The organism is Streptomyces sp. TM32 (assembly GCF_004122755.1).
In the GTDB taxonomy this organism is placed as follows: domain Bacteria; phylum Actinomycetota; class Actinomycetes; order Streptomycetales; family Streptomycetaceae; genus Streptomyces; species Streptomyces sioyaensis.
In genome coordinates this window covers 1-57,671 of record NZ_SDIG01000004.1, presented here as the reverse complement: position 1 = coordinate 57,671, position 57,671 = coordinate 1, and the positions used below count along the sequence as shown (strand labels likewise).

At 71.3% G+C, this 57,671-nt stretch carries 48 protein-coding genes and 4 tRNA genes (1 of these 52 running past the window's edge); 43 read left to right on the top strand and 9 right to left on the bottom strand.

The window, feature by feature from the left end; all coding sequences use genetic code 11:
- Nucleotides 1-2: a 2-nt sliver of a hypothetical protein gene (locus EST92_RS01965; protein ID WP_093483217.1), read on the top strand. The gene continues 193 nt to the left of window position 1, outside the view; just 2 of its 195 coding nucleotides fall inside the window; its start codon lies off the left edge, out of view; the stop codon is cut by the window's left edge — 2 of its three bases fall inside, at nucleotides 1-2.
- A 43-nt stretch (nucleotides 3-45) separates the two neighbouring features.
- On the opposite strand, the gene EST92_RS01960 is transcribed toward EST92_RS01965, so the two are convergent.
- Nucleotides 46-426: an arsenate reductase family protein gene (locus EST92_RS01960; protein ID WP_129279245.1), complete on the bottom strand. Its 381-nt coding sequence runs from the start codon at nucleotides 424-426 to the stop codon at nucleotides 46-48.
- 113 nt (nucleotides 427-539) lie between these two features.
- Nucleotides 540-610 (bottom strand) — tRNA-Gly (locus EST92_RS01955).
- A 182-nt stretch (nucleotides 611-792) separates the two neighbouring features.
- On the opposite strand from EST92_RS01955, the gene EST92_RS01950 reads away from it, so the two are divergent.
- From EST92_RS01950 to clpX, 5 genes are all read left to right on the top strand, one after another.
- Nucleotides 793-869: transfer RNA gene (locus EST92_RS01950), tRNA-Pro, on the top strand.
- 232 nt (nucleotides 870-1,101) lie between these two features.
- Nucleotides 1,102-2,508: a trigger factor gene (tig, locus tag EST92_RS01945; protein WP_161981692.1), complete on the top strand. Its 1,407-nt coding sequence runs from the start codon at nucleotides 1,102-1,104 to the stop codon at nucleotides 2,506-2,508.
- A gap of 287 nt (nucleotides 2,509-2,795) precedes the next feature.
- The gene (locus EST92_RS01940; protein ID WP_030283915.1) at nucleotides 2,796-3,398 is read left to right on the top strand and encodes an ATP-dependent Clp protease proteolytic subunit; all 603 of its coding nucleotides are present in this window, start codon (nucleotides 2,796-2,798) and stop codon (nucleotides 3,396-3,398) included.
- A gap of 65 nt (nucleotides 3,399-3,463) precedes the next feature.
- Nucleotides 3,464-4,141 (top strand): ATP-dependent Clp protease proteolytic subunit, encoded by a 678-nt coding sequence (locus EST92_RS01935; protein WP_129279274.1) that lies wholly within the window; start codon nucleotides 3,464-3,466, stop codon nucleotides 4,139-4,141.
- Nucleotides 4,142-4,310: 169 nt separating this feature from the next.
- Nucleotides 4,311-5,594, top strand: coding sequence for an ATP-dependent Clp protease ATP-binding subunit ClpX (gene clpX, locus EST92_RS01930; RefSeq protein WP_129279243.1), 1,284 nt, complete (start codon nucleotides 4,311-4,313; stop codon nucleotides 5,592-5,594).
- A gap of 81 nt (nucleotides 5,595-5,675) precedes the next feature.
- On the opposite strand, the gene EST92_RS01925 is transcribed toward clpX, so the two are convergent.
- Both EST92_RS01925 and EST92_RS01920 read right to left on the bottom strand, forming a co-directional pair.
- Nucleotides 5,676-5,960 carry a hypothetical protein gene (locus tag EST92_RS01925; protein ID WP_093483215.1) on the bottom strand — a complete coding sequence of 95 codons (285 nt, stop codon included), beginning with the start codon at nucleotides 5,958-5,960 and terminating at the stop codon, nucleotides 5,676-5,678.
- 202 nt (nucleotides 5,961-6,162) lie between these two features.
- Entirely contained in the window at nucleotides 6,163-7,134 is a 972-nt protein-coding gene (locus EST92_RS01920) for a hypothetical protein (protein ID WP_129279242.1), read from the bottom strand.
- 160 nt (nucleotides 7,135-7,294) lie between these two features.
- On the opposite strand from EST92_RS01920, the gene EST92_RS01915 reads away from it, so the two are divergent.
- A complete protein-coding gene (locus EST92_RS01915; RefSeq protein WP_129279241.1) occupies nucleotides 7,295-9,916 on the top strand; it encodes a valine--tRNA ligase in 2,622 nt (873 codons plus the stop codon).
- On the opposite strand, the gene EST92_RS01910 is transcribed toward EST92_RS01915, so the two are convergent.
- On the bottom strand, nucleotides 9,882-11,099 hold the full coding sequence (locus EST92_RS01910; RefSeq protein ID WP_129279273.1) for a hypothetical protein: 1,218 nt from the start codon (nucleotides 11,097-11,099) through the stop codon (nucleotides 9,882-9,884). The two genes, EST92_RS01915 and EST92_RS01910, sit on opposite strands and share 35 nt — an antisense overlap.
- Before the next feature lie 243 nt (nucleotides 11,100-11,342).
- On the opposite strand from EST92_RS01910, the gene EST92_RS01905 reads away from it, so the two are divergent.
- The 9 genes from EST92_RS01905 to rodA all read left to right on the top strand — a co-directional run bounded on the left by EST92_RS01905 (nucleotide 11,343) and on the right by rodA (nucleotide 21,989).
- On the top strand, nucleotides 11,343-12,791 hold the full coding sequence (locus EST92_RS01905) for a penicillin-binding transpeptidase domain-containing protein (RefSeq protein WP_129279240.1): 1,449 nt from the start codon (nucleotides 11,343-11,345) through the stop codon (nucleotides 12,789-12,791).
- A gap of 157 nt (nucleotides 12,792-12,948) precedes the next feature.
- Nucleotides 12,949-14,463, top strand: a complete 1,515-nt coding sequence (locus EST92_RS01900; protein ID WP_129279239.1) for a folylpolyglutamate synthase/dihydrofolate synthase family protein — start codon at nucleotides 12,949-12,951, stop codon at nucleotides 14,461-14,463.
- 2 nt (nucleotides 14,464-14,465) lie between these two features.
- Complete coding sequence (locus EST92_RS01895) at nucleotides 14,466-14,810, top strand: DUF4233 domain-containing protein (RefSeq protein ID WP_129246349.1); 345 nt, start codon at nucleotides 14,466-14,468, stop codon at nucleotides 14,808-14,810.
- Nucleotides 14,811-14,954: 144 nt separating this feature from the next.
- Nucleotides 14,955-15,368 carry a nucleoside-diphosphate kinase gene (ndk, locus tag EST92_RS01890; RefSeq protein ID WP_129246347.1) on the top strand — a complete coding sequence of 138 codons (414 nt, stop codon included), beginning with the start codon at nucleotides 14,955-14,957 and terminating at the stop codon, nucleotides 15,366-15,368.
- Nucleotides 15,369-15,662: 294 nt separating this feature from the next.
- A complete protein-coding gene (locus EST92_RS01885) occupies nucleotides 15,663-16,682 on the top strand; it encodes a rod shape-determining protein (protein ID WP_003985182.1) in 1,020 nt (339 codons plus the stop codon).
- A 244-nt stretch (nucleotides 16,683-16,926) separates the two neighbouring features.
- Entirely contained in the window at nucleotides 16,927-17,859 is a 933-nt protein-coding gene (gene mreC / locus EST92_RS01880; RefSeq protein WP_129246345.1) for a rod shape-determining protein MreC, read from the top strand.
- 3 nt (nucleotides 17,860-17,862) lie between these two features.
- Complete coding sequence (mreD, locus tag EST92_RS01875; RefSeq protein WP_129279238.1) at nucleotides 17,863-18,576, top strand: rod shape-determining protein MreD; 714 nt, start codon at nucleotides 17,863-17,865, stop codon at nucleotides 18,574-18,576.
- 51 nt (nucleotides 18,577-18,627) lie between these two features.
- A complete protein-coding gene (gene mrdA, locus EST92_RS01870) occupies nucleotides 18,628-20,778 on the top strand; it encodes a penicillin-binding protein 2 (protein WP_129279237.1) in 2,151 nt (716 codons plus the stop codon).
- On the top strand, nucleotides 20,775-21,989 hold the full coding sequence (gene rodA, locus EST92_RS01865; RefSeq protein ID WP_129279236.1) for a rod shape-determining protein RodA: 1,215 nt from the start codon (nucleotides 20,775-20,777) through the stop codon (nucleotides 21,987-21,989). The genes mrdA and rodA overlap by 4 nt, the downstream gene beginning before the upstream one ends.
- A 6-nt stretch (nucleotides 21,990-21,995) precedes the next feature.
- Here rodA and EST92_RS01860 read toward each other — a convergent pair whose 3' ends face one another.
- Complete coding sequence (locus tag EST92_RS01860; RefSeq protein ID WP_129279235.1) at nucleotides 21,996-22,439, bottom strand: ATP-binding protein; 444 nt, start codon at nucleotides 22,437-22,439, stop codon at nucleotides 21,996-21,998.
- 186 nt (nucleotides 22,440-22,625) lie between these two features.
- Between EST92_RS01860 and EST92_RS01855 the strand changes: the two genes are divergently transcribed.
- From EST92_RS01855 to obgE, 9 genes are all read left to right on the top strand, one after another.
- Entirely contained in the window at nucleotides 22,626-24,248 is a 1,623-nt protein-coding gene (locus EST92_RS01855) for a CYTH and CHAD domain-containing protein (RefSeq protein WP_129279234.1), read from the top strand.
- A gap of 103 nt (nucleotides 24,249-24,351) precedes the next feature.
- Nucleotides 24,352-26,277: a TIGR03960 family B12-binding radical SAM protein gene (locus tag EST92_RS01850; RefSeq protein WP_129246334.1), complete on the top strand. Its 1,926-nt coding sequence runs from the start codon at nucleotides 24,352-24,354 to the stop codon at nucleotides 26,275-26,277.
- A 78-nt stretch (nucleotides 26,278-26,355) separates the two neighbouring features.
- A complete protein-coding gene (locus EST92_RS01845; RefSeq protein ID WP_129279233.1) occupies nucleotides 26,356-26,931 on the top strand; it encodes a GNAT family N-acetyltransferase in 576 nt (191 codons plus the stop codon).
- Between the two features lie 28 nt (nucleotides 26,932-26,959).
- Nucleotides 26,960-27,910, top strand: a complete 951-nt coding sequence (locus tag EST92_RS01840) for a hypothetical protein (RefSeq protein WP_129279232.1) — start codon at nucleotides 26,960-26,962, stop codon at nucleotides 27,908-27,910.
- 136 nt (nucleotides 27,911-28,046) lie between these two features.
- Nucleotides 28,047-28,847 carry a TIGR03936 family radical SAM-associated protein gene (locus EST92_RS01835; RefSeq protein WP_129279231.1) on the top strand — a complete coding sequence of 267 codons (801 nt, stop codon included), beginning with the start codon at nucleotides 28,047-28,049 and terminating at the stop codon, nucleotides 28,845-28,847.
- Nucleotides 28,848-29,067: 220 nt separating this feature from the next.
- On the top strand, nucleotides 29,068-32,808 hold the full coding sequence (locus EST92_RS01830) for an Rne/Rng family ribonuclease (RefSeq protein ID WP_129279230.1): 3,741 nt from the start codon (nucleotides 29,068-29,070) through the stop codon (nucleotides 32,806-32,808).
- Between the two features lie 223 nt (nucleotides 32,809-33,031).
- Nucleotides 33,032-33,352, top strand: a complete 321-nt coding sequence (gene rplU / locus EST92_RS01825; protein WP_006605648.1) for a 50S ribosomal protein L21 — start codon at nucleotides 33,032-33,034, stop codon at nucleotides 33,350-33,352.
- 14 nt (nucleotides 33,353-33,366) lie between these two features.
- Nucleotides 33,367-33,624 (top strand): 50S ribosomal protein L27, encoded by a 258-nt coding sequence (gene rpmA / locus EST92_RS01820; RefSeq protein WP_006605649.1) that lies wholly within the window; start codon nucleotides 33,367-33,369, stop codon nucleotides 33,622-33,624.
- Nucleotides 33,625-33,814: 190 nt separating this feature from the next.
- Nucleotides 33,815-35,251, top strand: a complete 1,437-nt coding sequence (gene obgE, locus EST92_RS01815; protein ID WP_129279229.1) for a GTPase ObgE — start codon at nucleotides 33,815-33,817, stop codon at nucleotides 35,249-35,251.
- A 121-nt stretch (nucleotides 35,252-35,372) separates the two neighbouring features.
- Here the strand turns inward: obgE and EST92_RS01810 are convergent, their stop codons facing one another.
- A complete protein-coding gene (locus EST92_RS01810) occupies nucleotides 35,373-37,460 on the bottom strand; it encodes a hypothetical protein (RefSeq protein ID WP_129279228.1) in 2,088 nt (695 codons plus the stop codon).
- A gap of 464 nt (nucleotides 37,461-37,924) precedes the next feature.
- On the opposite strand from EST92_RS01810, the gene proB reads away from it, so the two are divergent.
- From proB to EST92_RS01785, 5 genes are all read left to right on the top strand, one after another.
- The gene (proB, locus tag EST92_RS01805; protein ID WP_129279227.1) at nucleotides 37,925-39,043 is read left to right on the top strand and encodes a glutamate 5-kinase; all 1,119 of its coding nucleotides are present in this window, start codon (nucleotides 37,925-37,927) and stop codon (nucleotides 39,041-39,043) included.
- 238 nt (nucleotides 39,044-39,281) lie between these two features.
- Complete coding sequence (locus EST92_RS01800) at nucleotides 39,282-39,776, top strand: hypothetical protein (RefSeq protein ID WP_006605653.1); 495 nt, start codon at nucleotides 39,282-39,284, stop codon at nucleotides 39,774-39,776.
- Between the two features lie 71 nt (nucleotides 39,777-39,847).
- Complete coding sequence (locus EST92_RS01795) at nucleotides 39,848-41,116, top strand: glutamate-5-semialdehyde dehydrogenase (protein WP_129279226.1); 1,269 nt, start codon at nucleotides 39,848-39,850, stop codon at nucleotides 41,114-41,116.
- 61 nt (nucleotides 41,117-41,177) lie between these two features.
- On the top strand, nucleotides 41,178-41,822 hold the full coding sequence (locus EST92_RS01790) for a hypothetical protein (protein ID WP_129279225.1): 645 nt from the start codon (nucleotides 41,178-41,180) through the stop codon (nucleotides 41,820-41,822).
- 109 nt (nucleotides 41,823-41,931) lie between these two features.
- The gene (locus EST92_RS01785; protein WP_129279224.1) at nucleotides 41,932-43,056 is read left to right on the top strand and encodes a hypothetical protein; all 1,125 of its coding nucleotides are present in this window, start codon (nucleotides 41,932-41,934) and stop codon (nucleotides 43,054-43,056) included.
- 14 nt (nucleotides 43,057-43,070) lie between these two features.
- Here EST92_RS01785 and EST92_RS01780 read toward each other — a convergent pair whose 3' ends face one another.
- Nucleotides 43,071-44,165: a M48 family metallopeptidase gene (locus EST92_RS01780; protein WP_129279223.1), complete on the bottom strand. Its 1,095-nt coding sequence runs from the start codon at nucleotides 44,163-44,165 to the stop codon at nucleotides 43,071-43,073.
- Between the two features lie 153 nt (nucleotides 44,166-44,318).
- Here EST92_RS01780 and EST92_RS31500 point away from each other — a divergent pair, with 153 nt between their 5' ends.
- The 9 genes from EST92_RS31500 to EST92_RS01745 all read left to right on the top strand — a co-directional run bounded on the left by EST92_RS31500 (nucleotide 44,319) and on the right by EST92_RS01745 (nucleotide 49,424).
- Nucleotides 44,319-44,468, top strand: coding sequence for a hypothetical protein (locus EST92_RS31500; protein ID WP_174243900.1), 150 nt, complete (start codon nucleotides 44,319-44,321; stop codon nucleotides 44,466-44,468).
- A gap of 119 nt (nucleotides 44,469-44,587) precedes the next feature.
- Nucleotides 44,588-44,749, top strand: a complete 162-nt coding sequence (locus EST92_RS31495; RefSeq protein ID WP_167511502.1) for a hypothetical protein — start codon at nucleotides 44,588-44,590, stop codon at nucleotides 44,747-44,749.
- Between the two features lie 52 nt (nucleotides 44,750-44,801).
- Nucleotides 44,802-45,413: a nicotinate-nucleotide adenylyltransferase gene (gene nadD, locus EST92_RS01775; RefSeq protein WP_051006918.1), complete on the top strand. Its 612-nt coding sequence runs from the start codon at nucleotides 44,802-44,804 to the stop codon at nucleotides 45,411-45,413.
- 24 nt (nucleotides 45,414-45,437) lie between these two features.
- Entirely contained in the window at nucleotides 45,438-47,249 is a 1,812-nt protein-coding gene (locus EST92_RS01770; RefSeq protein WP_129279222.1) for an LCP family protein, read from the top strand.
- Nucleotides 47,250-47,468: 219 nt separating this feature from the next.
- Nucleotides 47,469-47,903: a ribosome silencing factor gene (gene rsfS / locus EST92_RS01765; protein WP_129246308.1), complete on the top strand. Its 435-nt coding sequence runs from the start codon at nucleotides 47,469-47,471 to the stop codon at nucleotides 47,901-47,903.
- Complete coding sequence (locus EST92_RS01760; RefSeq protein ID WP_129246306.1) at nucleotides 47,900-48,553, top strand: histidine phosphatase family protein; 654 nt, start codon at nucleotides 47,900-47,902, stop codon at nucleotides 48,551-48,553. Before rsfS ends, EST92_RS01760 begins: the two co-directional genes overlap by 4 nt.
- Nucleotides 48,554-48,661: 108 nt before the next feature.
- Nucleotides 48,662-48,734, top strand: a tRNA-Ala gene (locus EST92_RS01755).
- 204 nt (nucleotides 48,735-48,938) lie between these two features.
- Nucleotides 48,939-49,187 (top strand): hypothetical protein, encoded by a 249-nt coding sequence (locus EST92_RS31490; protein ID WP_129279221.1) that lies wholly within the window; start codon nucleotides 48,939-48,941, stop codon nucleotides 49,185-49,187.
- 3 nt (nucleotides 49,188-49,190) lie between these two features.
- Entirely contained in the window at nucleotides 49,191-49,424 is a 234-nt protein-coding gene (locus EST92_RS01745) for a hypothetical protein (RefSeq protein ID WP_129279220.1), read from the top strand.
- On the opposite strand, the gene EST92_RS01740 is transcribed toward EST92_RS01745, so the two are convergent.
- Nucleotides 49,403-50,860: a glycosyltransferase 87 family protein gene (locus EST92_RS01740; RefSeq protein ID WP_254068407.1), complete on the bottom strand. Its 1,458-nt coding sequence runs from the start codon at nucleotides 50,858-50,860 to the stop codon at nucleotides 49,403-49,405. The two genes, EST92_RS01745 and EST92_RS01740, sit on opposite strands and share 22 nt — an antisense overlap.
- A gap of 151 nt (nucleotides 50,861-51,011) precedes the next feature.
- Here EST92_RS01740 and EST92_RS01735 point away from each other — a divergent pair.
- The 4 genes from EST92_RS01735 to EST92_RS01720 all read left to right on the top strand — a co-directional run bounded on the left by EST92_RS01735 (nucleotide 51,012) and on the right by EST92_RS01720 (nucleotide 57,576).
- Nucleotides 51,012-51,084 (top strand) — tRNA-Ala (locus EST92_RS01735).
- Nucleotides 51,085-51,445: 361 nt separating this feature from the next.
- Nucleotides 51,446-53,404 (top strand): S53 family peptidase, encoded by a 1,959-nt coding sequence (locus tag EST92_RS01730; protein WP_129279219.1) that lies wholly within the window; start codon nucleotides 51,446-51,448, stop codon nucleotides 53,402-53,404.
- A gap of 317 nt (nucleotides 53,405-53,721) precedes the next feature.
- Complete coding sequence (locus EST92_RS01725) at nucleotides 53,722-56,613, top strand: class I tRNA ligase family protein (RefSeq protein WP_129279218.1); 2,892 nt, start codon at nucleotides 53,722-53,724, stop codon at nucleotides 56,611-56,613.
- A 171-nt stretch (nucleotides 56,614-56,784) separates the two neighbouring features.
- Entirely contained in the window at nucleotides 56,785-57,576 is a 792-nt protein-coding gene (locus EST92_RS01720; protein WP_129279217.1) for a hypothetical protein, read from the top strand.
- The last annotated feature ends 95 nt before the right edge of the window (nucleotides 57,577-57,671 follow it).

Sequence of the window (57,671 nt, the reverse complement as noted above, 5' to 3'; positions counted from 1 at the left end):
AGGTGGTCCGCAGGGCCCTCCCAGGCACCGCACGAGGGATCGGCCCTACGAGGTCTCCTCGCCTCCGGTCCGTGCCGCGGCTTCGCGTACGGCTTCCGCGCTGCGTCCCACCAGCGCCGAACCGTCGTCCGCGGTGATGATCGGCCGCTGAATCAGCCGGGGGTGCGCCGCCAGCGCCGCGATCCACCGCTCGCGCGCGGCGTCGGCGCGCTCCCACTCCCCGAGCCCCAGCTCCTTCGCCTCGGGCTCCTGGGCCCGGGTGATGTCCCAGGGCTCCAGTCCCAGCCGTTGCAGTACAGCGCGCAGCTCTTCCGCGCCCGGCGGATCCTCCAGGTACCTGCGCACGGTGTACGAGGCGCCCTCCTCGTCGAGGATCTCCACGGCGGAACGGCACTTGGAACACGCGGGATTGAGCCAGATCTCCATGGGGCCACCTTAAGGACCCCCCCCGCCTCCGGGGCGGAGGGGCGTGCGCCCGCCCGCGCCTCGCCCATGACAGCGCAAAACCCCAGGCCATCAGGCCTGGGGCCCGCATACGGAGCGGGCGACGGGAATCGAACCCGCGTAGCTAGTTTGGAAGACTAGGGCTCTACCATTGAGCTACGCCCGCGAGCGCCGACCGGTCGCAGGACCGCGGCACGCAGTGCATCCTAGCGGGTCGCGGCGGTGCGCCGCACATCCCTTCCGCGGACGGTGCGCCCGGCCGCCCGGACCCGCACCTCCACCCCGCCGGGCAACCCGATAACTGGCAGCCGTACGGCCTGCGGCCATGTACCCTACGTGTCGCACCGACGGGGTGTGGCGCAGCTTGGTAGCGCGTCCGCTTTGGGAGCGGAAGGTCGTCGGTTCGAATCCGGCCACCCCGACCAGCAGCAGGTCGGCCCGACGGTTCACGTCGGGCACCGCTGCGGCCCACCGGAGCGAGTCGCAAGATCGGCGGCCGTTCAAGATCGCATTGTGGGCGTCATCCTCCTTGCGGTTACTATGCAAACTGCGTGCCCGTGTGTCTGTGTACCGGGCGCGATCGGCCGGACCCGGATCAGCCGGGCGCAGGCAGATCTCACGCAGGACCCCAGAAGTCAGCCCCAAGGAGACCGAACCGTGAAGAGCGCCGTGGAGACCCTGAACCCGACTCGGGTTCGGCTCACTGTCGAGGTGCCCTTCGAGGAGCTCAAGCCCAGCCTCGACGCGGCGTACAAGAAGATCAACCAGCAGGTCACGGTGAAGGGCTTCCGCCAGGGCAAGATCCCGGCCCGCGTCATCGACCAGCGGTTCGGCCGCGGCGCCGTGCTGGAGGAGGCCGTCAACGACGCGCTCCCGAAGTTCTACACCGAGGCGGTCAACGAGGGTGAGCTGAACGTCCTCGGCCAGCCCGAGGTCGACATCACCGAGCTGAAGGACGGCGAGCTGCTGGCCTTCACCGCCGAGGTCGACATCCGTCCCGCCCTGGAGATCCCGGACTACTCCGGCATCGAGGTCGAGGTCGACGCCGTCGAGGTGTCGGACGAGGACATCGACAAGTCCGTCGAGCAGCTGCGGGAGCGCTTCGCGACGACCAGCCCGGTCGAGCGCGGCGCCCAGGACGGCGACGTCCTGACGCTCAACCTCGAAGCCAAGGTGGACGGCGAGGTCCTGGAGGACGGCGTCGCCCAGGGCGTCACCTACACCGTCGGCTCCGGTGAGCTCCTCGACGGCATCGACGAGGCCGTCACCGGCGTCGAGGCCGGCGGCACCGCCACCTTCACCTCCGAGCTCAAGGGCGGCTCCGCCGAGGGCAAGGAGTCCGAGGTCACGGTCGAGGTCACCGAGGTCAAGTCCCGGGAACTGCCCGCGCTGGACGACGACTTCGCGCAGCTGGCCAGCGAGTTCGACACCCTTGAGGAGCTGCGCGCGGACAGCCGCAAGCGCCTTGAGCAGATGAAGAAGTACGACCAGGCCACCCAGGCTCAGGAGAAGGTCCTGGACGAGCTGCTCAAGCTCGTCGAGGTGCCGATGCCCGAGAAGCTGCTCGAGGACGAGATCCAGACCCGCAAGCACAACCTGGTCAACCACCAGCTCGGCCAGATGGGCCTCGACCTCGCGAAGTACCTGGAGATCCAGGGCAAGAGCGAGGAGGAGTTCGACGCCGAGACCAAGGAGCAGGCCGAGAAGGGCATCAAGACCCAGTTCATCCTCGACGAGCTGGTCAACAAGGAGAAGCTGAACGTCAGCCAGGAGGAGCTCACCGAGCACCTCATGCGCCGCGCGCAGTCCTCCGGCATGTCCCCCGACCAGTTCGCGCAGGCCGTCGTCGAGGGCGGCCAGGTGCCGATGCTCGTCGGTGAGGTCGCCCGCGGCAAGGCCCTCGCGGTCGTCGTCGAGGCCGCCACGGTCAAGGACAGCAACGGCGAGGTCATCGACCTCGACGACGAGGACGAGACCGCCGAGACGGTCGAGGCCGCCGACGCACCGAAGGCCGAGGCCGCCGACGCCGCCGAGACCGAGGGCGACGAGAAGTCCGAGGCCTGAGCCTGCGGCGCCGGCGCGCCGACCGGCTGTGACGGGCCCGAACACGCACGTCCGCGTGTTCGGGCCCGTATGTCGTCACCCGCCGGTGAGCCTGCGCTCACAGCGAACAGTTATCGATGCGGGATGGCGTTGTCCGACCTGCGCGTTAGGGTCCGTAGATACGAGGGCAGGGGAGTCCCTGAAACCGCGCCGGGCCCACACACGGCGCCGATCCCCGCGCCCCAGAAGACGACGCTGAGACGGCCTGAGCCGTCCGACAACGAGCAGGTGGACACGTGACGATCCCGATGCCTTCCGCCGCCGCTGAGCCGACCTTCGGTGGCCTCGGCGACCAGGTCTACAACCGGCTGCTCGGCGAGCGGATCATCTTCCTCGGCCAGCCGGTCGACGACGACATCGCCAACAAGATCACCGCGCAGCTGCTTCTCCTCGCCGCGGACCCGGACAAGGACATCTTCCTCTACATCAACTCCCCGGGCGGCTCGATCTCGGCCGGCTTGGCGATCTACGACACCATGCAGTACATCAAGAACGACGTGGTGACGATCGCGATGGGCCTCGCCGCCTCCATGGGACAGTTCCTGCTGAGCGCCGGCACCCCGGGCAAGCGCTTCGCGCTGCCGAACGCCGAGATCCTCATCCACCAGCCCTCCGCGGGCCTGGCGGGTTCCGCGTCGGACATCAAGATCCACGCCGAGCGGCTGCTGCACACCAAGAAGCGTATGGCGGAGCTCACGGCCTTCCACACCGGCCAGACCGTCGAGCGGATCACCCAGGACTCGGACCGCGACCGCTGGTTCTCCGCCGATGAGGCCAAGGAGTACGGCCTGATCGACGATGTGATGACCTCCGCCGCCGGCGTTCCGGGCGGGGGCGGCACCGGGGCCTGAGCCCCGTACCACTCGCCCCACAGCCCCCAGCCCACTTGATCGCCACCAGGACGGTGAACACCACGATGAACAACTTCCCCGGCAGCGGCCTCCAGCAGGGCGCGGAGTCCGAGTTTTCCGGCGCGCGCGCCGAATCCCGCTACATCGTCCCGCGCTTCGTCGAGCGCACCTCGCAGGGCGTGCGCGAGTACGACCCGTACGCGAAGCTGTTCGAGGAGCGCGTGATCTTCCTCGGCGTGCAGATCGACGACGCCTCGGCCAATGACGTCATGGCGCAGCTGCTGTGCCTGGAGTCGATGGACCCGGACCGGGACATCTCCATCTACATCAACAGCCCCGGTGGTTCGTTCACGGCCCTCACGGCCATCTACGACACGATGCAGTTCGTGAAGCCGGACATCCAGACGGTCTGCATGGGCCAGGCGGCCTCCGCCGCGGCCGTGCTGCTCGCCGCCGGCACGCCCGGCAAGCGGATGGCGCTGCCGAACGCCCGGGTGCTGATCCACCAGCCCTACAGCGAGACCGGCCGTGGCCAGGTCTCCGACCTGGAGATCGCCGCCAACGAGATCCTGCGGATGCGCTCGCAGCTGGAGGACCTCCTGGCCAAGCACTCCTCCACGCCGGTGGAGAAGATCCGTGATGATATCGAGCGTGACAAGATTCTGACCGCAGAGGAATCCCTGGCGTACGGTCTGGTCGACCAGATCGTCTCGACCCGGAAGTCCTCCGTGTCGATCGGCTGACGATCTTCGCAAAGTGAGCCGGAGCGTTGCCCCCTTGGACCGGGTCGGGATCGAGTGAACCGAGTCGGTCCAAGGGGGGCCCGTACGGGGGGCCCGGCAAGGTACCGTCGATAGGCAAGCACCCGGGTCCGTGGAGCAATGCGGATCCCAGGCGAAGGGGAAGCACCTCGTGGCACGCATCGGTGACGGCGGCGACCTGCTCAAGTGCTCATTCTGCGGAAAGAGTCAGAAGCAGGTGAAGAAGCTCATCGCGGGACCTGGTGTGTACATCTGCGACGAGTGCATCGACCTCTGCAACGAAATCATCGAGGAGGAGCTCGCCGAGACCTCCGAGGTGCGGTGGGAGGAGCTCCCCAAGCCGCGGGAGATCTACGAGTTCCTCAACGGCTATGTCGTCGGCCAGGAGCCCGCCAAGAAGGCGCTGTCGGTCGCCGTCTACAACCACTACAAGCGGGTGCAGGCGGGCGAGAACGGCCCCGGCCGCGGCGACGAGGGCATCGAGCTGGCCAAGTCCAACATCCTGCTGCTCGGCCCCACCGGCTCCGGCAAGACCCTGCTCGCGCAGACCCTCGCCCGGATGCTCAACGTCCCCTTCGCGTTCGCCGACGCCACGGCGCTCACCGAGGCCGGCTATGTCGGTGAGGACGTCGAGAACATCCTCCTCAAGCTGATCCAGGCCGCGGACTTCGACATCAAGAAGGCCGAGACCGGCATCATCTACATCGACGAGATCGACAAGGTCGCCCGGAAGAGCGAAAACCCGTCGATCACCCGCGACGTCTCCGGTGAGGGCGTCCAGCAGGCCCTGCTGAAGATCCTGGAGGGCACCACCGCCTCGGTCCCGCCCCAGGGCGGCCGCAAGCACCCCCACCAGGAATTCATCCAGATCGACACCACCAACGTGCTGTTCATCGTGGGCGGTGCCTTCGCCGGTCTGGAGAAGATCATCGAGGCCCGGTCGGGCGCCAAGGGCATCGGCTTCGGCGCCACGATCCGCTCCAAGCGCGAGATCGAGTCCAAGGACCAGCTCCAGGACGTCATGCCGGAGGACCTGGTGAAGTTCGGGATGATCCCGGAGTTCATCGGCCGCCTCCCCGTCCTCACCTCGGTTCACAACCTCGACCGCGAGGCCCTGCTGCAGATCCTGGTCGAGCCGCGCAACGCGCTCGTCAAGCAGTACAAGCGCCTCTTCGAACTCGACGGTGTCGAGCTGGACTTCGACCGCCCGGCCCTGGAGGCCATCGCCGACCAGGCCATCCTGCGCGGCACCGGCGCCCGCGGTCTGCGCGCCATCATGGAAGAGGTCCTCCAGGCGGTGATGTACGAGATCCCGTCCCGCAAGGACGTGGCCCGCGTCGTCATCACCGAGGACGTCGTCCACTCGAACGTGAACCCGACCCTGGTCCCGCGCAACCGCGGCGAGTCGGGGGAGCCGCAGGAGAAGAGCGCCTGAGGCGCGGCCGTAGCCGCTCACCGATACCGAACCGCCCGGCAGCGGGAACGCTGCCGGGCGGTGGTGTGTCTGCTGCGGCGGTCAGGACTGCGCGCGGTTGCAGGCTTCCTCGGCGTGCGACGCCTTGACGCCGAGACGCTCCAAAGGCTGCATGCAAGGCAGGGGCGGGATCGCGCCCCCGATGCCGGTCGCCCAGTCCTCGCAGATCGTGAGCACCTTCTTCCCCACGATGTAGCCCTTGCTGCTCAAGTAGGCCGTGCAGTCCGCGGTGCTGGCCTGGGCCGGAGCGGTGACGACGAGCGGGAGTGCGGCTCCCGCCATCAGCACTCCGGTTGCTGCCGCTATGCGACGGATGGACTTGCGCATGGCAACTCTCCCCCTGAAGTGAAAAAATCTTGGTCGGTCGAGGGGCAAGTTACCAGCGGGGCAGGCCCGTTCGTGGCGCCCGTGAGGCTGTGGCCAGTCTCTGCCGGCGCTTTCGATGCGGTGCCGTGGGGCACGCAGAAGGCGCTCGGCGAGGGTTCCTCGTCGAGCGCCTCGGTGCCTCGATGGGCCGCGTGGGCCGGGGCTACTTCTCCTTGCGGACCTCGTTGCGGACCTTCGCCGTCATGTCCGACAACTGCTCGGCGGTGGGCGCCTTCGCGCTCTCCCCACCGGGCGACGGGGTGGGAATCACGGAGACCGTGCCGATCGCGCTGTTGTCGCCCCAGATGCACATGGAGAAGTTCAGCGACACGTTCATGCCGCCCTGGGCGGCCGAGAGCTTCTGCTCCTTGCACTTCATGACCGCGCCGTCGAAGTCACTCGGTGAGTAGTCGGTCGGCCCGGAGACCGTCTCGATCTTGAGGCCCTGGTTTCCCGAGTTCTTCTTCTGGTCCTCTTCCAGCTTGGCGAACGCCTGGTCCACGGCCGACTCGGGATCGGCGACCTTGCCGTAGACACCCCCCACATTGAGCTGGAGCTTGCCGACGTTGGCGTACTTGCCGCTGACGGCCTTGCTCTCCGTGATCCCCATCGCCTTGGCGTCCTTGTCGTTCGAGACGTCCTTGACGACACCGGCGGGGGAACCGAGGGCCTTGCTGTACTCCCCGTTCAGCAGCTTGTTCGGGAGGGAGATTGTGTAAGGGGCCACGTCGCCGCCCGAGCCGAAGACGAAGTACGCGCCGATGCCGATGGCCGCGACGACCGCGACCGCGCCGGCGATCAGGCCGATCTTCTTGCCGTTGCCGCCGGACTCCGGGGCGCCCTGCGGGATCATGCCGTAGGGGGTCTGCTGGCCGCCGTACGGGGCCTGCTGGCCGTAGCCGGGCTGGGCGGGCTGCTGGGGGTAGCCGTAACCCTGCTGCGGGGCCTGCGGGGCCTGCGGGGCCTGCGGGGCCTGCGGGGGGTAGCCGTAACCCTGCTGTCCGGGCACCTGGCCGCCCTGCTGCGGGTAGCCGTAGCCCGGCTGCGGGGCCGGCGGCTGCTGCGGCTGGCCGTACGGGCCCGGCTGCGGGGGCTGCTGGCCGTACGGGCCGGGAGGCGGCTGGTTGAAGCTCATGGAGCGGTTCCCCTCGTGACAACTGAAGACAGTTGAGTGCTGCGTGTGAAGTTCTGATGTTTATGCGCTGCCGACATCCTGTACGACGCCGCCGACAGCCGTGGCGCCGGGGGCGAAACCGATTCGAAGCCGCGACATCCGCGCCCGTACACTGTCCGTCGTGACCGAGAACACTCAGCAGAGCAACCACAGCGCCCCCGAACTGCCGACTCAGTACACGCCGGCCGAGGTAGAGGGGCCGCTGTACGAGCGCTGGGTAGAGCGGGGCTACTTCGAGGCGGACGAGAAGAGCGACAAGCCGCCGTACACCATCGTCATTCCGCCGCCGAACGTCACCGGCTCCCTGCACCTGGGGCACGCCTTCGAGCACACGCTGATCGACGCGCTCACCCGCCGCAAGCGCATGCAGGGCTACGAGACGCTCTGGCAGCCGGGCATGGACCACGCCGGTATCGCCACCCAGAACGTCGTCGAGCGCGAACTCGCCAAGGAGGGCGTCTCGCGGCACGACCTGGGTCGTGAGGCGTTCGTCGAGCGGGTCTGGCAGTGGAAGAGCGAGTCCGGCGGCCAGATCTCCGGGCAGATGCGCCGGCTCGGCGACGGCGTCGCCTGGTCGCGGGAGCGCTTCACCATGGACGAGGGCCTGACCAAGGCCGTCCAGACGATCTTCAAGCGGCTCTACGACGACGAGCTGATCTACCGCGCCGAGCGCATCATCAACTGGTGCCCGCGCTGTCTGACCGCGATCTCGGACATCGAGGTCGAGTACCAGGACGACGACGGCGAGCTCGTCTCCATCCGGTACGGCGAGGGCGACAACTCCATCGTGGTGGCGACGACCCGCGCCGAGACGATGCTCGGCGACACCGCGGTCGCGGTCCACCCGCAGGACGAGCGCTACGCCCATCTCGTCGGCACCGAGATCGAGTTGCCGCTGACCGGCCGCCGGATCCCGGTCGTCGCCGACGAGCACGTCGACCCGGAGTTCGGCACCGGCGCGGTCAAGGTCACCCCGGCCCACGACCCCAACGACTTCGAGATCGGCCGCCGGCACGACCTGCCCAACCTCGCCGTCCTCGACGAGCGCGGCGTCATCACGGCACACGGCCCCTTCCAGGGCCTGGACCGCTTCGAGGCCCGTTCCGCGATCGTCGGTGCGCTGCGCGCCGACGGCCGGATCGTCGCCGAGAAGCGCCCGTACACCCACTCCGTCGGGCACTGCTCGCGCTGCAAGACCACCATCGAGCCGCGGCTGTCGATGCAGTGGTGGGTCAAGGTCGGCCCGCTGGCGAAGGCCGCGGGGGACGCGGTCCGCGACGGCAAGGTCGCGATCCACCCCAAGGAGATGGAGTCCCGCTACTTCGGCTGGGTCGACAACCTCCACGACTGGTGCATCTCACGGCAGTTGTGGTGGGGCCACCGGATCCCCGTCTGGTACGGCCCGAACGGTGAGGTCGTCTGCGTCGGCCCGGACGACGAGGCACCCACCGGCGAGGGCTGGACCCAGGACACCGACGTCCTGGACACCTGGTTCTCGTCCGGCCTGTGGCCGTTCTCCACCCTCGGCTGGCCCGAACAGACCCCGAGCGTCGAGAAGTTCTATCCGAACTCCGTCCTGGTCACCGGCTACGACATCCTCTTCTTCTGGGTCGCCCGGATGATGATGTTCGGGCTGTACGCGATGGACGGCACCCCGCCGTTCCACACCATCGCGCTGCACGGCATGGTCCGTGACCAGTTCGGCAAGAAGATGTCCAAGTCCTTCGGGAACGCGGTCAATCCGCTGGACTGGATGGATGCCTACGGCTCGGACGCCGTCCGGTTCACGCTGGCGCGCGGGGCGAACCCGGGCGTCGACGTCCCGATCGGCGAGGACTGGGTCCAGGGCTCGCGCAACTTCGCCAACAAGATCTGGAACGCCACCCGCTTCGCGCTGATGAACGGGGCGACGGTCGAGGGCGAACTCCCGCCCGCCGAGCAGCTGTCGGCGACCGACCGGTGGATCCTCTCCCGGCTGAACTCGGTCGTCGCCGAGGTCGACGCGTACTACGACGACTACCAGTTCGCGAAGCTGTCGGACACCCTCTTCCACTTCGCGTGGGACGAGGTCTTCGACTGGTACGTCGAGCTGTCCAAGACCACGTTCCAGGCGGGCGGACCGGCCGCCGAGGTCTCGCGCCGGGTGCTGGGCGAGGTGCTGGACGTCACGCTGCGGCTGCTGCACCCGATCGTGCCGTTCGTCACCGAGACCCTGTGGACGACGCTGACCGGCCGGGAGTCGGTCGTCATCGCCGACTGGCCGAAGGACTCCGGCTTCCGGGACGCGGCTGCCGAGCGGGAGATCGAGACGGTGCAGCAGGTCGTCACCGAGGTCCGGCGCTTCCGCTCCGACCAGGGGCTGCAGCCCGGCCAGAAGGTCCCGGCGCGGCTGGACCTGTCCGGTACGGCGCTGGCGGCGCACGAGGCCGCGATGCGCTCGCTGCTGCGGCTGCAGCCGGCGGGTGACGGCTTCAGCGCGACCGCCTCGCTGCCGGTCGCGGGCGCCACGGTGGCCCTGGATCTCTCCGGAGCCATCGACGTCGAGGCGGAGCGCAAGCGGCTGACGAAGGACCTGGCGGCGGCGGAGAAGGAGAAGGCACAGGCCACCGGCAAGCTCGGCAACGAGGCGTTCCTTGCCAAGGCCCCGGAGAAGGTCGTGGAGAAGATCCGCGGCCGGCTGGAGGCCGCGGAGGCGGACATCGTCCGGATCACGGCGCAGCTGGCGGCCCTGCCCACGGCGTAGCCGCCGGGTCCGTGGGCGGCCCGGGAGCCGAGCCGCCCTCCTGGGGACCGCGCTGCGCAGGCCCCTCGTCCGTACGGGCGGGGGGCCTGCGCCGTCGCCGGCCCCGCCGCCCGCGTTCCCGTACCGGCCAGAGCAGGACGTACGCCGTCGAGACGGCCACGAACGCCAGCCGGAGCAGGCCGCGGGCGGCGTCGTCGGGCACCGCGAAGACGCTGCCGTAGAGGACGAGCAGGCCCAGCCAGCTCCACCAGGGCACCAGCCGGCGCTGGCCGATGACGTCCCAGAGCAGGGTGCCGAGCAGCACGGACGCCGTGTAGTACGTGTAGACGCTCGGGTCGAGGACGATCCGGGCATTGGCCCCCAGCAGCACCACCGCCGCCCAGCGGCCGCGCCAGACGGCGAGGGCGCCCAGCACGAGCCCCAGGGCGGCCTGGGCGGGGCGGTCCCAGCCGGGGGTCTTCGGGTCGCCGACGCCCAGCCAGCGCAGGGCGGACGCCGGCTGGTTGGGGATGGCGAACTGCGCCGCGGCGAAGGAGTGCGAGTCGCCCAGGAAGAACGGCAGCCAGGCGACGGCCACCAGGCCCGCGCACCACAGGCCGGCCCGCAGCCACTTCTCCCGCGGCAGGGCGAGCAGCAGCGGGAGGAAGGCGAGGGCGGTGGGCTTGGAATCCATCGCCAGGGCCAGGCAGACGCCGGTGAGGGCGGCGTCGCCGCGGGTGACGGCGCGGACCGCGAGGGCGGTGAAGAACAGCGCGAGGACGTCGTCGAGATGCCCGAAGCGGACCGCGACCTCGATCCACATGGGGATGAAGGCCAGTCCGGCGATCAGCACGCGCTGGCGCAGCCGCTGGTGGTTGGTGCCGGTGCCCAGGAAGTGGTGCGCGGCGCTGCGGCCGGCCAGCACCAGGATGACCAGGCCGAGCAGCGACATCAGGGCCGCGGCGAGAAACTGCCCGATGACCTCGGGGAACGGGTTGAACAGGCCGGCCGTCAGAAAACTGAGCGGACCCATCTGGAGCTCGGGGTGGTGCGCGTAGAGATTGAGCCCGCCGGTGCCGTGGCCGGAGGGGTCCTGGTAGATCAGTTGGCCGCCGGCGCGCAGATAGTGCCAGGAGAATCCGCCGTGCGGTTCCACGAGGACGAACCACAGCACGGTCCAGGCGGTGAGCAGGATCAAATGCATCCGCTGACTGATTGCCGGCACTCCTCTTCAGCTCCTGCCTTCCCGGTCGGCCGCCGTATTGATCATCCGGGGCTGCCCACAACCCGCCGTGGAAGAGGGGGAAACGCGACGGAACGTTGACCCGTCGGGCGCGCGACGGCCGTTCTCATCGGGCTCTCATGAAGCCGAGGCACGGTGTACCGGAATGCCGGAATACCGACGTTCCGGCCGCATCGCACGTCCCGTACGGAGGAGCCGCGCCCCATGAACAAACCCCTGCGACGGGCCGCGGTCTTCTGTCTGGCGCTGATCCTCGCGCTGATGGGCTGGGCCACCTGGATTCAGGGCGCGAAGGCCAGCGACTACAAGGAGGACCCGCACAATCCGCGGGTGGCGATCGGCAAGTACTCCGCGCCGCTGGGCAACATCCTCGTCGGCGGGGAGCCGGTCACCGGCTCCGCCGCCACGTCCTCGACGCTCAAGTACAAGCGGACCTACAAGGACGGCCCGCTGTATGCGCCGGTGACCGGGTTCAGCTCGCAGATCTACGGCAGCAACCAACTGGAGAGCCTCTACGGCGACCTCCTCGACGGCTCCGACAGCCGGCTGCAGAGCCCTGCCGACGCGCTGACCCGCGACCGGGCCAAGGGCGGCGACGTGGCCACCACCATCGATCCGAAGGTGCAGCAGGCCGGCTACCGGGCGCTGGGCGGCAAGAAGGGCGCGGCCGTCGCCATGGACCCGGCCACCGGGCGGATCCTCGGCATGGTCAGCACGCCGTCGTACGACCCCGGGAAGTTCTCCGGGTCGTCGGCCGCCGACCAGAAGGCGTGGCAGCAGATGTCCGCCGACCCGGACGACCCCCAGGTCAACCGGGCGCTGCGGCAGCCGCTGCCGCCGGGCTCCACCTTCAAGCTGGTGGTCGCCGCGGCCGCGCTGGAGAACGGCCTGTACTCCTCGGTGGACGAGCCCACCGACAGCCCCGACCCGTACACCCTCCCGCACACCCGCACCAAGCTCCCCAACGAGAACGCCTCCGCGCCCTGCAAGAACGCGAACATCCGCACCGCGCTCCAGTACTCCTGCAACACCGTCTTCGCGAAGATGGCCGTCGACCTGGGCAAGGACAAGGTCAAGGCGCAGGCCGAGAAGCTCGGCTTCAACGACGGCAAGGTCGACACCCCGGTACGGGCCGCCAAGAGCGTCTACCCCGGTGACATGGACGAGGCGCAGACCGCGCTGTCCGGGATCGGCCAGTTCGACGACCAGGCCACCCCGCTCCAGATGGCGATGGTCACCGCGGCCATCCAGAACGGCGGCGACCTGAAGACCCCGCAGCTGGTCGACAAGCTGACCGACGGCGGCGGCAACACCGTCCAGGAGAACGGGCCGAAGACGTACCGCAAGGCCATGTCGGGGCGTACCGCCGAGCAGCTGCGGTCGGCGATGCAGACGGTCGTGGACAAGGGCACGGCGTCCGGCGCGAAGATCGACGGACGGACCGTCGGCGCCAAGACCGGTACCGCCCAGCACGGCGTCGACAACAGTGGTACGCCCTACGCCTGGTTCGTCTCGTACGCCGAGGACGGTAAGGGGCACCAGGTGGCGGTGGCCGTGATGGTCGAGGACGGGCACGCCGCCCGCAACGAGGTCTCCGGCAACGGTCTGGCGGCCCCGATCGCGCGGGCCATGATGAAGGCGGCGCTGCCGTAGGGCCTGTCCGGTGGATCGGGGTCCGGCCGGGGGCGGCGCCGGCGTACGCCCGCGGTCCGGGTCCGGGCCGCGCCGCCCGGCACCGGGGGTAACTGCTCGGTATCGGCACAGGCAGCACAGCGCACCGCTGTCAGAGGGGCCTCGTAGACTGGTCGGCGTGAGCGAGCGCCCCGAAAACGACGACCCCGACCCGAACGACGCCTTCGACGAACTGGTCGAGGCGGAGACCGACCGTGACCCCGACCTCGCGGTGATCGAGGCCGGCAGCCGGACCTTGCGTGCCCAGGCCGGGCCGCCGCAGGGGGACGGGATCCCGGCCCGGCCGGCCGACCCCGAGGTCGACCGTGCGCTGCGCGCCGTCGAGGAGGAGCTGGCCGGCCGCTGGGGCGAGACCAAGCTCGACCCCTCGGTGCAGCGCATCGCGGCGCTGCTGGACATCCTCGGTTCGCCCCAGCGGGCGTACCCGTCCATCCACATCACCGGCACCAACGGCAAGACCAGCACCGCCCGGATGATCGAGGCCCTGCTGTCCGCCTTCGATCTGCGCACCGGCCGCTACACCAGCCCGCACGTCCAGTCGATCACCGAGCGGATCAGCCTGGACGCCGCGCCGATCTCCGCCGAGCGCTTCATCGAGACCTACCGCGACATCGCCCCGTATGTGGAGATGGTCGACGGCCAGCAGGAGTACCGCCTGTCGTTCTTCGAGGTGCTGACGGCGATGGCGTACGCCGCCTTCGCGGACACCCCCGTGGACATCGCGGTCGTCGAGGTCGGCATGGGCGGCACCTGGGACGCGACCAACGTGATCGACGGCGATGTCGCCGTCATCACCCCGATCGCGCTGGACCACACCGACCGCCTGGGGGAAACGCCCGAGCAGATCGCCGGCGAGAAGTCCGGGATCATCAAGAAGGACGCCACGGTCGTGCTGGCCCAGCAGCCGGTGGACGCGGCGTCGGTGATGCTCAAGCGCGCGGTCGAGGTGGACGCCACGGTCGCCCGGGAGGGCATGGAGTTCGGGGTCACCTCCCGTGAGGTCGCGGTCGGCGGCCAGATGCTGACCCTGCGCGGGCTGGGCGGCGAGTATCCGGAGATCTTCCTTCCGCTGTACGGCGCCCACCAGGCGCACAACGCCGCGGTGGCGCTCGCCGCGGTCGAGGCGTTCTTCGGCGTCGGGTCGGAACACGCCCGCACCCTCGACATCGACACCATCCGCTCCGCGTTCGCCGCCGTGACCTCGCCGGGCCGGATGGAGGTCGTGCGGCGCAGCCCCACGGTCGTGCTGGACGCGGCGCACAATCCGGCCGGTGCGCGGGCGGCCGCCGAGGCGGTCACCGAGGCCTTCGGGTTCAGCCGGCTGGTGGGCGTCGTCGGTGCCAGTTCGGACAAGGACGTACGGGGCTTCCTGGAGGCGTTCGAGCCGATCTTCGCCGAGATCGTGGTGACGCGTAATTCCAGCCAACGTGCGATGGATCCGGACGAGCTGGCGGCCGTGGCGGTCGAGGTCTTCGGCGCCGAGCGGGTCCAGGTCGAGCCGCGGCTCGACGACGCGCTGGAGGCGGCGATCACCCTCGCCGAGGAGGAGGGCGAGTTCTCCGGCGCGGGTGTGCTGGTGACCGGCTCGGTGATCACGGTCGGCGAGGCCCGGCTGCTGATGGGAAGGGGCTGACCGTGCGCACGCTGTGTGCCAGCACCCTGATCGGTGAATTCTTCGTGATCGGTTTCGCCGGGCTGGTGGCGATGCAGATGTCCGCCCTCCCGACGGCCACGATCTGGACGGTCAGCGGGATCGCCATGCTGCTGAGCGTCCTGCTGTGCGGGATGCTGACCCGTCCGGGTGGTGTCCAGCTCGGCTGGCTGCTGCAGTTCGCCCTGATCGCCAGCGGCTTCGTGGTCCCGACGATGTTCTTTCTCGGCGCGGTCTTCGCGGCCCTGTGGTGGGCGTCGGTCCACTTCGGCCGCAAGATCGACGAGGCGAAGGCCCGTTGGGCGGCCGAGGCGCCGACGGCGGGCTGACCCTCCGGCGGTGCGGCGAGGTCACGTCCGCACGGGCGTGATCCGCCGCGCGAGCCTGCCGGGTGGGCGGGTGAAGGCCGGTGGCGGCGCCCCTGTAGCCTCAGTGCACCCGCTGACCATTGTTCATATCCAGGGAGTCCCTCCGTGAGCCAGCGCACCCTCGTCCTCCTCAAGCCCGACGCCGTCCAGCGCGGTCTGATCGGCGAGATTCTCGGCCGGATCGAGCGGAAGGCCGGCTGGACGATCAGCGCGCTGGAGATGCGGACCCTCGACCGGGCCCTCCTCGAACAGCACTACGCCGAGCACGTCGGCCGCCCGTTCTACGAGCCGCTGGTCGCGTTCATGTCCTCCGGCCCGGTGGTCTCGCTGGTCGTCGAGGGCGAGCGGGTGATCGAGGGCGTGCGGGCGCTGGCCGGTCCGACTGACCCGATTGCCGCGCCGAGTGGGTCCATTCGTGGGGACTTCGGAACGATCACCCGGGAGAATCTGATCCATGCCTCGGATTCCGAAGAGTCCGCCGAGCGTGAGATCAAGATTTTCTTCCCCGGGATTTCCTGACGTATCGTCAGCTGTACACCCCTCGTGACCAGGGGCGACCGAGAAAATCATCGGTCGCCCTTTGGTGTATACGACACGATCGGGGGAACGCATCACCGCGACACGACGTCACCATTGAGGGGGCCGGGTACGTGTACGGCTGACAATGGCGGAACAGCCTCCCGACGTGTTCGAGTGGGCGCACTACGAACTACCATGGAGGCTTCCGCGCCTCGCAGCGCATCACCTCCTGCCGACCTCCAGTAAGCATTCGCTCCAGTTGGGAAGGCCAGACGTATCCTCATGGGGAACAACATGTCGTTCATCGGCCGTGACATGGCTGTCGACCTCGGGACCGCCAACACGCTGGTGTACGTCAGGGGCCGCGGAATCGTTCTCAACGAGCCGTCGGTCGTGGCCATCAACACCAACACCGGCGGCATTCTCGCGGTGGGTGCTGAGGCGAAGAAGATGATCGGGCGCACGCCCGGCAACATCGTCGCCGTACGGCCCCTGAAAGACGGCGTGATCGCCGATTTCGAGATCACCGAGCGGATGCTCCGCTACTTCATCCTCAAGATCCACAAGCGGCGCTATCTGGCCCGCCCCCGGGTCGTGGTGTGTGTGCCCTCCGGCATCACCGGAGTCGAACGCCGTGCGGTCATCGAGGCCTCGACCCAGGCCGGCGCGCGCCAGGTGCACATCATCGAGGAGCCGATGGCCGCCGCGATCGGATCCGGTCTGCCGGTCCACGAGGCCACCGGCAACATGGTCGTGGACATCGGCGGCGGTACGACCGAGGTCGCGGTCATCTCGCTCGGCGGCATCGTCACCGCCCAGTCCATCCGGGTGGCCGGCGATGAGCTCGACAACGCGATCATCCAGCACATCAAGAAGGAGTACAGCCTTCTGCTGGGCGAGCGCACCGCCGAGAGCATCAAGATCACCATCGGTTCGGCGTACGACCTCGAACAGGACGAGCACACCGAGATCCGCGGCCGTGACCTGGTCTCCGGCCTCCCGAAGACCGTCGTGATCTCGGCCGCCGAGGTCCGCAAGGCCATCGAGGAGCCGGTCAACTCCATCGTCGACGCGGTCAAGACGACCCTCGACAAGTGCCCGCCGGAGCTGTCCGGTGACGTCATGGACCGCGGCATCGTGCTCACCGGAGGCGGCGCCCTGCTCCGCGGCCTCGACGAGCGGCTGCGCCGCGAGACCGGTATGCCCATCCACATCGCCGAGGACCCGCTCGACTCCGTCGCGTTGGGCTCCGGCAAGTGCGTCGAGGAGTTCGAGGCGCTCCAGCAGGTCCTCGACTCCCAGCCGCGCAGGTAACAACCGCCCGCCCCGACCCGACCCGACCCGCGGCCGTCTCGGCGTCCGCGGCGGCCGGGCCGTACGGCGACAGCGGCCGATCCGTCCGCCGGATCGCTGATATACAGGCACACATCCCGACAGACACGACGCCTGACGCTTCACCATCCGGCGCCGTCACATCAGGCACAACGCTCAACTCCCGAACGAGACCGGCGGGGCCCGCAGCCGGCCGGTCCTACGAGGAAGGACACGGCCGCCGCACGTGAGGGACACACGAGAGAGCCGGCTGCTGCTGGTGCTGCTGGTCGCGATCGCGTTCGCGCTGATCACGGTCGATATCCGCGGCGGCGAACAGTCCCCGCTCGATGGTGCCCGGCACGCCGCCGCCTCCGCCTTCGGGCCGGTCGAAAACGGTGTCGCCCGCGCCGTCGACCCGGTCGGCAACGCCGTCGGCGCCGTACGCGACTCCGGGCGGCGGCACGACCGGATCAGCACGCTGGAGCACGAGAATGAGGCGCTGAAGGCCAAGCTCGGCTCCTCCGACCGCAACCGCAGCCGCGCCGCCGAGCTCGACAAGATCCTCAAGACCGCGGGCACCGGTCAGTACGCCATCAAGGGCGCCCAGGTCATCGCCATCGGCTCGGCCCAGGGCTTCTCCTGGACCATCACCATCGACGCCGGCAGCCGCGACGGCATCGCCCGCGACATGACCGTGCTCAACGGCGACGGCCTGGTCGGCCGGGTCACCACGGTCGGCCCCAGCACCTCCACCGTGCTGCTGGCCGCCGACCCCGACTTCACCGTCGGCACCCGCATGGAGAAGACCAACGAGATCGGCTTCGCCAACGGGCAGGGCGTCCGCTCGCTGCGGGTGCAGCTCCTCAACGGCCGGGCCAACATCAAGAAGGGCGACCGGCTGGTCACCTTCGGGTCCAGCAAGGACAAGCCGTTCGTGCCCGGCGTTCCGGTCGGCAAGGTCGTCCGGGTCGAGCCGTTCAACGGCGATCTGACCCGCACCCTCCAGGTCCGGCCGTACGTCGCCTTCTCCCAGCTCGACATCGTCGGCGTCGTGGTCCAGCCGCCCCGCGAGGACCCGCGCGACACCGTGCTGCCGCCCCGGCCCGCCAAGCCCAAGCCGACGCCGACGGTCACCGTCACGGCCTCCCCCTCCGCGAGCGCTTCTCCCAGGAGCTGACCGATGCGCATCAACCGGATCCTGCTCTCGGCCCCGCTGGTGGTCGTCGCCCTCGTCGTCCAGGTCACCATCCTGGCCCGGCTCCAACTGCCCGGCGCGGTACCGGACCTGCTGCTGCTCGTGGTGGTCGGCCTGGCGCTGGTCTACGGCCACGTCGGCGGCGCACTCGTCGGCTTCTTCGCCGGGCTGCTGGCCGACCTCGCCCCGCCGTCCGACCACGCCATCGGCCGCTATGCACTCGTGCTCTGCGTCATCGGCTACGCCGCGGGCCTGACCAGACCGGACTCCGGCCGGCACCGCTCGGCGACGCTGCCGCTGCTCGTCGTCATCGGGGCGGCCATCGGCTCGACGCTGATGTACGCCGGCGTCGGCGCGCTGGTCGGCGACACCGCCGCCCGGCACGTCGGCATCGTCGGTCTGCTGCTCAGCGCCACCCTCTACGACCTGCTGCTGGCCCCCTTCACCGTCCCGCTGGTGATGGCGCTGGCGCGCCGCACGGACAGCGATCTGCTGGCCGGCGACGGCTCCGGCAGCTCGGGCGGCTCCGCCGGCGACCTCGGGTACGGCTGGCTCACCACCGGCACCGGCCTCAAGGCCAGCCGCGGCGCCATGAAGTCCCTGCGCGCCGGGGCCCGCATCGGCAGCCAGCGCGGCAGTCTGCTCGGCAAGTCCGCCCGCGACAAGGTGGGCCGCATCAAGGGGGTCAAGCGACTGTGACGCCCGCCCGTCTCCTTCCGACCACCACCTCTCATGGAGGCGCCGCGCGCCATGAGTAATCTCCCGGAAACCCGGACCTCCCGGGTCACCGTCCGGCTCATCGCGATCCAGATCCTGGTCTTCTCCCTGCTGGTCACCCTCGGCGGCCGGCTCTGGTATCTGCAGATCCGCAATGGCCAGGAGTACGCCGACGAGGCCAAGAGCAACCACGTCCAGCAGGTCGTCGAGCCCGCCACCCGCGGCTCCATCCTCGACGCCCGCGGGGTGCCGCTGGCCGACAACCAGACCCGTTTGGTCGTCTCCGCGAGCCGCACCGACCTGCTGAAGATGAAGGACGACGGGAAGGCCGTGCTCGGCCGGCTCGCCAGGGTGCTCGGGATGTCCGAGAAGGAGATCCGCAACAAGGTCCGGCTGTGCGACTCCAAGACGCCGCAGCCCTGCTGGAACGGCTCGCCCTACCAGCCGATCCCGATCACCGACGAGGCCACCACCCAGCAGGCGCTCCAGATCCGGGAGCGCTCCGAGGACTTCCCCGGCATCAGCGCCGAGCCCACCGCCGTCCGCCGCTACGCCGCCCCCGGCAACGCCAACACCGCCCAGGTGCTGGGCTATCTCTCGCCGGTCACCGACGCCGAGATCAACAAGGCCAAGGACACCCGCTCGCCGCTGCTGCGCTCCGACCAGATCGGCCGGTCCGGTCTGGAGCGCACGTACGACAACGCGCTGCGCGGCAAGGCCGCCGTCACCCGCTACGAGGTCGACAACCTCGGCCGGGTCATCGGCCAGGCCAACAGCGAGAAGGGCCGGGCCGGGGCCAGCGTCGTCACCAGCGTCGACGCCCGTGTGCAGGCCGTAGCGGAAAAGCAGCTGGACCAGGCCATAAAGGACGCCCGCAAGAACTTCGACAAGAACACCGGCACCAACTACAAGGCCGACTCGGGTGCCGTGGTCGTCATGGAGGCGAAGACCGGCCGGGTGGTGGCGATGGCCTCCAACCCCAGCTACGACCCCAACGCCTGGGTCGGCGGGATCTCCGGCAAGGACTACGCCCACCTCACCGGCAAGGACTCCAACTACCCGCTGCTGAACCGCGCGATCCAGGGACAGGCCGCCCCCGGCTCGATCTTCAAGGTCATCTCGACCTCGGCCGCGGTCAACGCGGGCTACGACTTCAACGGCCACTACCCCTGCACCAGCTCGTACAGCATCGGCGGCCAGGTCTTCAAGAACTTCGAGGGCGAGGGCCACGGCGACATCAGCCTGGGCCGGGCGCTGGAGGTCTCCTGCGACACCGTCTTCTACCGGCTCTCGCACGAGGAGTGGAAGAAGGACGGCGGCGACAAGCCCAAGAAGGACCCCAACGACTGGTTCTACAAGACCGCCCACCAGTTCGGCCTCGGCAAGGAGACCGGGATCGACCTCCCCAACGAGGTCAGGGGCCGGGTCCCGGACCGCAAGTGGAAGAACGCGTTCTGGCGGGCCAACAAGGCCGGCTGGTGCGAGCAGGCCAAGGCCTGGCCGAAGAAGAAGGACTTCGGCACCAAGCTCGCCCGTGAGGGCTGCCTGGAGGGCATGAAGCTGCACGCCTACGACTCGATCAACTACGCCATCGGCCAGGGCGACACCCTCGTCACCCCGATCCAGATGGCGACCATCTACGGCGCGATCGCCAACGGCGGCACGCTCTACGACCCGACCGTCGGCAAGGCCATCGTCAGCCCCGACGGCAAGCACATCCAGCGGATCCAGCCGCACTCGCACGGCAAGCTGCCGGTGTCGAAGAAGACCCTCGGGCAGATGGACGGCGCCCTCGCCGGCGTCGCCACCCGGGGTACCGCCGCCTGGCGGTTCGGCGGCTGGCCGCAGGACAAGATCCCGATGCACGCCAAGACCGGTACGGCCGAGGTCTACGGCAAGCAGACCACCTCGTGGTTCGCGACGTACACCAAGGACTACACGATCGTCATGACCATCTCCCAGGGTGGTACGGGTTCCGGCGCCTCCGGCCCCGCCGTGCGCAACATCTACAACGCGCTCTACGGGGTCGACGAGAAGGGCGGGATCGACCCGAAGGCCGCCCTGCTCCCGCGGCCGGAGGCCAGGCTGCCCAAGATCGAGGGTGATGGCTCCATCGAGGCCCAGCCCATCAAGCCGTACGCCCCGCCGTCGCCGTCGCCGTCCGCATCGGAGAGCCCACGATGACGTCCAGCCACACCTCCCGGGCGTTCTCGATCCGGCGCTACACCCCCGAGCTCGGCACCTGGGGCAAGCTGACGGCGCGTGACTCGGTGGTGCGCAAGCTGGACTGGCTGCTGCTGCTGTCCTGTCTGGCGCTGTCGCTCATGGGCTCGGTGCTGGTCTTCTCCGCCACCCGCAACCGCACCAGGCTCAACCACGACGACGAGTACTTCTTCTTCCTGCACCATCTCCTCAACACCGGCATCGGCCTGGCGCTGGCCGCCGGCACGATCTGGCTCGGCCACCGCACCCTGCGCGGCGCGATCCCGATCCTGTACGCCCTGTCGGTCGTGCTGGCGCTGCTGGTGCTGACCCCTCTGGGCGCGACCATCAACGGCTCGCGCTCCTGGCTGGCGATCCCCGGCGGATTCTCGCTCCAGCCCGCCGAGTTCGCGAAGATCACCATCACCCTCGGTATGGCGATGATCCTGGCCTCCCGGGTCGACGCGGGCGACCGCCCGCACCCCGACCACCGCACCGTCGTCCAGGCCCTCGGCCTGGCCGCCGTGCCGGTCGCCGTCATCCTGCTGATGCCGGACCTCGGTTCGGTCATGGTGCTCGGCGCCGTCATCCTCGGTGTCCTGCTCGCCTCGGGCGCCTCCAACCGCTGGATCCTGGGGCTGGTCGGCACGGGCGTCGTCGGCTGCGTGGCCATCTGGCAGCTCGGTCTGCTCGACGACTACCAGATCGCCCGCTTCGCCGCGTTCGCCAACCCGAGCCTCGACCCGGCCGGTGTCGGCTACAACACCAACCAGGCCCGGATCGCGATCGGCGGCGGCGGGCTGACCGGCTCCGGCCTGTTCCACGGCAGCCAGACCACCGGCCAGTTCGTCCCCGAGCAGCAGACCGACTTCATCTTCACCGTCGCCGGTGAGGAACTCGGCTTCCTGGGCGCGGGCCTGATCATCGTCCTGCTCGGCATCGTGCTGTGGCGCGCCTGCCGGATCGCCCGCGAGTCCACCGAGCTCTACGGCACCATCGCCGCCGCCGGCATCATCGCGTGGTTTGCCTTCCAGTCCTTCGAGAACATCGGCATGACGCTCGGCATCATGCCCGTCACCGGCCTCCCGCTGCCGTTCGTCTCCTACGGCGGCACCTCCATGTTCGCGGTCTGGATCGCGATAGGGCTGCTGCAGTCGATCCGCGTCCAGCGGCCGCTGTCGGCCTCCCGCTGAGCGCCGTCACGGCCCGAGATACAGCTCGAACCACAGGGCGGTGGCCCGCGGCCCCTCGCACGGCGTCGTCCCCCAGGCGTCGGCGAGGTGGCCGGCCAGCAGCAACCCGTGATCGGCTCCCTGCTCACCCTCCGGCGGGGCCGGGCGCGGAATGCGGACCGGCGCCGTGTCATGGACGCTGATCCGCAGGCCGTGCCCGGCGGTCAGGATCCGCAGCAGGATGTCCGCGGACCGCGGGGTGTGCAGATGGCAGCGGGTCACCGCCTCCGAGGTGAGCAGCACCGCGGTGTCGAGGAGCGGGCCGAGGCGGGTGGGGCGCAGCACCGCACGGACGAAGTCGCGGGCGGTCTTCGGGGCGGTCGGTTCGCTCGGTGTGGTCAGGAGATACGGGCGGGCACCCGCCGAGACGTGGAGGGGTGCCCGGGTGACGGGGGCGGCTTGGGGGTACACGGGTGTCTCCCTCCCCGAAGGGGTCGAGTGCGTGGCCGGTGCCACTCTGCGTGTCCGACTCGTCACACACAGTAAGTCACTGCCTGCGGTGCGTGCTACCCGCCCGAGCGGATACCGGCCACCGGGCGGCGGTTTCGGCGCTCCGATGGGTGGTCCTGGGCGGGCCGGGATGACTACATTCGAGGCATGGCGGACACCGTGCGGGAGATCGAGCGGAAGTACGAGGCCGACCAGTCCACGCGGCTGCCCGACCTGGCCGGGGTCGACGCGATTGCCACCGTGGCGGAGGCGGGCACCGAGGACCTGGACGCCGTCTACTACGACACCGCCGGCCTGTGCCTGGCCGCGGAGGGCATCACCCTGCGCAGGCGCACCGGCGGCAAGGACGCGGGCTGGCATCTGAAGCTGCCGGTCGCGCCCGGCGTGCGGGACGAGGTACGAGCCCCGCTGTCCGACACCCCGCCCCCGGAACTCACCGCGCTCCTGCGCTCCCGGCTGCTGGACCGCGAGCTGGTCCCCGTCGTACGGCTGCGCACCCACCGCACCGTCCAGGTGCTGCGGGACGCCCAGGGCGCGCCGCTCGCGGAGATCGCGGTGGACGCGGTGCGCGCGCGGCGGGCCGCGGCGCCCGAGGGGCCCCGGAAGGCGAAATCGGCGCCGGCCAAGGCCCGGTGGCACGAGATCGAGGTCGAGCTCGCCGGTGACGGCGCCCCCGGGCTGCTGGACGCGGTCGGCCGGGAGCTGACCGCGGCGGGGGTGCGCCCCGCCTCCGCCGCCTCGAAGCTGGCGCGGGCGCTGGCCGAGACGGGCCTGCGGCGCGAGGCGCCGGCAGGGCACGACGGTCACGGGCCGGACGGGCGCCCCGCCCACGGCTCCGGCAAGGGCTCCGGGAAGCGCGGGGCCGCGGGCTCCGGGAAGGGCGGCGACACCGCCGGCGACGTCGTCCTGCGCTATGCCCGCGAGCAGGTGCGGACGATCATCGAGCTGGATCCGGCGGTACGCCGCGATCTGCCCGACTCGGTCCACCAGATGAGGGTCGCCACCCGCCGGCTGCGCAGCGCCTTCCGCTCGTACACCAAGGTGCTCGACCGCGGCGTCACCCTGCCCATCGGCACCGAACTCAAGTGGCTGGCCGCGGAGTTGGGCGTGGAACGCGACCGGGAGGTACTCACCGAACGGCTGCGGGCCGGGCTCGCCGGGGTGCCCCGGGAGCTGCGGCTCGGCCCCGTGGACGCCCGGCTGCGCATCTGGTCCGAGCGGCGCCGGGCCGGCGCGCGCGAACACCTGCTGGCCGTCTTGGACGGGCCCCGCTACCTCTCCCTGCTGAAGACGCTGCACGCGCTCCTGGAGGCACCGCCGCTGCGCCCGGCCGCCGCCCGCCCGGCGCCCGAGGTGGTCGCCCGGGCCGTGCTGAAGGACTACCGGCGGCTGGCCGGCCGCGTGGAGGCCGCGCTGGCCGCCCCGGCCGGACAGGCGCGGGACGAGGCGCTGCATGGCGCCCGCAAGGCCGCCAAGCGGGCCCGGTACGCGGCCGAGGCGGCCCGCCCCGCGCTCGGCCGCCCGGCGAAGAAGTTCGCCCGGCGCGTCAAGCGGGTGCAGCAGCTGCTCGGCGACCACCAGGACAGCGTCGTGGCCCGCGCCGCACTGCGCGAGCTGGCGACCCAGGCCCAGCAGGCCGGCGAGGGCGGCTTCACCTTCGGCCTGCTCCATGGGCGCGAGGAGGCCCTGGCGGCGGACCGGGAACGGGCGCTGCCGGACGTGTGGCGGAAGGCATCGCGCCGTAAGCACCGGGCCGCGCTCCGGCCGTGACCTGTGTTCCCCGCCACCGCGGGGGTCTCCGGTCGCCGTGCTGGGGGGTGGCTCCGAGCGGTTACGCTTGAGAGTCGCCCCTGCCAGCTCACGAAGGTTCCAGATGTCTGCCGAGTCGGTCTTCCCGCAGCTCGAGGCCCTGCTCCCGCATGTGCAGAAGCCCATTCAGTATGTCGGCGGTGAGCTGAACTCCACCGTCAAGGACTGGGACTCCTGCGACGTCCGCTGGTCGCTCATGTACCCGGACGCGTACGAGGTCGGTCTGCCCAACCAGGGCGTCATGATCCTCTACGAGGTCCTCAACGAGCGCGAGGGCGTGCTGGCCGAGCGCACCTACAGCGTGTGGCCGGACCTCGAAGCCCTGATGCGTGAGCACCACGTCCCGCAGTTCACGGTCGACGCGCACCGCCCCGTCGGCGCCTTCGACGTCCTGGGTGTCTCCTTCTCGACCGAGCTGGGCTACACCAACCTCCTCACGGCGCTGGACCTGGCCGGCATCCCGATGGAGGCCAAGGACCGCACGGAGGACCACCCGATCGTCCTCGCCGGCGGCCACGCGGCCTTCAACCCGGAACCGATCGCGGACTTCCTGGACTGCGCGGTCGTGGGCGACGGCGAGCAGGCGGTGCTGGAGATCACCGAGATCATCCGTGCCTGGAAGCAGGAGGACCGCCCCGGCGGGCGCGACGAGCTGCTGCTCCGCCTCGCCAAGACCGGCAGCGTCTACGTCCCCAAGTTCTACGACGTCGAGTACCTGGCCGACGGGCGGATCTCCCGCGTCGTGCCGAACCGCTCCGGCGTGCCGTGGCGGGTGTCCAAGCACACCGTCATGGACCTGGACGAGTGGCCCTACCCCAAGCAGCCGCTCGTCCCCCTGGCCGAGACCGTCCATGAGCGGATGTCGGTCGAGATCTTCCGCGGCTGCACCCGCGGCTGCCGCTTCTGCCAGGCCGGCATGATCACGCGCCCCGTACGGGAGCGAAGCATCACCGGCATCGGCGAGATGGTGGACAAGGGCCTGAAGGCCACGGGATTCGAGGAGGTCGGCCTGTTGTCGCTGTCCTCCGCGGACCACACCGAGATCGGCGACATCGCGAAGGGCCTCGCCGACCGGTACGAGGAAGACAAGATCGGCCTGTCGCTGCCGTCGACCCGGGTCGACGCCTTCAACGTCGATCTTGCCAACGAGCTGACGCGCAACGGCCGTCGCTCGGGCCTGACCTTCGCGCCCGAGGGCGGCTCGGAGCGGATGCGCAAGGTCATCAACAAGATGGTCTCCGAAGAGGACCTGATCCGGACCGTCTCCACCGCCTACGGCAATGGCTGGCGGCAGGTGAAGCTGTACTTCATGTGCGGTCTGCCGACCGAGACCGACGAGGACGTCCTGCAGATCGGCGACATGGCGGTCAACGTCATCGCCGAGGGCCGCAAGGTCTCCGGGCAGAACGACATCCGCTGCACGGTCTCCATCGGCGGCTTCGTACCCAAGCCGCACACCCCGTTCCAGTGGGCGCCGCAGCTGTCGGCGGAGGAGACCGACGCCCGGCTCGAAAAGCTCCGCGACAAGATCCGCGGTGACAAGAAGTACGGCCGCTCCATCGGCTTCCGCTACCACGACGGCAAGCCCGGCATCGTCGAGGGCCTGCTCTCGCGCGGCGACCGCCGCGTCGGCTCGGTCATCCGCGCCGTCTACGAGGGCGGCGGCCGCTTCGACGGCTGGCGCGAGCACTTCTCCTACGACCGCTGGATGAAGGCCGCGGAGGAGACACTGCCCGCGTTCGGCGTGGACGTCGCCTGGTACACCACCCGCGAGCGCGAGTACGAGGAGGTCCTGCCCTGGGACCACCTGGACTCCGGTCTCGACAAGGACTGGCTCTGGGAGGACTGGCAGGACGCCCTCGACGAGACCGAGGTCGAGGACTGCCGCTGGACCCCGTGCTTCGACTGCGGCGTGTGCCCGCAGCTGGACCTCGACATCCAGATCGGCCCCACCGGCAAGAAGCTGCTGCCGCTGACCGTCGTCAAGTAGCCCCTGCCGTACGCCCCTTCGGCCCGGCCCGCGCACCCCGCGTGGCCGGGCCGTCGCGTGCTCGGGCACCATGAGCCGATGGCAGAACCACAGCTCATCGCCCCCACCGTCGAGGTCCACGCCTCCTTCCTCGCCGCGATGGAGGAATTCCGCGCCGACGGCGCGGAGGCCGTACCGCACTCCAACCTGGCCGGCGAGCTGCGGACTTGGGCCACCCGCTGGCGCAGCGCCGAGGGGTTCGCCGCGTACGTGGAGCTGACCGGCGGGGTCGCGAGGGACGAGCGCGCGGACGGCGTGGTCGCGAAGTCCACCCGGTGGTGGGTGGCGGACGGCAGCTACCTCGGCCGGGTCACCTTCCGGCACGGCCTCACCCCCTCGCTCCTCGATTACGGCGGCCACATCGGCTACGCCGTACGTCCCGGCGCCCGTCGCCGCGGTCATGCCACCGCGATGCTGCGCGCCGCGCTGCCGGTCGCCCACCACGAACTGGGCATCGACCCGGTGCTGGTGACCTGCGACGACACCAACATCGGCTCACGTAAGGTCATCGAGGCCTGCGGCGGGGTCCTGGAGGACCAGCGGGCGGAGAAGCTGCGCTACTGGATCCACGCGGCGGCCCCCGCCGCCGGGCAGGAATCGCACCGGCGCGGCTGACGCGCCGAAGCACCAGGGGGAGAGACGGATGGAGCCCATCGGCAGCGAACGGGGGCCGGCCCGGTACGAGCCGGGCGAAGGCTGTGTGACCACGGTGGTCCGGGTACCGGTGCGGATCGTGGTGCTCGTCCTCGTGGTGCCGGTGCGGCTGGTGTGGGACGTGCTGACCGCAGCGGCCAGGGCCGTCCACCGGTCCGCGCTGTCTCCGCTCGGCCGCGGCCTGGCCCGGCTCTGGCCCACCCTGGTCGTGCGTCCGCTGGCCTGGGTCCGGCACACCCTCGTCGTCGCCCCGCTCAGGTGGCTCTGGCGCACGCTCGTCGTCGCGCCGGCGGCCTGGCTGTGGCGGTGGGTGCTGGCGCCGGCCGGCCGGGGGATCGGCGCGGTCGTGGGGTGGCTGGTGCGGTATCTGGTCGTGGTGCCCGCCCGGTGGCTCGGCACCTACGTGCTGGCGCCGCTCGGGCGCGGTCTCGCCTGGCTGCTGCGGGGCCTCGGCGCGGTGCTCGGCGCGCTCGTCCGGTGGAGCGTGGTCGTGCCGGCGGCCGCCCTGTGGCGGTATGTGCTGGGACCGGCCGGGCGGGCGCTGGCCGCCGTGGTGACGGTGCTCGCCCGGGAAATCGGGGCGGCGCTGGGGCACTGCTGGCGGACCGCCGGGATCGTGTCCCGGGCCCTCGGCCGGTTCCTGGCCGCGGTGCTGCGGTGGACCCTCGTCGAACCGGTCCGCTGGGTGTACCGCACGGTGCTCACGCCGGTGGGGCAGGTGATCCGGGACGGCCTGTGGCGGCCGGTGCGGCAGGCGCTGCGGACCGCGCGCGCGACCGTGCGGCAGACCCGCCGGGAGATCGGGCGGGCCCTGTTCGGGGCGTCCCGGGAGCCGCGGCCGGCGAGGGCCGTGGTGCCCCGGCGGGAACCAGGGGGTTCCGGGGCACGTACTCTAGGTGAGACGTCCGGGCGCGACGTGTCCCCGCCCGCGCGGGGGTGATCCGGACCGGGCGACGCTGGACGGCGTCCTCCGGGCCGTCCCCGTACGGACGGGGGTGGCGTCCAGCAGCGCCCTCACACAAGGAGAAGTAACACTGGGCAAGCGACAGCCCGAAGGCCCGCCGCCCGCACCGGCGGTGCAGCGCATCCGACTGCGCTACACCAAGCGCGGCCGCCTCCGGTTCACCAGCCACCGCGACTTCCAGCGCGCTTTCGAGCGGGCGCTGCGCCGCGCCGAGGTCCCCATGGCCTATTCGGCGGGCTTCACCCCGCACCCCAAGGTGTCGTACGCCAACGCCGCCCCGACCGGCACGGGCAGCGAGGCCGAGTACCTGGAGATCCAGCTCGCCGAGCGCCGCGATCCGGCCACGCTTCGCGAACTGCTCGACACCTCGCTCCCGGACGGGCTCGATGTGATCGACGCCGTCGAGGCGCGCACCTCCGGCCTGGCCGACCGGCTGGAGGCCTCGGTGTGGGAGATCCGGCTCGACGGGGTCGCCGCCGAGGAGGCCGGGCGCGCCGTCGAGGCGTTCCTCGCCGCCGACGAGGTGCAGGTCGAGCGCCGCACCAAGAGCGGCATGCGGACCTTCGACGCACGGGCCGCGGTGACGCGGCTGGAGGCCGCCGGTTCCGTGGACGATAGGCCCGACGGCAAAGCCTGTGCGATACTGCGGCTGGTTGTTCGGCATCTGACACCTGCCGTGCGACCCGACGACGTCCTGTCCGGCCTCCGAGCTACGGCCGACCTGGCGCCGCCGGTCCCCGCTGCGGTGACCAGGCTGGCGCAGGGGCTGCTCGATGAGGAGACCGGCGCGGTGACCGACCCGCTAGCGCCCGACCGCGACGCTGCCACGGCCGCCCCACCCACGGCCGCCGGGCTGAGTGCCGCGAAGGCGACGAGTGGGGTCTCCCCGGCAGCCGGGGAAGGTACTGCGTAGGACCGCCGTCGTCGCGTCGCCGATCAGCCAGGGAGCCACCCCGGTCCGGCAGACGCACTGACCAGGAGACTTTCGCCGGTCCCCGCCCCAAGGGAGCCGGCGAGCGAGACGACAGCTCCCGTGCGGCGCCCACGCCCCGGACAGCGGGACCGCGCTCATCACGCGGACCGCGACCGGAATCAGGCGCGGCGCCCGGGAGCGTGACGGGAGAACCGCCCGCATGCTCGAGCCCATTGAGCCCACCCGTTCCACGAATTCCCGGAACGGTGGCGCCGACGACAACCATTCACCCAGCGACACCCTGCCGCCCCGGCGCCGTGCCGCCTCCCGGCCGGCCGGTCCGCCCACGGGCGCCGGCGCCGCCGAGGCCGCGGTGGTGAGCACCACCGCCTCCGCCGGGCCCGGCGCGGCCCTCGCCGAGGAGACCACGGCTTCCGCGGTCACCAGCGGCGACGAGGCCAAGCCCGCCCGTACCCGCCGCCGGGCGACCCGTAAGGTCACCTCCCCGGCCGGGACCCCGCAGCCGGCGTCCGGCGAGCCCGCCGCGGCTCCGGCCGAGCCGGCCGCCGCCGAAACCCCCGCGGCCGAGACGCCCGCCGAGACGCCGCAGGCCGAGGAGGCACCGCGCCGCGGCCGCCGCCGGGCGACCCGTAAGGTCACGGCCCCCGCCGGTACCCCGCAGACCGAGGCCGCCGCGGAGCCGGTGGCCGCCGAGGCGCCCGCGCCCGCCGAAGCCGCCGCGGAGGCCGCCCCGGCCGCCGCCCAGGAGGCCGAGGAGGCACCGCGCCGTACCCGCCGCCGGGCGACCCGTAAGGTCACCGCCCCCGCCGGCACCCCGCAGACCGAGACCCCCGACGAGACCGCGGCGACGGCCAAGAGCACCGCCCCCGTCGCCGAGGAAGCGGCCCCCGCGGCCGCCGAGGAGCCCGCGCCGGCCCGTACCCGCCGCCGGGCGACCCGTAAGGCCACCGCCGCCGCGGGCGCCCCGCAGCCGGCCGAGGAGGCGCCGGAGCCGGCGGCCGAGGAGGCCCCGGCCGCCGCGGCCGAGCCGGCCGAGACCCCCCGCCGCCGGGCCCGCCGCCGTGGCGAGCGCGCCGCGGAGCCGGCCGCGGCCCCGCAGCCCGCCGAGGAGGCCTCGGAGCCCGCGGCGGAGGCGCCCGCGCGCGGCCGCCGCCGGGCCCAGCGCCCGCCGACCGCCGTCTTCCAGGCGCCGGTCTTCACCGAGCCGATGTTCCAGACGCCGGAGAGCGCGGCCGCCGCCCATGCCGCGGCCCGTCAGGAGGAGGCCACCGCCGGGCAGGCCGTCGAGGAGCAGCCCGCCGGGACGCGCCGCCGTCGCCGCCGGGGTGCCCCGGCCGAGGCCGAGCAGCCCGAGCAGGTGGCCGCCGCCCCGGCCGAGGAGCCGCAGCCCACGACAGAAGCAGCGGCCGAGCCGGAGGCCGAGCAGGCCGAGGCCGGTCACGGCGAGGAGGAGTCCGCGGACCGTCCCTCGCGCCGTCGTCGCCGGGGTGGCCGCCGCCGCCGTCGCGGGGAGGCCGCCGAGGGTGCCGAGGAGCAGTCCGCCGAGGAGCGCGAGACCGCGGAGGCGGAGTCCGAGGAGGACGAGGAGCGGGCCGCCGAGCAGCCCGAGGCGCAGCAGGAGGACGAGGAGCAGGGCGGCTCCAGCAGCAGCCGTCGTCGCCGTCGCCGTCGCCGGCGCACCGGTGACGCCGCCGAGCCCGAGGCCGGCAGCGCCGACGATCCGGAGCGCACGGTCGTCAAGGTCCGCGAGCCCCGCAAGAAGGACGAGGGCACCAGCGCCGACGAGGTGCAGTCGATCAAGGGGTCGACGCGTCTGGAGGCCAAGAAGCAGCGCCGCCGTGAGGGCCGTGAGCAGGGTCGCCGCCGGGTGCCGATCATCACCGAGGCGGAGTTCCTCGCGCGCCGCGAGGCCGTCGAGCGGGTGATGGTCGTCCGCCAGAGCGGCGAGCGCACCCAGATCGGCGTCCTTGAGGACAACGTGCTCGTGGAGCACTTCGTCAACAAGGAGCAGGCGACCTCGTACGTCGGCAACGTCTACCTCGGCAAGGTGCAGAACGTCCTGCCGTCGATGGAGGCCGCCTTCGTCGACATCGGCAAGGGCCGCAACGCGGTGCTGTACGCCGGTGAGGTCAACTTCGAGGCGCTGGGCATGGCCAACGGCCCGCGCCGTATCGAGTCCGCGCTGAAGTCCGGCCAGTCGGTGCTGGTGCAGGTCACCAAGGACCCGATCGGTCACAAGGGCGCCCGGCTCACCAGCCAGGTCTCGCTGCCCGGCCGCTACCTGGTCTACGTGCCCGAGGGCTCGATGACCGGTATCAGCCGCAAGCTCCCGGACACCGAGCGGTCGCGGCTGAAGCAGATCCTCAAGAAGATCGTCCCCGAGGACGCGGGCGTCATCGTCCGTACCGCCGCGGAGGGCGCGAGCGAGGAGGAGCTGGCGCGCGACGTCCAGCGGCTGCAGGCGCAGTGGGAAGAGATCCAGAAGAAGGCCAAGAGCAGCAGCTCCAACGCGCCGACGCTGCTCTACGGCGAGCCGGACATGACCGTCCGGGTCGTCCGCGACATCTTCAACGAGGACTTCTCCAAGGTCATCGTCAGCGGTGACGAGGCCTGGGGCACCATCCACGGCTACGTCGCGCACGTCGCCCCGGACCTCACCGACCGGCTGCAGAAGTGGACGTCGGACGTCGATGTGTTCGCGACGTACCGCATCGACGAGCAGCTGATGAAGGCGCTGGACCGCAAGGTCTGGCTGCCCAGCGGTGGTTCGCTGGTGATCGACCGGACCGAGGCGATGGTCGTGGTCGACGTCAACACCGGTAAGTTCACCGGCCAGGGCGGCAACCTGGAGGAGACGGTCACCCGGAACAACCTGGAGGCGGCCGAGGAGATCGTGCGTCAGCTGCGGCTGCGCGACCTCGGCGGCATCATCGTCATCGACTTCATCGACATGGTGCTGGAGTCCAACCGGGACCTGGTGCTGCGGCGCCTGCTGGAGTGCCTGGGCCGGGACCGCACCAAGCACCAGGTCGCCGAGGTCACCTCGCTCGGTCTGGTCCAGATGACCCGCAAGCGGGTCGGCCAGGGCCTGCTGGAGTCCTTCTCCGAGTCGTGTGTGCACTGCAACGGCCGCGGCGTCATCGTCCACATGGACCAGCCGACGGTGGCCGGCGGCGGTGGCAAGCGCAAGAAGAAGGGCAAGGCCGAGAAGGCCGAGCCGCATGTCCACGAGGTCACGACGGCCGAGCCGACCCCGGACGGCGGCGAGCCGGAGCTGGAGCCGGTCGCCGTGACGGAGGCCGAGCTGCAGCCCGCGGTGGCCGAGGCGGACGAGTGGTTCAGCAGCCCCGCGGAGGCCGAGGCGGCCGCCGGGCGCGGCCGTGGCCGTCGCCGGGTGAGCCGGAAGGTGTCCGCTCCGGCGGGCGCCCCCAAGGCCGCCGAGGAGACCGCCGAGATCGTGCTGCCGGCCGAGCCGGTGGCCGTGCCCGAGCCGGAGCAGGTCCCGGAGCCGGTCGCCGAGGCGCCGGCCGCGGAGCCCGCGCCGGCCCGTCCGCGCCGTCGGGCGACCCGTAAGGCGACCGCGCCGGCGGGTTCGCCGGAGGTCTCCGACGACTCCGCGGCGACCGTGGTCATCACCGCACCCGCGGCGGAGCCGGCGCCGGCCGAGGCGCCCGCCGAGCCCGCCGAGGCGGAGGCGGCACCCGCCGCCAAGAAGACCGCGAAGAAGGCGGCGGCGAAGAAGACCACCGCCAAGAAGACGGCGGCGAAGAAGACCACGGCCAAGAAGGCGGCGGCGAAGAAGACCACCACCACCGCCAAGAAGGCCGCGGCGAAGAAGACCACCACGAAGAAGACGACGGCCAAGAAGGCGGCGGCCAAGAAGACGGCGGCGGCCGAGCAGGCCCCGGTGGCCGCGGTGTCGGCTTCCGCGGAGGACTGAGCACACCGTGCCCCGGACCGTCCGCGGTCCGGGGCCGGTTTGACCCCCTGGTCAAGGCCCCGTAACCTTGACCGTCGGTGTCTGTGACACCAACCCCCTGAGCACACACCTCTCGGTCCGCCGAGGGAGGCCGCTCGTCCACTCGGATTTCACGGGCCCTATCCCGAGCCCGTGTGAGCGGCTGGCATCAGAGGATCCGATTCCTAGCGAGAGAGAGTTCCGCGTGTACGCGATCGTGCGCACCGGCGGACGCCAGCAGAAGGTTGCTGTTGGCGACGTCATCGAGGTTGACCGCATTTCCACCAGCAAGGTCGGCGACACCGTCGAGCTCTCCACGCTGCTGGTCGTCGACGGCGACTCGGTCACCAGCGACCCGTGGGTCCTGGCCGGCGTGAAGGTCCAGGGCGAGGTCGTCGACCACCACAAGGGCGACAAGATCCGGATCCAGAAGTACAAGAACAAGACCGGTTACAAGAAGCGGATCGGCCACCGCCAGCTCCACACGGCGCTGAAGATCACCGGCATCGACGCTCCGGCGAAGTAAGGGACTGAGGAGACATGGCACACAAGAAGGGCGCATCGTCCACTCGGAACGGTCGCGATTCCAATGCTCAGCGGCTCGGCGTGAAGCGCTTCGGCGGTCAGGCCGTTCTCGCCGGTGAGATCCTGGTCCGCCAGCGTGGCACCCACTTCCACCCGGGCACGGGCGTCGGCCGCGGCGGCGACGACACCCTGTTCGCCCTTGCGGACGGCGCGGTGCAGTTCGGCACCCACCGTGGCCGCAAGGTCGTGAACATCGTCCCGGTCGCCGAGTAATTCCGGCCCGGACGCGTTCCACGCCACAGCAGCACTCCGAGGGCGGACCGCCTTTTCCCGCGAGAGCGGGAAGGCCGGTCCGCCCTTGGCGCGTTGATACGGACACCCCCCGCAGCACCGCCACACCCCGCAGTACAGAGTTCTTGGCGCGGCATCCGCGCACCCGTCGTTTTCTGGAGGCACCCCCACCATGACCACCTTCGTGGACCGCGTCGAGCTGCACGTCGCCGCGGGTAACGGAGGCCACGGCTGTGCCTCCGTTCACCGTGAGAAGTTCAAGCCGCTCGGCGGACCGGACGGCGGCAACGGCGGCCGTGGCGGCGATGTGATCCTGGTCGTCGACCAGGACGTCACCACCCTCCTCGACTACCACCACCACCCCCACCGCAAGGCCACCAACGGCCAGCCCGGCGCCGGTGACAACCGCGAGGGCAAGAACGGCAAGGACCTGGTCCTGCCGGTGCCCGACGGCACCGTCGTGCTCGACGGCAACGGCGAGGTCCTGGCCGATCTCATCGGCCAGGGCACCACCTTCGTCGCCGGCCAGGGCGGCCGCGGCGGCCTCGGCAACGCCGCGCTGGCCTCCGCCCGCCGCAAGGCCCCCGGTTTCGCGCTGCTCGGCGAGCCCGGCGAGGCCCGCGACATCGTGCTGGAGCTGAAGACCGTCGCGGACGTGGCCCTGGTCGGCTACCCCAGCGCCGGCAAGTCGTCGCTGATCTCGGTGCTCTCGGCGGCCAAGCCGAAGATCGCGGACTACCCGTTCACGACGCTGGTGCCCAACCTCGGCGTGGTGACGGCCGGTTCGACGGTCTACACCATCGCGGACGTCCCGGGTCTGATCCCCGGCGCCAGCCAGGGCAAGGGCCTGGGCCTGGAATTCCTGCGCCATGTCGAGCGGTGCGAGGTGCTGGTGCACATCCTGGACACCGCGGCCCTGGAGTCGGACCGTGACCCGGTCTCCGACCTCGACCTCATCGAGGAGGAGTTGGCTCAGTACGGCGGTCTGGAGAACCGCCCCCGGGTGGTCGTCCTCAACAAGGTCGACGTCCCCGACGGCAAGGACCTCGCCGACATGATCCGCCCCGATCTGGAGGAGCGCGGCTACCGCGTCTTCGAGGTCTCGGCCGTCGCCCACCTGGGCCTCAAGGAGCTGTCCTACGCCCTCGCCGACATCGTGGCGACGGCCCGTGCCGCCAAGCCCGTCCAGGAAGCCACCCGGATCGTGATCCGCCCCCAGGCCGTGGACGACGCGGGCTTCACGGTCACGGAGGAGGGCGAGCACTTCTACCGCGTCCGCGGCGAGAAGCCCGAACGCTGGGTGCGCCAGACCGACTTCAACAACGACGAGGCCGTCGGCTACCTCGCCGACCGGCTCAGCCGGCTCGGCGTCGAGGACGCCCTGCTCAAGGCCGGTGCGCGCGCCATGGACGGGGTCGCGATCGGCCCCGAGGACAACGCCGTCGTCTTCGACTGGGAGCCGACCATGGCGGCCGGCGCGGAGATGCTGGGCCGGCGTGGCGAGGACCACCGCCTGGAGGCGCCCCGGCCGGCCGCGCAGCGCCGCCGGGACCGCGACGCGGAGCGGGACGAGGCCTCCGAGGAGTACGAGCGCTTCCGGCCCTTCTGACGGGCGCGGGAGCGGCCACTCGCGGCAGGCAGGAACGGGGAAGGCCCCCGGGAGGAGATCCTCCCGGGGGCCTTCCCCGTGCTCGGTTCCGCCGCCGTGGGCGTCGGCGGCCGCTGTGGGCTCAGACTGCGGCCGTGGTGTCCGAGGCGCCGCTGGTCTCGTGCCCGGCCGTCCCGGCGTCGTGCACGTCGTCCTGGGAGCGCTGGCCGGGGATACCGGACAGCCGGCTCTCCATCCGGACGCGCCGCTCGTCGGCCTTGGCGGCCAGGGCCAGCGCGGCCTGGTTGAAGCGGACCGACGAGGGCGGGTCCGACGGGCCCAGCAGGTGCTCCTTGAGCTCGGCCCGCTCCGCGGCCAGGGTGTCCTTCTCCGGGTTGCGCACCGCGTCGAGGAGACCGGCCACGCCGCTCGCGTCGGGCGTGAGGATGGTCGCCGCTCGTACGGTCGGGAAGTTCGCCCGGAAGTCGTCCTCGCTCATCCCCGAGGTGTTGGCGACCGCGTACGGCTTCTCGCTCGTCAGGTAGTCGGACACCACGCTGGAGACATCGCTGATCAGCACGTCCGCCTCGTTGAAGCAGCTGAAGATGCCGGGGCGGGCGGTGGTGATGATGCGGTGCTCCCACTCGGGGAAGGAGTTCCAGTACGCCGCTTCCCAGGCGGTGACGGCCGCGTCCACGGCGGCGGCCCGGCCCTCCTGCGGGGTGCCCTGCAGCCGCATCCGCTCCAGCTCGTCCGCGCTCTTGCGGAACGCGGAGGTGGTCAGCGCGTCCAGTTCCTCGGCGCGGCGGGCCAGTTCGGCGGCGGCCTCCGGGCCGGGCCGCGCCCCGCTGCGGCCGGCGTTGGCCTCCGCGATCATCGCCTGGATACGGGAGTTGGCGGCGCCCGCGCGCGGGTCCACGGAACCGGTCATCGGGTGCGGCTTGTACAGCAGCCGGACGTTCTCGTCGGCGAGCAGCTCGCGGACGATGTTCTCGCCGGCCAGGATCACCGAGGTGTTGCCCGGGTTGCCGTCCCAGCCCTCCCAGGTCGGGGCGTACAGGACGGTGGCCGGGCGGCCCGCCGGGGCGCCCGCGTACGGCCGGATCGGGGCCAGCTGGGGGCGGCCGACCTCGATGACGTCCTTGTCCTCGACGCCGATGTCGGCGAGCTGGTAGCGGTCACGGGCCGCCGGGCCCGCGACCCACACCTCGTCGTACGCCTTCGCGTACGGGTTGCAGGAGGACAGCTTGTCGCTCTCGCCGTGGTTGGTGAAGGCGTGCTTGATGGACGGGATGCGCAGGATCTGCGAGGTCTTGCCGGAGTTCGCAGGGTGCAGCAGCACCTTGAGCGTGGAGTGCTCCAGCCGCATCAGGTTGGCGACCTTGGGGATGCAGACGATCGGTACGTCCGTGGCCTCGATCTTCTGCACCATGAAGCGCTCGCGGAGCACGATGATCGGGTTGCCGTCCAGGGCGGCCAGGGTGCTCAGCCACATGTTGGCCTGGTAGGCGGAGGAGGCGCCGCCGGAGAAGTACATGCCGACCGTCGGCCGGTACTCCGCCAGCCAGTTGTCCAGCCACTCCAGGGCCTGCTTCTCGTTCGCCACCCGCTTCTTGGGCAGCAGCCAGGTGCCCAGATAGAGCGTGCCGCCGGCGGACAGCGCCAGGGAGACGGAGAGACCGATGCCGCCCCAGTACGCGTCGGTGGTGATCGCGGTGAGCATCATGCCGGCCGTGGTGGGCACGGAGAAGCGCAGCAGCCGCCGGCCCGTCTGGCGGGAGAGGATGCGCGGCGGGGCGTCGCAGAGCCGCAGCGCGCTCGCGTCGATGTTGCGGGTCACGAACGGCATGCTGCGGGTCCGGCGGACCAGCACCGCCACCGCCTGGCACACGAAGTGGGTGCCGTAGAAGAGGAGCAGCGTGATGGTGAGCGGCGCCTGCTCCTCCAGCGGGTTGATGCCGTCGATGTGCAGCAGGCCGACCAGTATCAGCATGTCGCGCAGCAGCTGGCGCACGGTGACGTCGAACCGGATCCGGCCGAGCACCGCGAGCAGGCCGGGCTGCTTGTGCTGGAGGACCAGGTCGAGTCCCAGGTTGATCACGGATGCGGCGATGAACAGCGGGATGACGGGCAACAGCGCACCGACGAGCTGTGCGGTGAACGCGACCATCATCGCGAAGAGTGCCGCGAGCTGGACGGCTCGGCGGGGGACGATTCCGGCGGAAGGCACGGGGGAGGGCTCCTGGCAGCACGAAGGTCAGGGGGGAGGCCGAGCGGGGCGGCCGGGTCCCGCGCTGCGACACCGCCGGAGCGGCGAAACGGGACCGATGGACACCCGACCGTATGACCTCGTTGGCCCTGGTGACAATCTGCTGTGGCTCTGATCACCGCGAAAACGGACCAATCGAACGCAACCTCGTGGCCTCGGCTTCCGTCTATGGATAACCGCATGGGCCACTGGGAGGGGCACCCCGGCCCGGGGGCGCGGGCCGGATGTCCGGCCCCATTCTGCCCGCTCGGCCGCGCCGGACCGCTCGCCGGTCCGGCCCGTTCCCCCTCCGCGCGCCGTCCGCCAGGAGATATCGCGCAGCACGCGCGGGCCGCACTGCCGTAGATTGCGCCCGTAGGGCCGTGGTGTGGATCGGACAGAATTCTCCGTACGGCGGCGGGAACGGCGAGCACAGGGGTATGCAGGTGGCAGGCGCAAGGCAGGACGTGAAGGACGCCCGCCGGATCGTGGTGAAAGTCGGCTCCTCCTCGCTGACGACGGCAGCCGGCGGGCTGGACGCCGATCGTGTGGACGCGCTGGTCGATGTGCTGGCCAAGCACCAGGACAAGGAGATCGTGCTGGTCTCCTCCGGTGCCATCGCGGCCGGTCTGGCGCCGCTGGGGCTCGCCAGGCGGCCCCGTGACCTGGCCCGGCAGCAGGCCGCCGCCAGCGTCGGCCAGGGCCTGCTGGTCGCCCGCTACACCGCCTCCTTCGCCCGCTACGGCCGCCGGGTCGGCCAGGTCCTGCTGACCTCCGACGACACCAGCCGCCGGGCGCACTACCGCAATGCCTACCGGACCCTCGACCAGCTGCTGGCCATGGGTGCCGTACCGATCGTGAACGAGAACGACACCGTCGCCACCGACGAGATCCGGTTCGGCGACAACGACCGGCTTGCGGCCCTGGTCGCCCATCTCGTCCGCGCCGACCTGCTGATCCTGCTCTCCGACGTCGACGGCCTCTACGACGGCGATCCGGCCACCCCCGGCACCTCCCGGATAGGCGTGGTGCGCGGGCCCCGGGACCTGGAGGGGGTCTCCATCGGCAGCGCGGGCCGGGCCGGCGTCGGCACCGGCGGCATGGTCACCAAGGTCGAGGCGGCCCGGATCGCGGCCGCGGCCGGCATCCCGGTCGTGCTGACCTCCGCCGTGCACGCCGCGGACGCCCTGGCCGGCGGGCTGACCGGCACGCACTTCCTGCGCACCGGCCGCCGCTCCGCCGACCGGCTGCTGTGGCTGGCGCACGCCTCCACGCCGCGCGGCGCCCTGGTGCTGGACGACGGGGCCGTACGGGCCGTCGTCGAACGGGGCTCCTCGCTGCTCCCGGCCGGAATCGCCTCCGTGGAGGGCGAGTTCACCGCTGGGGACCCGGTCGAGCTGCGGGACATCGACGGGCGCGCGGTCGCCCGCGGCGTCGTCAATTTCGATGCCCGGGAAATCCCCCGATTGATGGGGCGTTCGACCCGCGATCTGGCCCGCGAGCTGGGCCCGGCCTACGAGCGGGAGGTCGTGCACCGCGACGATCTGGTGCTGATGCACCACTGACGCGGCCCGTCGGCCGACGGGCCGCCGGGGCCCTCGAACACGGTCACCGGCGCGGGGCGCAGACCAGCCTTTCCACCGAGACCTTCGCAAAAATGCCCCCGCGACGGGCCGCGGGCTGGTCAACTTTGTTGCACGGGCGCCTGGGGGAGCGACGCCCGCAGCGCACACGAGCACACGCCGACGTACGACGGTTCCGTACCCCCGAGGGCGGAGCGATTCGCATCACAGGAGGCCGCCGGTGAGACGAGGGCGCCCAGGGGCGCTGCCCCGAGGAACGGCGGAGCGCACACTGACCAGCGTCGGCACCGGCGAGGACGCCGGCCGGCCGGACGACCGGTACGCCGAGCGCGGCGGGCCGGCGCCGTACCCGGCCGGGGGCGAGCGCCGCGAGGCGTCCCGGCTGTGGCACATCACCCTCAGCGTCTCGGGCGCCGAGTCCCCGCTGAAGGAGGTCCGGCGGGCGCTGGAACAGCTCGCCCACGACCACCCCTTCCTGCTGACCAGCCGCTACGCCAACGACCACGCCGAGATCCGCTACTGGGAGGAGGCGCGCGACCTGCACGATGCCGCGGCGGTCGCGCTGCGGCTGTGGGGCGAGCACCGCGCCACGGCCAAGCTGCCGCCGTGGGAGATCGTCGGGCTGGAGGTCATCGACCGCGAGACCTACCACCAGCGCCTCGCCGAGGGCTACGGACCGCCACCGGCCGCACCGGTCGGCGTTCATCCGTTCTGACCGGTGGGCGTCTCGTCCCGCGCTGTGAGATGCGGCGTGGTCGTAGCCCGCCGCCCCGTTAGGCTGCGGCCATGACCAGCAGCGCATCGCATTCCTCAGCCGTCCTCGACACCGCCCGCCGGGCGAGGGAGGCGGCCGCCGTCCTGGCGCCGCTGCCGCGGACGGCCCGGGACGCCGCGCTGCTCGCCATCGCCGACGCCCTGGTGGAGCGGACCGACACGATCGTCGCCGCCAACGCCCGGGACATCGCCACGGCGCGGGAGGCCGGCACCGCCGAGTCGATCGTCGACCGGCTCACCCTCACCCCCGAGCGGATCGCGGCCATCGCCGCGGACGTCCGCCAGGTCGTGGCGCTGCCCGACCCGGTCGGCGAGGTCGTGCGCGGCTCGACCCTGCCCAACGGCCTCGACCTGCGGCAGGTCCGGGTCCCGCTCGGGGTGATCGGGATCATCTACGAGGCCCGGCCCAACGTGACGGTGGACGCCGCGGCCCTGTGCCTGAAGTCCGGCAATGCCGTGCTGCTGCGCGGCTCGTCCTCGGCGTACGCCTCCAACAGCGCCCTGGTCGACGTGCTGCGGGACGCCGTCCAGCGCGCCGGGCTGCCCGCCGACGCGGTGCAGCTGGTGCCCGGCCAGAGCCGCGAGTCGGTGCGCGAGCTGATGCGCGCCCGCGGACTGGTGGACGTGCTGATCCCGCGCGGCGGGGCGTCCCTGATCCGGACGGTCGTCGAGGAGTCCACCGTGCCGGTGATCGAGACCGGTACCGGCAACTGCCACGTCTACGTCGACGAGGCCGCCGACCTCGACATGGCCGTCGACATCCTCGTCAACTCCAAGGCCCAGCGCCCCAGCGTCTGCAATGCCGCCGAGACGGTGCTGGTGCATGCCGGGATCGCCGAGAAGTTCCTGCCGCGGGCCCTGGAGGCGCTGACCCAGGCCGGGGTGATCGTGCACGGCGACGCGGCCTGGCAGCAGGCGGGCCCCGGGCTGGTCGCCCCCGCCACCGACGAGGACTGGGCGACGGAGTACCTCTCGTACGACATCGCGGCCGCCGTGGTGCCCGACCTGGACGCGGCGGTGGCGCACATCCGGAAGTGGACCTCCGGCCACACCGAGGCCATCGTCACCACCTCGCAGGCGGCGGCCCGCCGGTTCACCCAGTTGGTGGATTCCACCACCGTCGCGGTCAACGCCTCGACCCGTTTCACCGACGGCGGCCAATTCGGCTTCGGCGCGGAGATCGGCATTTCCACCCAGAAGCTGCATGCCCGCGGGCCCATGGGGCTGCCGGAACTGACCTCGACGAAGTACATCGTCACGGGCGACGGCCACACCCGCTGACGGGCCCCCGGATTCCCCGTTCTCTCTGCCCAAAAGGAGCCGCCGGGGCTAACCTGGACGGGTGCCGGACGACGTGGGGGGCAAGCCGTTCCCGGACGGTGAAGAGCCCGACGAGCACCACCACGGGAGCCACGGAAAAGCGGACGAAGAATTCGCCTCCGTGGTCTTCGACGAGGAATTCGTCCGGTCCGCGCAGATTCACGAGCCCTCGGCGGTCGAGCGGATGCTGGCCGCCGCCGAGGCGCGCGCCGAGGCCGAGGCGGCCCGCTCCGGACCGGGCTTCGGCCCCGAGGGCGACGACCCGGACGACCCCGCCTTCCGCAGTCGCCGGGCCGACGACTACGAGGGATTCGGCGACTACGGAGAGTACGAGGACGACGGGGAGTACGGCGATGACGCGCCGTACGGCCCGTACGGCCCCTATGGCGGTGCGCTGCGCCCCTACCGCAGTACCCGCTGGCACCGGCCGGTCGCCTGGGTGCTGGCCGTGGTCATGGGCATCGGGCTGGTCGCGCTGGCCTTCAGCGCCGTCTACCGCGGCTCCTCCGGGCGGACCCAGCGCCCGGCACCGGCGCCGGCCTCCAGCGGGGTGGACGCCCCCGCCACGGGCACGGACAGCGTCCGTACGGCCCGTCCGGGCCTGCCGTCGCTGCCGTCGGCCGATTCCCTGCATCCGTCGTTCTCGGCGGCGCCCAGGCCGCACTGAACGCCGCGCCGCGGTGCCCGCAAATAGGACACCTGAAACGGGAACCCTCCGGTGAAGTTGCCCGGCTCCCCCGCGTTTACGTTTGCCCCGGCAGACCTACTCTTGTTGTATGACCGGGCCTGGTGACCCTCCCGAAGGGACGCCCAACGGCGCCCCGGGTGGTGGTGAGGACGAATACCGATCCGTCGTCTTCGACGAATCGTTCGTTCGTGCTGCGCGACTGCAGGAATTCTCCGCGGACGAGCGGCTCGGCGAACACCATTCACCGGCGGTGAAAACCCGGCACGCCTGGCGGCGGCTGGGCGGCTCCCGGCAGGCGGTCCTGCTGGTGCTGCTGATCGTTCTCGCCTTCGGCACCGCCGTCTACATGGGCATCCGGCACCCCTACAAGAACCCGGACACGCTCCGGGCACAGCCGCTGCGGTCCACGGTCGTGCCGCTGGCACCGAGGGGAGTCGTCCCGGGCGCGACACCGCAGGACCTCTTCGCGCACAGCGCCGCGGCGAATTACCGGATCGGCGCCGCGGGCGTGAACCTGCCCGCGGTCGCCCGCACCGAGCACTTCTCCGGCGGTCAGGTCGTCGCCGCCCTGACCGTGGCGAAGGACTACCTCGTCCGCTCCTCGCTGGATCCGGCGACCCTCACCGGCGGTTCGGTGCGACCGGTGCGCTTGCTGCTCGACACCGGGCAACTCGACCAGTTCGACCGCAGCCTGGCGCACCCCGACGACAACGGCCGGGACGCGGCGACCGGTTGGCTGGTCCGCTTCGACCCGAAGCAGACCCGGCTCGCCGACCACGACGTCCGGGTCGACGGCACCCTCAGCGCCTCCGAACTGAGCCCGGACGCACTCGATGTCACCGCCGACTACACCTTCGTCTACGCCGTACGGCCCGTCTCCGGTGGGCAGCACTCCGCACCGGGTCAGGGCGTCGGCAAGCCCACCCCGGGCGCGGCCTCGCTGGTGACCGTGCGGCGCGAGATGCACTTCCGGCTGAGCCGCGAGAACCTCACCGACCACCGCCTGGTGGTGCTGCAGAGCAGCCTGCAGGCGGGGCCGCTGGCCTGCTCCTCGCAGCCGGCCGACGCGCTGCACCCGCTGTTCGCGGGCCAGCACGCCGGCAACGACCGGCCCACGGGCACCGATCCCTTTGCCAGGAACCGGGTCAACCCCTCGCTCTGCGGTGAGCTGGCGCCCGCCGCCGAGCCGAGGCCGAGCCATCCGGTCCGCTAGGGCTGTCCTGGGCCCTAGGCGTCGTCCGGGCGGTCCGCTCCGTTGGCTCCGCCGGTGCCGTTGGCGCCGCCGGGCCGCGAGCCGCCGCGGAAGACCGTGTCGCGCAGCTTGCCGCCCAAGTCGCCCGCGCCGCCCGCGATATCGCGCACCAGGCCCATCAGCGGGTCCTTGCTGTTGCGCACCGAATCGGCGTAGTGGGCCGCGGAGTCCCGGAAGGAGTCGGAGACCGAGGTGTCGCCGTCCTCGTCCCGGCGCGGGTAGTGACCGTCCATGATCCGCTGGTAGTCGCGGCTGGCCGCCCACTTCTTCAGCTCGGCCGCCCGCACGGTGGTGAACGGGTGGCTGCGCGGCAGCAGGTTGAGGATCTTCAGCACGGAGTCGCGCAGGTCGCCGCCGGACTCGTACTCGTCCGCCTGCTTGAGGAAGGCGTCGACGTTCATCTCGTGCAGATGATTGCCGCCGGCCAGCTTCATCAGACCGCGCATCGAGGCCTGCAGATCCTGCCCGACCAGCAGTCCGGCGCGGTCCGCCGACAGCTCCGACTTGCGGAACCATTCGCGCAGCGCCGTGACGATCGCCATGATCGCGACGTTGCCCAGCGGGATCCAGGCGACCTTCGTGGCCAGGTTGGTCAGGAACAGCAGGATCGTGCGGTAGACGGCGTGCCCGGACAGCGCGTGTCCGACCTCGTGGCCGATGACCGCCCGCATCTCCTCCTCGTCCAGCAGCTCGACCAGGCCCGTCGTCACCACGATGATCGGCTCGTCCAGGCCGATGCACATGGCGTTGGGCTGCGGGTCCTGGTTGACGTACATCGGCGGGACCTTCTCCAGGTCCAGGATGTAGCAGGCGTCCCGCAGCATGTCGTTGAGGTGCGTGAACTGCTGGTCGCTCACCCGGACCGAGTCCGAGAGGAACAGCAGCCGCAGGCTGCGCTCCGGCAGCAGGCCGCTGAGCGTCTTGAAGACGGTGTCGAACCCGCTGAGCTTGCGCAGCGCCACCAGCGCCGAGCGGTCCGCCGGGTGTTCGTACGACCGCGACGAGATGCCGGGGAATCGCCGCCGGTCCCGGCTCGGTACGTTGGCGCTGCCGTCTGGGCTCTCCGTCATTGGGGCCTCCCCCTGTTCGACTGCGTGTGTTCAGCCTAGAGGACGCCGCCGACAGTGGATTGGATGCTCGGGCGTACGCTGGCGAGCGCACCAATGACCGCACAGGCCCGTACAAAAGACCGCACGGGCCGGTATCCGAGGGAGCGCACCGTCATGCCGCATCCGAGCGTGCTGCTCGCCGCAGCCCAGGAGACCGCCAAGGACGCCGGGCCCGGCTGGATCCTGCGTACCGTGATCATCGTCGGCGTCGTGGGCGCGGTGCTGCTCGCCTGGCTCCTGCTGCGCGGCTACCGCCAGGACTGACGCCGGGCAGGCCCCCTCGGGCGCCTCCGGGTGGAGTCGCCGTGGGCCCGCGGTGAGCGGCCGCATACGATGTGGTGGAAGTCTCTGCCCGACCCCAGCCCGGATTGGTCCTGCCGACGATGAGCCTGCACTCCACCGCACACTCCCTGGTCTCCCTGGCCGCCGAACCCGGCCACGAGGGCGGTCACGCCAGCCTCAGCCCTTTTGTGACCGGCGGCGGCGCCTTGTTTGTCCTGCTCCTCCTGCTCTGGATCACCACCCGCTTCAACCGCGACCGCTGACCCGCGGCACCCGGCCCCCGGCATCGCGCGCCGCCCAGTAGGGTCTGCACGCATGGGAGAGCACACAGGGCCCGTGAAGCGGCGACTCGGAGTGATGGGCGGCACGTTCGACCCGATCCATCACGGACACCTGGTCGCCGCCAGCGAGGTGGCCAGCCAGTTCCACCTCGACGAGGTCATCTTCGTGCCGACGGGACAGCCGTGGCAGAAGAGCCACAAGACGGTGTCGCCGGCCGAGGACCGGTATCTGATGACGGTCATCGCGACCGCGTCCAACCCGCAGTTCTCCGTCAGCCGTATCGACATCGACCGCGGCGGCAAGACGTACACGATAGACACGCTGCGTGATCTGCGGGCGGAGCACCGCGATGCGGATCTGTTCTTCATCACCGGCGCCGACGCCCTCAGCCAGATCCTGACCTGGCACGATGCGGCGGAGCTGGTGTCACTTGCCCACTTCATCGGGGTGACCAGGCCCGGCCATGTCCTCGCGGACCCCGGGCTGCCCGAGGGGGCGGTGTCCCTGGTGGAGGTGCCGGCCCTGGCCATCTCCTCGACCGACTGCCGGGCGCGCGTCGCCCAGGGGGATCCGGTCTGGTACCTGGTACCGGACGGTGTGGTGCGCTACATCGACAAAAAACAGCTGTACCGCAACGACCGCTGACGGGGCTGACGGAAAGGGGCACCGGTGAGCGACCGACAGGATCCTTACGGGCCGCAGGACCCGTACGCCCACGACCCGTATGCCCAGGGGCAGCAAGGGCAGCCGGGCTACACCTACGACGCCTACGGGCGGCCGGTGTACCCCGATGCCGCGACGGCGCCGTACGAGCAGCACTACGACGCGTACGGACAACCGTCCGCCCCGTCCGCCTATGAGGGCTACGACCCCTACGGCGGCCAGGCCGGCGGCCAGGCCCCGCACGGCCAGCAGTCGTACCAGGGGCAGGCCGGGTACGGCTACGACACCTACGGCAGTCGGCAGGTTCAGGCCCCGCCCGGCGCTCCGCAGCAGTACGACCCCTACGCCGCTGCCCCGCAGCCGGCGCACCAGCAGGAGTGGATCCCGCAGCAGGCCCAGGAGTCCCCGTACGACCAGCTGTCCTACACGGAGCAGCCCCCCTACGGCGGGCCGGCCGAGCCCGCCGCGCCGCGTCAGGACGGGCCGCGCCGGCCGCCGGCCCAGCGCCGCGCCCCGGATGACGTCGCGGAGCCCGCTGCGCCACAGGGCCCCGCCGACGGGCCGGAGTACCGCACCGAGCAGTTCTCCTTCATCGAGGAACCGGACGAGGACTCCGAAGACGTCATCGACTGGCTGAAGTTCACCGAGAGCCGCACCGAGCGGCGCGAGGAGGCCAAGCGCCGCGGCCGCAGCCGGATCGTCGCGCTGTCCGTCGTCCTGGCCCTGCTGGTGGCCGGCGGCGTGGGCTATCTGTGGTGGGCGGGCAAGCTGCCGGGGCTGGCCGGTCCGGGCGCCGGCCAGGCGGCCGCGGCCGCGGGGCAGAAGCGCGACGTCCTCGTCGTCCACCTGCGGGACACCAAGAGCGGGAACAGCTCGACGGCGCTGCTGGTCGACAACGAGACGACCCACAAGGGCACCACCGTCCTCCTGCCCAACAACCTCGTCGTCACCAAGGACGACGGCTCCACCACCACGCTCGGCAAGTCCGTCAAGGACGAGGGCACCGAGCCGACCCGGGACTCCCTCAACAGCCTCCTGGGCGCCGACCTCAAGGCCAGCTGGCGGCTGGACACCCCGTATCTGGAGAACCTCGTCGAGACGGTCGGCGGTATCACCCTCGACACCGACGCCACCGTGCCCGGCGCCAAGAAGGGCGACTCCCCGGTCGTCAAGCAGGGCAGCGCCCAGGACCTGGGCGGCCAGGCCGCCGTCGCCTACGCCACCTACCAGGCGCCGGGCGAGCCGCAGACCAAGCAACTGCAGCGCTTCGGCCAGGTCATGCAGGCGACCCTGAAGAAGGTCTCCAGCGACGCCGACGGCGCCACCGCCACGGTGAAGGCGCTGCTCCAGGTGCTCGACCCGCCGCTCACCGAGGCCCAGCTGGGCAGCTCGCTGGCGCAGCGGGCGGAGCTGGCGAAGACCGGTGCCTACCGCACGACCGTGCTGCCCGTACTGGGCAACGGCACGCTCAGCCCGACCACGGCGGCCGGCGTGGTCAAGGACGTGCTCGGCGGCACGGTCAAGAAGACCGCGCCCGACACCACCGCCCGGGTCGCGGTCCGCAACGCCACAGGCACCCGGGCCGCCACCGGAAAGGCGCAGGTGTCGCTGGTCAACGGCGGCTACAGCTTCGTCGACGGCGGCACCGACGGCGCGGCCCGGGCCACGTCCCAGGTCACCTACGCGGACGCCGCCCAGAAGGCCAAGGCCGCAGAGGTCGCCAAGACGCTGGGCCTGCCGGCCGGCGCGGTCCGGCAGGGCAAGGGCGCCTCGAACGCCGATATCACCGTGGTCCTGGGGCAGGACTTCAAGGGCTGACGGACGGGGGCGCCCGGACCCGGCGCTGACCAGCACGGACACCGCAAGCGGCCCGCGGGAGGAGGATTCCCGGCCGGGAGTGTCGGTGGTCCGTGAGACCCTTGTGGGGTACTCGACCGCCGATCCGTCCGCCCATGGGACCGGGCGCGCGCCGCGCTCAGCAGCCGGCCCCGCTGCCCGCCCGGCCGGAGAGGCCGCCCTCAACCCGGAAAGCCGCTTGTGACCGCCACGGACCGCTCCATCGAGCTCATCAACGCCGCAGCCCAGGCCGCGGCCGACAAGCTTGCGCACGACATCATCGCGTACGACGTCAGTGACGTCCTCTCGATCACCGATGCCTTCCTGCTGGCCTCGGCGCCCAGCGACCGCCAGGTCAAGTCGATCGTCGACGAGATCGAGGAACGGCTCAGCAAGGACCTCGGCGCCAAGCCGGTCCGCCGCGAGGGTGACCGCGAGGCCCGCTGGGTACTGCTCGACTACGTCGACATCGTGGTGCACATCCAGCACAGCGAGGAGCGCGTCTTCTACGCGCTCGAACGCCTGTGGAAGGACTGCCCCGAGATCGACCTCCCCGAGGAGGCCAAAGCCACCCGGGGCAAGGCCGCGGCGCACGCCGACGCCACGGCGGGTGACCAGGACGGAGAGCTGCTCTGAACGGCACGAAGACCGGCCGGGGCCGCCGCATCGTCCTGTGGCGCCACGGCCAGACGGCCTGGAATCTGGAGCGCCGCTTCCAGGGGTCGACGGACATCGAACTGACGGAGGCCGGCCGGTCCCAGGCACGCCGCGCCGCCCGGCTGCTCGCCGCCCTGGGGCCGGACGCGATCATCGCCTCCGACCTCCAGCGGGCCTCGACGACGGCCAGCGAGCTGGCCGTGCTGACCCGGCTCGACGTGACCCATGACGCGGCCCTGCGCGAGACCTACGCGGGCTCCTGGCAGGGCCTGACGCACGAGGAGATCCTCGCGCGCTACGGCGAGCAGTACACCGCCTGGAAGCGCGGTGAGCCGGTGCGGCGAGGCGGCGGCGAGCTGGAGACCGAGGTTGCCGACCGCGCCGCGCCCGTCGTGCTCAACCACGCCGACAAGCTGCCCGAGAACGGCACCCTGGTCGTCGTCAGCCACGGCGGCACCATCCGCACCACCATCGGGCGGCTGCTCGGCCTGGATGCCCACCACTGGGAGGGCCTGGGCGGTCTGTCGAACTGCTGCTGGTCCGTGCTGGGCGAGGGCGCGCGCGGCTGGCGCCTGTTGGAGCACAACGCCGGCACCCTTCCGGAGCCGGTGCTCGGCGACGACGACTGAGTCGGCCGCGGTCCCGACCCCCGGATTTCACATCCGGGCAGGTCGCAGGCTAAAGTTCTTCTTGTTCGCGCGGCCGCCGGGGAAACCCGGGGGAGCGGAACAAGATCCGGGGCTATAGCTCAGTTGGTAGAGCGCCTGCATGGCATGCAGGAGGTCAGGAGTTCAATTCTCCTTAGCTCCACAGCCCGGATGATCCCGCCTCCGACCGGAGGCGGGATCTCTGTGTTATCCGGGTTGTGCGCCGGCCGCCCGGAGTGCCGCGGGGCCCCGCCGTCCCGTGCGGTGGCGGCCGGTGGAACGCGCCGGGTGGCGCAAAAGATGGGCCTGACCCGGTCGGCGGTCCGTGGCAGAATCGGACGGCGCCGGCAGGGGAGGAGAGATCGCGATGCCCACGAGCATCCTCGAGGAGGTCAATGACCTGCTCGAAGTCGCCGAGGCGCAAGGGTACGACTGGCTTCCGGAATATGTGCTCCGTTTCACCTGCCCCGTTGACGGGACCGTTTCCCCGTGCCGTGGCCGCGACGGGACCGCGTTGCAGTGCCCCTCGTGCGGTTCCTCCCATGTCGCGCAGGTGCTGGGCGACAACGGCGGCATTTCCTTCGTTTGTACGGCCTGCGGCCACAGTTGGAGCTGATGGATGGGCGCCCACAGCAGGAAATGTGACTGGTGCGGCAGCGGTACGCCCATCGTCCGCGACATGGAACCCCTCAACACCGACTACCAGTACTGGTGCGAGGAATGCGCCCGCGCCCTGGTCATAAAGGGCGACCCCATCGAGACCTACCGGGAGCTCGACGGGGAGCCGATCTACGGGCGGCTGCTCGAAGAGCACTGCACCCTGAAGCGCTTCTACTCCTTCGCCACGGCCTGAGCGGAGCCGGCCGGGCCGGGTGCGGCGGGGCCGGGTGCGGCCGGGCCGCCCTTCTTGACTGACGGGCCATCAGGTGATCCGCGTCCGGCCATTCTTGCCGTGAGCGGCGGAGCCGGTGACCGTTCGGCCGCCCGGCGTGGGTCCGCGCCCGCCGTCCGCCACAGCCGGAGCCCGGTCAGCGTCAGCACGGCCAGGCCGGCGAGCGGATAGACGCCGGAGAGCAGCATCTGGGCGCCGTTCTGGTGCAGTTCCTGGTGGTGGTGCCAGCGGTGCGGCACCCACCACAGCGCGAACGAGCAGAACATCAGGCCCAGGACGGCGGTCGCCGCCCACCGGCGGCAGGTCGCGGCGCCGGTCCGGTGCAGCGCCTCGGAGCCGAGCAGCACCAGCATCGGTACGCACCACACCCAGTGATGGGACCAGGAGATCGGGCTGATCAGGAGGGCGGTCGCGGCGCAGGCCACGGCCGCCCAGGCGCGCTCCCCGCGCAGCAGCGCCCCGACCGCCAGCGCCAGGCCGCCGGCCGCGGTCAGACCGGCGGCCACCACCCAGACGGTGCCGGGATCGTGGGTGTGCAGCAGCCGGGCGAGCGCGCCGCGCAGCGACTGGTTCGCGGTGATCTCCACCTCACCGACCCGGTCGGTGGCGAAGACGATCTCGGTCCAGAAGCGGTGCGCGTCACGCGGCAGCGCGAGCGCGGAGAGCAGCACCGTGGCCAGGAAGGTGGCGGTGGCCACGGCGGCCTGCCGCAGCCAGGGGTTCCAGGCGGTGCGTGCCCCCGCGCCGGAGCGGAGCAGCTGCCCGGCGCGGACGGCACCGGCCAGCGCGAGGAGTACGGCGAACAGCGCCGGGGTCAGCTTGAGCCCGGCCGCCAGACCGATGCCGACGCCCGCGAGACGGTGGGTGTCCTTGCGGGTCAGATCCCACAGCACCAGCGCGGTGAGCAGGAGGTTGATCTGGCCGTAGCGCACCGTCGTCCACACCGGCTCGCACCACACCAGCAGGGCCGAGACCGCGAGGGCAGCGGCGGGCCGGGGCAGCCGCCGCGGCCGGCCGGCGAGCCGCAGCGAGAGGTGGACGACGGCGACGAGCAGCAGGAGGTTGCCGGCGGTGGCCAGGGTGCGCATCGCCGGGACGTCCAGGACGGTGAGCGGGGTGAACAGCAGCGCCGCGAACGGCGGGTAGGTGTTGGGCAGGTGCGCCGAGGTCGCCGCCATGTCGTAGAGGGACCCGCCGTTGCGGACGGTGAAGCCCTCGGCGCGGTAGACCATGAGATCGATCATCGTCACGTGCGCGAGCCGCTGTGCGGTCCAGAAGGCCGTGAACGAGGCCAGGCAGGCGACGGCCGCCACCAGGGTCGGGTGCCGGCGGAGGAGGCCCGTGCCGGGGTGGGTGCCGCCGGGGTCGGTGGGCTGTTGCAGCTCCAGCGCGGTCACGGCGTACGGCCCCCCAGGACGAATCGGACACTGCCTGCCGAGAGTACCGCGCGTCGCCCTCAGGCCCCGGTCAGAACGATTTGGCAGAAGGCGGGGAGGTCCGTGTAATGTAGGCGATGCCGCAGCGGGGAACCGGGCGGGAACAGAATACGGGGCTATAGCTCAGTTGGTAGAGCGCCTGCATGGCATGCAGGAGGTCAGGAGTTCAATTCTCCTTAGCTCCACAGAGAGCGAAGCAGGTCATCCGATATGGATGGCCTGCTTCGTCGTGCGGGTCCGGTCCGGGTGCTCTGGAGGCCCGCACCCGGGCGCCGTTCCCCCGGGGTTGCGCTGACATCCGGTCAACCCCGCGTCCGTTATAGCGAGTTGATCGTTCGCTCTGTGCTCATTCCTGACCAGACCTTGCCATTCCTTGGTCTCTTCTTGGTGATCGCATGCCCCTGACATGAACGGTTCACCGAAAGAGTGGCGAATCGCGTGAGCGTCACATCCGACGCATTCATCGCGCGTGCGGTGCCGCGCCTCTGGCGTCCCGGCGCAGCGCGGCACCCCGCAGCGCACCGCATCGCCACAGCAGGGGGTTACATGAGATCAAGCCGCACCAGATCACTGCGCGCCCGCGCCGGTCTGGCCTGGGCAGCGACGCTGCCGCTGGTCGCCGGTGCGCTCGCGCTCGGCGCGCCGGCCGCCGATGCCGCGGGCCACGACGGCGGCCGGCACGCACTGCAGGGCACCAAGCCGCTGTGGGCCACCGCGCAGGCCGACCAGGGCGCCACCGCCGCGTCCGCGTCCGTCACCGCCCGCGTCTACCTGGCCGGTCGCGACGCGAAGGGGCTCGCCGACTACGCCCGGGCCGTGTCCGACCCGCACTCCGCCGCGTACGGGAAGTACCTGAGCCCCGCCCAGGTCCGCTCCCGTTACGGCGCCACGCACGAGCAGATAGCCAAGGTGACCGACTGGCTGAAAAAGTCCGGCCTGGCGGTCACCGGCACCACTCAGCGCTATCTGACGGTCAAGGGCGACGCGGCCGCGGCCGAGCGCGCCTTCGCCACCGACCTGCACAATTACCGTAAGAGCGGCCACACTTACCACGCGCCGTCGACCACCGCCTCCGCGCCCGCCGCACTGGCCGACGCGGTCCTGACGGTCACCGGTCTGGACAACGCGCCGCGGCTCGCCAAGCACCACTCCAGCGAACTGCCGCCGCCCGAGGGTGTGTTCCGCAACTCCGGCCCGTTCTCCTCGTACTACGGCTCCAAGACGGACAAGAAGCTGCCGTCCGCCTACGGGAGCAAGGCGCCGTACGCGATCAAGGGCTACACCGGTACGCAGCTGCGGGCCGCCTATGGCGCGAAGAAGTGGACCGGCAAGGGCGTCACCGTCGCGATCACCGACGCCTACGCCGCGCCGACCATCGCCAAGGACGCGGACAGGTACGCCGCCCGCAACGGCGACCCCCGTTACCGCCAGGGTCAGCTCTCCCAGGTGCTGCCCAAGGACTACTCGCACATCGAGGAGTGCGGCGCGGCCGGCTGGTACGGCGAGGAGACCCTCGACGTCGAGGCCGTCCACGCGGTCGCCCCCGACGCCGACATCGTCTACGTCGGCGGTGCCTCCTGCATGGACGACGACCTGATCGACTCGCTCGGCAAGGTCGTCGACGGTCACCTCGCCGACATGGTCTCCAACTCCTGGGGCGACCTGGAGGCGAACGAGACCCCGGACGCGGCGGCCGCCTACGACCAGCTCTTCCAGCAGGGCGCGGTGCAGGGCATCGGCTTCTACTTCTCCTCCGGCGACGACGGTGACGAGGTCGCCAAGACCGGCGTCAAGCAGGTCGACAGCCCGGCGAACTCCCCCTGGGTGACCGCGGTCGGCGGTACCTCCCTGGCCGTCGGCAAGCACGACGCGTACCAGTGGGAGACCGGCTGGGGCACCCAGAAGGCGCTGCTGTCCAAGGACGGCAACGACTGGACCGGCTTCCCCGGCACCTTCAACGGCGGCGCCGGCGGCGGCACCAGCAAGAACGTGGCGCAGCCCTACTACCAGCGCGGAGTCGTCCCGGACGGGCTCGCGAAGGCGAACGGCGGCGGCGCCATGCGCACCGTCCCGGACATCGCCGCGGTCGCCGACCCCAACACCGGCTTCCTGGTCGGCCAGACCCAGACGCTGCCGGACGGGAAGCTCGGCTACGACGAGTACCGCATCGGCGGCACCTCGCTGGCCGCGCCGGTGATCGCCGGTGTCCAGGCGCTGGCCCAGCAGGCCCGGCACGGCGTCGCCATCGGCTTCGCCAACCCCGCCATCTACCAGCGCTACGGCACCGGCGCGTACCACGACGTCACCGACCACCCGCTGGGCGCCGGCCGTGACCTGGCCGTCGTCCGCGTGGACTACGTCAACGGCGTCGACAGCAGCAAGGGCACCACGACCTCGCTGCGCAGCCTGGGCAAGGACAGCTCCCTGCACGCGGGCGTCGGCTACGACGACGTCACCGGCGTCGGCTCGCCGGGCGCCGGCTATGTGAGCTCCTACCGCCCCTGACGCCAGGGGGCACCGGCACCGCCTCCCCGCACTGCCCGTGCCCCGGTGCCACGGCGGTAGGAGTACGGGGTACCGGGGGCGGGGCCCGCGCGGGGGACATCCTCGGCGCGGGCCCCGTACGCCCTGCGGTACCCTGACGCCATGCGTGCCGTACGCCTTCTGCTTAGCGGGCCGCGCTGATCAGTACCTGACGGATCACAGATCCCGTCGGAATCGGCGCGGCGTCCCCTCCTGTGCGAGGGGTCTTTTTGTTTCCGGCGTGCCGGAGATCTGGCGCGTTTCCGCAGGCAGAGACGATCGATGGAGCTTTGAGGACGATGAGCGAGACGACCACCGCTGCCGAGGTGGCAGCGCCGCACCGCTATACGGCCGCGCTGGCCGCCGACATCGAGGCACGCTGGCAGGCCTACTGGGAGGAGCACGGGACCTACGAGGCCCCGAACCCCAGCGGTGAGCTGGCCGGCGACGCCGAGGTGGCGGCCCGCCCCAAGCGATTCATCATGGACATGTTCCCCTACCCCTCGGGCGCCGGCCTGCACGTCGGCCACCCCCTGGGGTTCATCGCCACCGACGTCTACGCCCGCCACCAGCGCATGACGGGCCACAACGTGCTGCACACCCTGGGCTTCGACGCCTTCGGGCTGCCCGCCGAGCAGTACGCGGTGCAGACCGGCACCCACCCGCGGGTCTCCACCGAGGCCAACATCGTGAACATGCGGCGCCAGCTGCGCCGCCTGGGCCTGGGCCACGATCAGCGCCGTTCGGTCGAGACGATCGACCCGGGGTACTACAAGTGGACCCAGTGGATCTTCCTGGAGATCTTCAACTCCTGGTACGACCCGGAGGCGGACGCCGCCCGCCCGATCGACACCCTGGTCGCCCAGTTCGAGGCCGGCACCCGGCAGACCCCCGACGGCCGGCCGTGGGCCGGGCTGAGCCCCCTCGAACGCGCCAACATCCTGGGCGAGTACCGCCTGGCGTACGCCTCGGACGCGCCGGTCAACTGGTGTCCCGGGCTGGGCACGGTGCTGGCCAATGAGGAGGTCACCGCCGAGGGCCGTTCCGAGCGCGGCAACTACCCCGTCTTCAAGGCCAAGCTGCGCCAGTGGAACATGCGCATCACCGCCTACGCCGATCGGCTGCTGAACGACCTGGACGCGCTGGACTGGCCGGAGGCCATCAAGCTCCAGCAGCGCAACTGGATCGGCCGCTCCGAGGGCGCCCGGGCCGACTTCCCCGTGGGCGAGGAGAAGATCACCGTCTTCACCACCCGCCAGGACACCCTGTTCGGCGCGACGTACATGGTGCTGGCGCCCGAGCACCCGCTGGTCGCCGGCGCCGGGAACGGCAACGGCTCGATCGTCCCCGACGCCTGGCCCGAGGGCACCCACGACGTATGGACCGGCGGGCACGCCACCCCCGCCGACGCCGTCGCCGCCTACCGCAAGCAGGCCGCCGCCAAGTCGGACGTCGAGCGGCAGGCCGAGGCCAAGGACAAGACCGGCGTCTTCACCGGCGCCTTCGCGACCAACCCGGCCAGCGGCGAGCAGGTCCCGGTCTTCATCGCCGACTACGTCCTGATGGGCTACGGCACCGGCGCGATCATGGCCGTGCCCGCGCACGACAGCCGTGACTTCGCCTTCGCGCGCGCCTTCGAGCTGCCGATGCGCTGCGTCGTCGAGCCGTCGGACGACCGCGGCACGGACCCTTCGACCTGGGACGACGCCTTCGCCTCGTACGCGGCGAAGATCATCAACTCGACCGGCGCGGACATCTCGCTGGACGGTCTGGGCGTGACCGAGGCCAAGGCGAAGATCACCGAGTGGCTGGCCGACCGGGGCATCGGCGAGGGCACGGTCAACTTCCGGCTGCGGGACTGGCTGTTCAGCCGCCAGCGCTACTGGGGCGAGCCCTTCCCGATCGTCTACGACGAGGACGGCGTCGCACACGCCCTGCCCGCCTCGATGCTGCCGCTGGAGCTGCCGGAGGTCGAGGACTACTCCCCGCGCACCTTCGACCCGGACGACGCCGACACCCAGCCGGAGACCCCGCTGTCCCGCAACGAGGACTGGGTCCACGTCGACCTGGACCTGGGCGACGGCAACGGCATCAAGCGCTACCGCCGCGAGACCAACACCATGCCCAACTGGGCGGGTTCGTGCTGGTACGAGATGCGCTACGCGGACCCCCACAACACCGAGGCGCTGGTCGCCCCGGACATCGAGCAGTACTGGATGGGACCGCGCGAGGACCGGCCGGCCGGCGGCGTCGACCTGTACGTGGGCGGCGCGGAGCACGCCGTACTCCACCTGCTGTACGCCCGTTTCTGGTCCAAGGTGCTGCACGACCTGGGCCATGTGTCGTCCTCGGAGCCCTTCCACAAGCTGTACAACCAGGGCATGATCCAGGCCTTCGTCTACCGGGACAGCCGCGGTATCGCCGTCCCGGCCGCCGAGGTCGAGGAGCGCGACGGCGGCTACTACTACCAGGGCGAGAAGGTCAGCCGCGTCCTGGGCAAGATGGGCAAGTCCCTGAAGAACGCCGTCACCCCCGACGAGATCTGCGTCGAGTACGGTGCGGACACCCTGCGCCTGTACGAGATGGCGATGGGCCCGCTGGACGTCTCGCGGCCGTGGGACACCCGGGCCGTCGTCGGCCAGTACCGCCTGCTTCAGCGCCTGTGGCGCAATGTCGTCGACGAGGCGACCGGTGAGGTCACCGTCGTCGACGCGGAGCCGGACGAGGCCACACTGCGTGCCCTGCACAAGGCGATCGACGGCGTCACCCAGGACATGGCGAACCTGCGCTTCAACACCGCCATCGCCAAGGTGACCGAGCTGAACAACCACCTGACCAAGACGGGCGGACCGGTCCCGCGCACGGTCGCGGAGCGGCTGGTGCTGCTGGTGGCCCCGCTGGCGCCGCACATCGCCGAGGAGCTGTGGCGCAAGCTGGGTCACACCGACACCGTGGTGCACGCCGACTTCCCGGTGGCCGACCCGGCGTACGTCGTCGACGAGACCGTGACCTGCGTCGTCCAGATCAAGGGCAAGGTCAGGGCCCGCCTGGAGGTCGCTCCGTCGATCGCCGACGCGGACCTGGAGGCGACGGCCCTGGCGGAGCCGGCCGTCGTGGCGGCGCTGAACGGCGCGGGCATCCGGAAGGTCATCGTCCGGGCGCCGAAGCTGGTGAACATCGTCCCGGCGTAGTCGCCGACGGGTGCCCGGGGCCGGTCCGGGCACCCGGCAGCGGCGACCACAGGGGTTTCCCCTACGGGCAGGTTGGGGGTTCGTCAGGAACCCGTGACCTGCCCGAGCCGTTTACCGTGGAGGGAGAGGGCGCGGGCACGGCCGGCGCCGCCGATACGTCCGGGGAGAGCCATGGAAGCTGTCGTCGCCGTCCTGGGGCTGCTCTTCGTGCTGTTCGTCGTGGCCGGGGTGTTCGTGGCGGTCAAGGCCGTGCAGGCGGCCAAGCGCGGCGTGGACCGTACGGTCGCCCAGGCCCGCAGAACCGTCGAGGACACCGGCCTGCGTGCCCGGCAACTCGCTCAGCCCGGCGTGGTCGGGGAGCTCGCCCAGCTGCGGCTCTCGCTGCGCACCTCCATGCGCGCCACCCAGGACGTGCTGCACTCCGGCTCGGCGGACGATGCCTCCCTCCGCGAGGCGATCGGCCTCTTCGAGCGGCTGAGTGCCCATGGCCATGAGCTCGACGACGACCTCAAGCGGCTCGAACGTGAGCCCGACCGGGCCACCATTGCCGCCCGCCTTCCGGAGCTCCGCGAGCGCACGGAGCGGATCACGCACTCCGCGGAATCGCTGCGCTGGGCCGCGCGGGACCGTGCCCGCAAATTCGCGGACGACGATCTGGCGTCGCTCAGCGACCAGATCGATGTCGAATCAGGAGCGCTGCGGCACTGGACCCGGGCCGAGGAGACCGGGGCCGCGGACCCGCTGCGGGAGCCCGTACGGGGACGCCCGGGGCCGGAAGGACGGCCGCAGGGACCCGGGGGCGGGCCGGCGGCGGCCGGACCTGCACGGGCAGGGGCGGCCGGAAACGGCGACTCCCGGCGCCCGGCCCCCGCGGACCCGCCGGCGATCACCACCCGGGACCCCCGCACCCAGCCGACCTACCCGTGGCAGAAGGCCCCCCGGACAGAGGGCACGACGACATGAGGCTCCGGGCAGGCATATGACGAGCGAGACGATGGCGTCCGCGCCGGCGTCCGCGACCGTGCGGTAGGTCTCCGCGAACATCGTGGGGCTGGGCC

Coding starts and splice junctions, on each gene's coding strand:
- rodA (WP_129279236.1), top strand. CDS start 20,775: ATGACGTCCAGCCACACCTCCCGGGCGTTCTCGATCCGGCGCTACACC.
- EST92_RS01830 (WP_129279230.1), top strand. CDS start 29,068: ATGCTCGAGCCCATTGAGCCCACCCGTTCCACGAATTCCCGGAACGGT.
- EST92_RS01935 (WP_129279274.1), top strand. CDS start 3,464: ATGAACAACTTCCCCGGCAGCGGCCTCCAGCAGGGCGCGGAGTCCGAG.
- EST92_RS01925 (WP_093483215.1), bottom strand. CDS start 5,960: ATGCGCAAGTCCATCCGTCGCATAGCGGCAGCAACCGGAGTGCTGATG.
- EST92_RS01845 (WP_129279233.1), top strand. CDS start 26,356: ATGGCAGAACCACAGCTCATCGCCCCCACCGTCGAGGTCCACGCCTCC.
- EST92_RS01720 (WP_129279217.1), top strand. CDS start 56,785: ATGGAAGCTGTCGTCGCCGTCCTGGGGCTGCTCTTCGTGCTGTTCGTC.
- EST92_RS01940 (WP_030283915.1), top strand. CDS start 2,796: ATGCCTTCCGCCGCCGCTGAGCCGACCTTCGGTGGCCTCGGCGACCAG.
- EST92_RS01910 (WP_129279273.1), bottom strand. CDS start 11,099: ATGCATTTGATCCTGCTCACCGCCTGGACCGTGCTGTGGTTCGTCCTC.
- EST92_RS01730 (WP_129279219.1), top strand. CDS start 51,446: ATGAGATCAAGCCGCACCAGATCACTGCGCGCCCGCGCCGGTCTGGCC.
- mreD (WP_129279238.1), top strand. CDS start 17,863: ATGCGCATCAACCGGATCCTGCTCTCGGCCCCGCTGGTGGTCGTCGCC.
- EST92_RS31500 (WP_174243900.1), top strand. CDS start 44,319: ATGCCGCATCCGAGCGTGCTGCTCGCCGCAGCCCAGGAGACCGCCAAG.
- mrdA (WP_129279237.1), top strand. CDS start 18,628: ATGAGTAATCTCCCGGAAACCCGGACCTCCCGGGTCACCGTCCGGCTC.
- obgE (WP_129279229.1), top strand. CDS start 33,815: ATGACCACCTTCGTGGACCGCGTCGAGCTGCACGTCGCCGCGGGTAAC.
- EST92_RS01920 (WP_129279242.1), bottom strand. CDS start 7,134: ATGAGCTTCAACCAGCCGCCTCCCGGCCCGTACGGCCAGCAGCCCCCG.
- nadD (WP_051006918.1), top strand. CDS start 44,802: ATGGGAGAGCACACAGGGCCCGTGAAGCGGCGACTCGGAGTGATGGGC.
- EST92_RS01785 (WP_129279224.1), top strand. CDS start 41,932: ATGACCGGGCCTGGTGACCCTCCCGAAGGGACGCCCAACGGCGCCCCG.
- EST92_RS01885 (WP_003985182.1), top strand. CDS start 15,663: ATGTCGTTCATCGGCCGTGACATGGCTGTCGACCTCGGGACCGCCAAC.
- EST92_RS01905 (WP_129279240.1), top strand. CDS start 11,343: ATGAACAAACCCCTGCGACGGGCCGCGGTCTTCTGTCTGGCGCTGATC.
- EST92_RS01725 (WP_129279218.1), top strand. CDS start 53,722: ATGAGCGAGACGACCACCGCTGCCGAGGTGGCAGCGCCGCACCGCTAT.
- EST92_RS01745 (WP_129279220.1), top strand. CDS start 49,191: ATGGGCGCCCACAGCAGGAAATGTGACTGGTGCGGCAGCGGTACGCCC.
- EST92_RS31490 (WP_129279221.1), top strand. CDS start 48,939: ATGCCCACGAGCATCCTCGAGGAGGTCAATGACCTGCTCGAAGTCGCC.
- EST92_RS01850 (WP_129246334.1), top strand. CDS start 24,352: ATGTCTGCCGAGTCGGTCTTCCCGCAGCTCGAGGCCCTGCTCCCGCAT.
- rpmA (WP_006605649.1), top strand. CDS start 33,367: ATGGCACACAAGAAGGGCGCATCGTCCACTCGGAACGGTCGCGATTCC.
- EST92_RS01780 (WP_129279223.1), bottom strand. CDS start 44,165: ATGACGGAGAGCCCAGACGGCAGCGCCAACGTACCGAGCCGGGACCGG.
- EST92_RS31495 (WP_167511502.1), top strand. CDS start 44,588: ATGAGCCTGCACTCCACCGCACACTCCCTGGTCTCCCTGGCCGCCGAA.
- EST92_RS01795 (WP_129279226.1), top strand. CDS start 39,848: ATGACCAGCAGCGCATCGCATTCCTCAGCCGTCCTCGACACCGCCCGC.
- EST92_RS01855 (WP_129279234.1), top strand. CDS start 22,626: ATGGCGGACACCGTGCGGGAGATCGAGCGGAAGTACGAGGCCGACCAG.
- EST92_RS01840 (WP_129279232.1), top strand. CDS start 26,960: ATGGAGCCCATCGGCAGCGAACGGGGGCCGGCCCGGTACGAGCCGGGC.
- EST92_RS01960 (WP_129279245.1), bottom strand. CDS start 426: ATGGAGATCTGGCTCAATCCCGCGTGTTCCAAGTGCCGTTCCGCCGTG.